Annotated in this window: 53 protein-coding genes and 1 pseudogene; 28 read left to right on the top strand and 26 right to left on the bottom strand. The window is 63.8% G+C overall.

Translation table 11 applies throughout. The features are described 5' to 3' along the window. Positions 1-167, top strand: a pseudogene (locus QJT78_RS26680) (IS630 family transposase); the annotation flags it as partial. Between the two features lie 9 nt (positions 168-176). Here QJT78_RS26680 and QJT78_RS26675 read toward each other — a convergent pair. The 7 genes from QJT78_RS26675 to deoC all read right to left on the bottom strand — a co-directional run bounded on the left by QJT78_RS26675 (position 177) and on the right by deoC (position 8,361). Beyond that, positions 177-1,616: an extracellular solute-binding protein gene (locus tag QJT78_RS26675; RefSeq protein WP_335337530.1), complete on the bottom strand. Its 1,440-nt coding sequence runs from the start codon at positions 1,614-1,616 to the stop codon at positions 177-179. Positions 1,617-1,665: 49 nt separating this feature from the next. Beyond that, positions 1,666-2,703: a carbohydrate ABC transporter permease gene (locus QJT78_RS26670; protein WP_028152672.1), complete on the bottom strand. Its 1,038-nt coding sequence runs from the start codon at positions 2,701-2,703 to the stop codon at positions 1,666-1,668. Continuing rightward, positions 2,700-3,575: a sugar ABC transporter permease gene (locus QJT78_RS26665; protein WP_028152673.1), complete on the bottom strand. Its 876-nt coding sequence runs from the start codon at positions 3,573-3,575 to the stop codon at positions 2,700-2,702. The genes QJT78_RS26670 and QJT78_RS26665 overlap by 4 nt, the downstream gene beginning before the upstream one ends. A 7-nt stretch (positions 3,576-3,582) precedes the next feature. Then, positions 3,583-4,506 (bottom strand): ribokinase, encoded by a 924-nt coding sequence (rbsK, locus tag QJT78_RS26660; RefSeq protein ID WP_028152674.1) that lies wholly within the window; start codon positions 4,504-4,506, stop codon positions 3,583-3,585. Positions 4,507-4,511: 5 nt separating this feature from the next. After that, a complete protein-coding gene (locus QJT78_RS26655) occupies positions 4,512-4,967 on the bottom strand; it encodes an RbsD/FucU family protein (RefSeq protein ID WP_014494077.1) in 456 nt (151 codons plus the stop codon). Between the two features lie 83 nt (positions 4,968-5,050). Beyond that, positions 5,051-7,441 carry an aldehyde dehydrogenase family protein gene (locus QJT78_RS26650; protein ID WP_028151190.1) on the bottom strand — a complete coding sequence of 797 codons (2,391 nt, stop codon included), beginning with the start codon at positions 7,439-7,441 and terminating at the stop codon, positions 5,051-5,053. Between the two features lie 2 nt (positions 7,442-7,443). Next, on the bottom strand, positions 7,444-8,361 hold the full coding sequence (deoC, locus tag QJT78_RS26645) for a deoxyribose-phosphate aldolase (protein ID WP_240537472.1): 918 nt from the start codon (positions 8,359-8,361) through the stop codon (positions 7,444-7,446). Between the two features lie 339 nt (positions 8,362-8,700). Between deoC and QJT78_RS26640 the strand changes: the two genes are divergently transcribed. Next, positions 8,701-9,495, top strand: a complete 795-nt coding sequence (locus QJT78_RS26640; protein WP_028151192.1) for a DeoR/GlpR family DNA-binding transcription regulator — start codon at positions 8,701-8,703, stop codon at positions 9,493-9,495. 80 nt (positions 9,496-9,575) lie between these two features. Here the strand turns inward: QJT78_RS26640 and QJT78_RS26635 are convergent, their stop codons facing one another. The 3 genes from QJT78_RS26635 to QJT78_RS26625 form a co-directional block, all read right to left on the bottom strand. Then, positions 9,576-10,727 carry a substrate-binding domain-containing protein gene (locus QJT78_RS26635; RefSeq protein ID WP_028151193.1) on the bottom strand — a complete coding sequence of 384 codons (1,152 nt, stop codon included), beginning with the start codon at positions 10,725-10,727 and terminating at the stop codon, positions 9,576-9,578. 105 nt (positions 10,728-10,832) lie between these two features. Continuing rightward, on the bottom strand, positions 10,833-11,825 hold the full coding sequence (locus tag QJT78_RS26630) for an ABC transporter permease (protein ID WP_038942014.1): 993 nt from the start codon (positions 11,823-11,825) through the stop codon (positions 10,833-10,835). Next, positions 11,822-13,402: a sugar ABC transporter ATP-binding protein gene (locus QJT78_RS26625; RefSeq protein ID WP_038942015.1), complete on the bottom strand. Its 1,581-nt coding sequence runs from the start codon at positions 13,400-13,402 to the stop codon at positions 11,822-11,824. The genes QJT78_RS26630 and QJT78_RS26625 overlap by 4 nt, the downstream gene beginning before the upstream one ends. 415 nt (positions 13,403-13,817) lie before the next feature. On the opposite strand from QJT78_RS26625, the gene QJT78_RS26620 reads away from it, so the two are divergent. Then, positions 13,818-14,267, top strand: a complete 450-nt coding sequence (locus QJT78_RS26620; protein ID WP_281460362.1) for an IclR family transcriptional regulator C-terminal domain-containing protein — start codon at positions 13,818-13,820, stop codon at positions 14,265-14,267. Positions 14,268-14,408: 141 nt separating this feature from the next. Here QJT78_RS26620 and QJT78_RS26615 read toward each other — a convergent pair whose 3' ends face one another. The 9 genes from QJT78_RS26615 to QJT78_RS26575 all read right to left on the bottom strand — a co-directional run bounded on the left by QJT78_RS26615 (position 14,409) and on the right by QJT78_RS26575 (position 23,888). Further along, positions 14,409-15,812: an amidase gene (locus QJT78_RS26615; RefSeq protein ID WP_028151196.1), complete on the bottom strand. Its 1,404-nt coding sequence runs from the start codon at positions 15,810-15,812 to the stop codon at positions 14,409-14,411. Positions 15,813-15,898: 86 nt separating this feature from the next. Then, the gene (locus QJT78_RS26610) at positions 15,899-16,660 is read right to left on the bottom strand and encodes an SDR family NAD(P)-dependent oxidoreductase (protein ID WP_028151197.1); all 762 of its coding nucleotides are present in this window, start codon (positions 16,658-16,660) and stop codon (positions 15,899-15,901) included. Between the two features lie 47 nt (positions 16,661-16,707). Further along, on the bottom strand, positions 16,708-17,433 hold the full coding sequence (locus QJT78_RS26605) for an ABC transporter ATP-binding protein (RefSeq protein ID WP_038942017.1): 726 nt from the start codon (positions 17,431-17,433) through the stop codon (positions 16,708-16,710). Then, on the bottom strand, positions 17,423-18,142 hold the full coding sequence (locus tag QJT78_RS26600; RefSeq protein ID WP_028151199.1) for an ABC transporter ATP-binding protein: 720 nt from the start codon (positions 18,140-18,142) through the stop codon (positions 17,423-17,425). Before QJT78_RS26600 ends, QJT78_RS26605 begins: the two co-directional genes overlap by 11 nt. Positions 18,143-18,144: 2 nt before the next feature. Further along, positions 18,145-19,218 (bottom strand): branched-chain amino acid ABC transporter permease, encoded by a 1,074-nt coding sequence (locus QJT78_RS26595; protein ID WP_281460361.1) that lies wholly within the window; start codon positions 19,216-19,218, stop codon positions 18,145-18,147. Positions 19,219-19,230: 12 nt separating this feature from the next. Beyond that, positions 19,231-20,097, bottom strand: a complete 867-nt coding sequence (locus QJT78_RS26590; protein ID WP_028151201.1) for a branched-chain amino acid ABC transporter permease — start codon at positions 20,095-20,097, stop codon at positions 19,231-19,233. A gap of 98 nt (positions 20,098-20,195) precedes the next feature. Next, a complete protein-coding gene (locus tag QJT78_RS26585) occupies positions 20,196-21,413 on the bottom strand; it encodes an urea ABC transporter substrate-binding protein (protein WP_085965488.1) in 1,218 nt (405 codons plus the stop codon). A 58-nt stretch (positions 21,414-21,471) separates the two neighbouring features. Beyond that, entirely contained in the window at positions 21,472-22,470 is a 999-nt protein-coding gene (locus tag QJT78_RS26580; protein ID WP_028151203.1) for an acetamidase/formamidase family protein, read from the bottom strand. Positions 22,471-22,487: 17 nt separating this feature from the next. Continuing rightward, positions 22,488-23,888, bottom strand: a complete 1,401-nt coding sequence (locus tag QJT78_RS26575) for an amidase (protein ID WP_028151204.1) — start codon at positions 23,886-23,888, stop codon at positions 22,488-22,490. A 409-nt stretch (positions 23,889-24,297) separates the two neighbouring features. On the opposite strand from QJT78_RS26575, the gene QJT78_RS26570 reads away from it, so the two are divergent. Continuing rightward, complete coding sequence (locus QJT78_RS26570; protein WP_028151205.1) at positions 24,298-25,473, top strand: transporter substrate-binding domain-containing protein; 1,176 nt, start codon at positions 24,298-24,300, stop codon at positions 25,471-25,473. Further along, positions 25,470-26,057, top strand: a complete 588-nt coding sequence (locus QJT78_RS26565; protein WP_028151206.1) for an ANTAR domain-containing protein — start codon at positions 25,470-25,472, stop codon at positions 26,055-26,057. Before QJT78_RS26570 ends, QJT78_RS26565 begins: the two co-directional genes overlap by 4 nt. 231 nt (positions 26,058-26,288) lie before the next feature. Here QJT78_RS26565 and QJT78_RS26560 read toward each other — a convergent pair whose 3' ends face one another. After that, positions 26,289-27,023 carry a helix-turn-helix domain-containing protein gene (locus QJT78_RS26560; protein WP_049807412.1) on the bottom strand — a complete coding sequence of 245 codons (735 nt, stop codon included), beginning with the start codon at positions 27,021-27,023 and terminating at the stop codon, positions 26,289-26,291. Between the two features lie 90 nt (positions 27,024-27,113). On the opposite strand from QJT78_RS26560, the gene QJT78_RS26555 reads away from it, so the two are divergent. Genes QJT78_RS26555 through QJT78_RS26520 form a run of 8 tightly spaced genes read left to right on the top strand, consistent with a single transcriptional unit; the run spans position 27,114 to position 35,531 of the window. Then, on the top strand, positions 27,114-27,794 hold the full coding sequence (locus QJT78_RS26555; protein WP_038942019.1) for an RraA family protein: 681 nt from the start codon (positions 27,114-27,116) through the stop codon (positions 27,792-27,794). Between the two features lie 2 nt (positions 27,795-27,796). Further along, a complete protein-coding gene (locus tag QJT78_RS26550; protein WP_038942020.1) occupies positions 27,797-29,059 on the top strand; it encodes an aconitase/3-isopropylmalate dehydratase large subunit family protein in 1,263 nt (420 codons plus the stop codon). Beyond that, complete coding sequence (locus QJT78_RS26545; RefSeq protein WP_028151209.1) at positions 29,056-29,553, top strand: alpha-IPM isomerase; 498 nt, start codon at positions 29,056-29,058, stop codon at positions 29,551-29,553. Before QJT78_RS26550 ends, QJT78_RS26545 begins: the two co-directional genes overlap by 4 nt. Further along, positions 29,550-30,728, top strand: coding sequence for an alanine--glyoxylate aminotransferase family protein (locus QJT78_RS26540; protein ID WP_063711500.1), 1,179 nt, complete (start codon positions 29,550-29,552; stop codon positions 30,726-30,728). The genes QJT78_RS26545 and QJT78_RS26540 overlap by 4 nt, the downstream gene beginning before the upstream one ends. 31 nt (positions 30,729-30,759) lie before the next feature. Next, positions 30,760-31,767: an extracellular solute-binding protein gene (locus QJT78_RS26535; RefSeq protein ID WP_080586479.1), complete on the top strand. Its 1,008-nt coding sequence runs from the start codon at positions 30,760-30,762 to the stop codon at positions 31,765-31,767. 4 nt (positions 31,768-31,771) lie between these two features. Next, positions 31,772-32,833 (top strand): ABC transporter ATP-binding protein, encoded by a 1,062-nt coding sequence (locus tag QJT78_RS26530; RefSeq protein ID WP_028151211.1) that lies wholly within the window; start codon positions 31,772-31,774, stop codon positions 32,831-32,833. Beyond that, the gene (locus QJT78_RS26525; RefSeq protein WP_028151212.1) at positions 32,830-34,467 is read left to right on the top strand and encodes an iron ABC transporter permease; all 1,638 of its coding nucleotides are present in this window, start codon (positions 32,830-32,832) and stop codon (positions 34,465-34,467) included. Before QJT78_RS26530 ends, QJT78_RS26525 begins: the two co-directional genes overlap by 4 nt. Before the next feature lie 17 nt (positions 34,468-34,484). Continuing rightward, complete coding sequence (locus QJT78_RS26520) at positions 34,485-35,531, top strand: beta-eliminating lyase-related protein (protein ID WP_281460360.1); 1,047 nt, start codon at positions 34,485-34,487, stop codon at positions 35,529-35,531. Here the strand turns inward: QJT78_RS26520 and QJT78_RS26515 are convergent. Beyond that, positions 35,494-35,976, bottom strand: coding sequence for a hypothetical protein (locus QJT78_RS26515; RefSeq protein WP_157790163.1), 483 nt, complete (start codon positions 35,974-35,976; stop codon positions 35,494-35,496). The two genes, QJT78_RS26520 and QJT78_RS26515, sit on opposite strands and share 38 nt — an antisense overlap. Before the next feature lie 68 nt (positions 35,977-36,044). Between QJT78_RS26515 and QJT78_RS26510 the strand changes: the two genes are divergently transcribed. Together QJT78_RS26510 and QJT78_RS26505 are read left to right on the top strand one after the other, a co-directional pair. Further along, on the top strand, positions 36,045-36,275 hold the full coding sequence (locus QJT78_RS26510; protein ID WP_014494050.1) for a hypothetical protein: 231 nt from the start codon (positions 36,045-36,047) through the stop codon (positions 36,273-36,275). Positions 36,276-36,313: 38 nt separating this feature from the next. Next, positions 36,314-36,712, top strand: coding sequence for a hypothetical protein (locus QJT78_RS26505; protein ID WP_028151215.1), 399 nt, complete (start codon positions 36,314-36,316; stop codon positions 36,710-36,712). A gap of 130 nt (positions 36,713-36,842) precedes the next feature. Here QJT78_RS26505 and QJT78_RS26500 read toward each other — a convergent pair whose 3' ends face one another. Next, positions 36,843-37,400 carry an SET domain-containing protein gene (locus QJT78_RS26500; RefSeq protein WP_028151216.1) on the bottom strand — a complete coding sequence of 186 codons (558 nt, stop codon included), beginning with the start codon at positions 37,398-37,400 and terminating at the stop codon, positions 36,843-36,845. 235 nt (positions 37,401-37,635) lie between these two features. Here QJT78_RS26500 and QJT78_RS26495 point away from each other — a divergent pair, with 235 nt between their 5' ends. Then, complete coding sequence (locus QJT78_RS26495; RefSeq protein WP_240537473.1) at positions 37,636-38,166, top strand: hypothetical protein; 531 nt, start codon at positions 37,636-37,638, stop codon at positions 38,164-38,166. Between the two features lie 21 nt (positions 38,167-38,187). Here QJT78_RS26495 and QJT78_RS26490 read toward each other — a convergent pair whose 3' ends face one another. Continuing rightward, positions 38,188-38,922: a WHG domain-containing protein gene (locus QJT78_RS26490; RefSeq protein WP_028151218.1), complete on the bottom strand. Its 735-nt coding sequence runs from the start codon at positions 38,920-38,922 to the stop codon at positions 38,188-38,190. Between the two features lie 106 nt (positions 38,923-39,028). Between QJT78_RS26490 and QJT78_RS26485 the strand changes: the two genes are divergently transcribed. From QJT78_RS26485 to QJT78_RS26460, 6 genes are all read left to right on the top strand, one after another. Continuing rightward, complete coding sequence (locus QJT78_RS26485; protein WP_028151219.1) at positions 39,029-40,426, top strand: carotenoid oxygenase family protein; 1,398 nt, start codon at positions 39,029-39,031, stop codon at positions 40,424-40,426. Between the two features lie 79 nt (positions 40,427-40,505). After that, positions 40,506-40,769 carry a hypothetical protein gene (locus QJT78_RS26480; RefSeq protein WP_038942025.1) on the top strand — a complete coding sequence of 88 codons (264 nt, stop codon included), beginning with the start codon at positions 40,506-40,508 and terminating at the stop codon, positions 40,767-40,769. 76 nt (positions 40,770-40,845) lie between these two features. Next, the gene (locus QJT78_RS26475) at positions 40,846-41,421 is read left to right on the top strand and encodes a hypothetical protein (protein ID WP_038942026.1); all 576 of its coding nucleotides are present in this window, start codon (positions 40,846-40,848) and stop codon (positions 41,419-41,421) included. A gap of 14 nt (positions 41,422-41,435) precedes the next feature. Beyond that, positions 41,436-41,987 (top strand): septation protein IspZ, encoded by a 552-nt coding sequence (locus tag QJT78_RS26470; protein WP_028151222.1) that lies wholly within the window; start codon positions 41,436-41,438, stop codon positions 41,985-41,987. 108 nt (positions 41,988-42,095) lie between these two features. Then, the gene (locus QJT78_RS26465) at positions 42,096-42,392 is read left to right on the top strand and encodes a hypothetical protein (protein WP_014494041.1); all 297 of its coding nucleotides are present in this window, start codon (positions 42,096-42,098) and stop codon (positions 42,390-42,392) included. Positions 42,393-42,406: 14 nt separating this feature from the next. Beyond that, positions 42,407-43,327, top strand: coding sequence for an SH3 domain-containing protein (locus QJT78_RS26460; RefSeq protein ID WP_028151223.1), 921 nt, complete (start codon positions 42,407-42,409; stop codon positions 43,325-43,327). Between the two features lie 180 nt (positions 43,328-43,507). On the opposite strand, the gene QJT78_RS26455 is transcribed toward QJT78_RS26460, so the two are convergent. Then, a complete protein-coding gene (locus tag QJT78_RS26455; protein ID WP_014494037.1) occupies positions 43,508-45,163 on the bottom strand; it encodes a fumarate hydratase in 1,656 nt (551 codons plus the stop codon). Positions 45,164-45,409: 246 nt separating this feature from the next. Here QJT78_RS26455 and QJT78_RS26450 point away from each other — a divergent pair, with 246 nt between their 5' ends. The 4 genes from QJT78_RS26450 to QJT78_RS26435 all read left to right on the top strand — a co-directional run bounded on the left by QJT78_RS26450 (position 45,410) and on the right by QJT78_RS26435 (position 48,566). Further along, entirely contained in the window at positions 45,410-45,883 is a 474-nt protein-coding gene (locus tag QJT78_RS26450; protein ID WP_038942029.1) for a hypothetical protein, read from the top strand. A 259-nt stretch (positions 45,884-46,142) separates the two neighbouring features. Further along, positions 46,143-46,313, top strand: coding sequence for a hypothetical protein (locus tag QJT78_RS26445; protein ID WP_193375897.1), 171 nt, complete (start codon positions 46,143-46,145; stop codon positions 46,311-46,313). A 376-nt stretch (positions 46,314-46,689) separates the two neighbouring features. Next, entirely contained in the window at positions 46,690-47,811 is a 1,122-nt protein-coding gene (locus QJT78_RS26440) for a LuxR C-terminal-related transcriptional regulator (protein WP_028151226.1), read from the top strand. Between the two features lie 80 nt (positions 47,812-47,891). Beyond that, positions 47,892-48,566, top strand: coding sequence for an isoprenylcysteine carboxylmethyltransferase family protein (locus QJT78_RS26435; protein WP_028151227.1), 675 nt, complete (start codon positions 47,892-47,894; stop codon positions 48,564-48,566). A 17-nt stretch (positions 48,567-48,583) separates the two neighbouring features. Here QJT78_RS26435 and QJT78_RS26430 read toward each other — a convergent pair whose 3' ends face one another. Beyond that, a complete protein-coding gene (locus tag QJT78_RS26430) occupies positions 48,584-49,291 on the bottom strand; it encodes a glutathione S-transferase (protein ID WP_038942030.1) in 708 nt (235 codons plus the stop codon). Positions 49,292-49,491: 200 nt separating this feature from the next. Further along, the gene (locus QJT78_RS26425) at positions 49,492-50,166 is read right to left on the bottom strand and encodes a lectin (protein ID WP_028151229.1); all 675 of its coding nucleotides are present in this window, start codon (positions 50,164-50,166) and stop codon (positions 49,492-49,494) included. Positions 50,167-50,489: 323 nt separating this feature from the next. Between QJT78_RS26425 and QJT78_RS26420 the strand changes: the two genes are divergently transcribed. Both QJT78_RS26420 and QJT78_RS26415 read left to right on the top strand, forming a co-directional pair. Next, on the top strand, positions 50,490-50,729 hold the full coding sequence (locus QJT78_RS26420; protein ID WP_240537474.1) for a hypothetical protein: 240 nt from the start codon (positions 50,490-50,492) through the stop codon (positions 50,727-50,729). Next, on the top strand, positions 50,714-51,196 hold the full coding sequence (locus tag QJT78_RS26415; protein WP_281460359.1) for an NrtA/SsuA/CpmA family ABC transporter substrate-binding protein: 483 nt from the start codon (positions 50,714-50,716) through the stop codon (positions 51,194-51,196). The genes QJT78_RS26420 and QJT78_RS26415 overlap by 16 nt, the downstream gene beginning before the upstream one ends. The last annotated feature ends 26 nt before the right edge of the window (positions 51,197-51,222 follow it).

Raw genomic sequence — 51,222 nt, 5'->3', positions numbered from 1 at the left:
TGCAGGGGCAGTCGCTCAGCGGCACCTCCTTCACGAGCCTCAAGCAGCTTCAGGAACACATCGATGCCTACGTCAACGCATACAACGACAGAGCCGAGCCCTTCGTCTGGAACAAGAAAAAGGTCCGTCAACGCCGTTTCAAAGGCCGCCGTATCACTCAGCTCTGATTCCGGGTACTAGTTCTTCGGTGGGAGGCCCATCGCCGCGCGATAGGCGGCGAGCTGCTTCGCGCGGCCGAACTCATCGGTCAGGCGATTCCATTCCTTCGCGACCGCGTCCAGCGCGGCCTGCGGCGTGGCCTGGCCGGCCAGCGCCTTGCCAAGCTCAATCTCCACAACCTCGGTGTAGGAGAAATAGCCGGGCAAACGCATGTCGAGCGCAACGTTCTTGCCGTTAATGGAGTCGGCCTGGGCGCCGAGATATTCCTTGGCTTCCGTCGGCGAGAAGATCTTGCTCCACAACTCCAGATTCGTGGTGTGCGACTTGCGATATGGGTTGACACCCGTGCCACCGGTAATCGCGGCCTTGCCGGAGACTTCAGGGCTTGTCAGCGTCCTGACGAAATCCCATGCCGCCTGCTGGTTCTTGCCCACCTTTGGCACGGCAATCTGCCAGCCTCCGAACGCCATGAAGGGTGCCGGCAGCACTGCCGGAAACTTGTCCCACTTCTTGGTTTTGGCGTTCCATATCTCGTCAGAGCCGGGCAGCACCGCAGAGCCCACCTTGCCGGAAATCTTCGATTGCTTGGGGTCGGCGGCGATCACGCCGGTGTCGCCCCAACCGATCGACTCGGCGACCTGGCCGCCGGCCACGGCGGCATTGACCTCGCCGAACGAAAAGTTCAGCGCATTGGGCGGGCCAAGCTTGGAAGCGCGAATATACTCCTCCAATCCCTTCACCCAGCCCGGATTGTTGATCTGGGCATCCATCGTTTCGGGGTCGAAGAACATCGCGCCCGGATAGTTCGGGTTGTTGGTATAGGCCGCCGCGTGGCTGAAGAAGAACCAGAACTGCTGGCCACCGCGACGGAAGGCCTCCGCCGTGCCCCAGAGTCCCTTGTCGGGGCGCTGAAAGAACTCCGCGATGTCGAGATATTGCTTCCAGGTCTTTGGCGGCGCCAGGTCGTAGCCGTACTTGGCCTTGAAGGCGTCCTTCTCCTTGGGATCGCTGAACAGGTCGGTGCGATAGGTGTAGGTGTGAACGTCGCCGTCCATCGATTGCGAATAGATCTTGCCTTCCCACACCATCAGGCGCTCACGGTAGGCCGGCTCGACATCGTCCCAATCCTTGCCGGACTGCATCTCTTTCGGCATCTCGCTGAGATAGGTGACGAAGTCGGGCAGCCAGGCCGGCGCAAAACTGACCAGATCGAACGTCGCGTCCGATCCGGTAAGCGATGTAACGATCTTCGGGTAGAGCTCCGACCAGGGGAACTCGACCACATTGACCTTGCCGCAGGTCTTCTTGGTCCATTCGTCCGCGCCGAGCTTGAGCGCGGAGGCGATATACGGTCCGGTCTGCGACGCCACAGTCAGGGTGACGCCGGAGTAATCCGGGCTACAAGCAGCGTTCGCCTGGCTCGCGGTGCAAGCCATCGCGAGCGAGGTGGTCAGCATCAGAAACGTCCGTCGCAACATCGTCCAGTCCTCCCTACATAGGTTTTTGCTATTTGATCGCTCCGAGCAGCAGGCCCGACCGCATCATGCGGCTGAGCAGACCTGCCATGATCATCATCGGAATGATGGCGACGAGCGCCGCGGCCGAGATCGCCCACCATTCGTCGCCGCGCTGGCTGTTCTGTCCCGCCACCAGGATCGGCAGCGTCTGCCATCTGGAATTGGTCAGGAACAGCGCGAACAGGAACTCGTTCCAGACGAAGGCGAGCGTGATCATGAAAGTCGCCAGCAGTCCGTTCATCGACATTGGCACCACGATGCCGAGGAAGATGCGCCAACTTGGCACGTTGTCGACCATCGCGGCCTCTTCGACCTCGATCGGAATGGCCTCGAAAAAGTCGCGCATCAGCCAGACCACGATCGGCAGCGAGAACGCGACGTAGCACAGCGTCAGGCCGACATAGCTGTCGATGAGCTGGAAGCCGAGCCGGCCGATTTCGCTGTAGAGGAGATACAGCGCGAACGCCGTGACGATCGGCGGAAACATGCGCTGGCTGACGAACCAGAACAGGATGTCTTCATTGCCGAGGATCGGCCCCGGCAGCGGCAGGCGGTTGGCAAGGATTGCAGCGGCAAGCGCGATCGGGAACGCCAGCAGCAGCGCCTGCGCGCGGGTGAATCCGAGCGAATTGTTGAACAGCAGATAGCCGCCGAGCGCGAGCAGGAAGAAGATCAGGCCGGCGCCGAAGCGCACCCTGAATTCGAACCGCACCAGCGCATAGGCCGCCATCGCGCCGACCGCAGTCGCGATCGCCGCCGCCGACAAGCCAACGATTGTTGAGTTCAAAAAGGTCCGGAAGAACTCGCCACGGATGCCCTGATAGAGATCGATGAAGGGTTGCAGGGTCGGCGTGAAATCGACGAACGGAATATAGGTCGGGCCGCCGACCACGCCCGGGGGAGTCTTGAACGCCGTCACCACCACCCAATAGAGCGGAAACGCCGTGATCAGGCACCATGCGAAGACACCGGCCGCGACCAGGCGGCGGCTCCAGCTCGACAGTCCGGTGAGGCCCTGCCCGCTCATCGGCGCTTCTCCAGATGGGGCCGCAACAGCGCCAGATAGGTCACGCCGATGATCGTGATCGCGATCAGGAACAGGAAGCTGAGCGCCGACGTGTAGCCGAGATTGAACTTCTTGAAGCCCTCCTGATAGGCGAACAAGGTCAGGGTCTCGGTGTCCACACCCGGTCCGCCGCCCGTCATCACGAATACGGTGTCCATGATCTTGTAGCTCTCGATCAGGCGAATGAAGACGACCGCGGCGGAGATCGGCAGCATCATCGGAAAGGTGATGCCCCAGAACTGTTGCCAGGCGCTGGCGTTCTCGAGCTCGGCCGCCTCGTAGACATCTTCGGGGAGCGTTTGCAGGCCAGCCAGCATCATCAGGATGATGAACGGCGTCCATTGCCAGATCTCGACAGCGATGATGCAGGCGAGCGCCCAATGACCGTTGGTGAGGAACGGCAGGTTCGCCATGCCGAACATGGACAGGAACTGGTTGAGCGGCCCCATGGTCGGATTGAAGATCATGCGAGCCACAAGCGCGACGGCAACCGGGGCCAGAAGCATGGGCAGCAGCAAGGCCACGCGAAATAGCCGTTCGCCCGGAACGCGCGCGTTCAGCGCGAGCGCAACGCCAAACCCGATCACGTATTGCAACCCGACGGCAATGAACGCGATCAGCGTCGTCGTGAAGATCGCATTCCAGAAGCGCGGCTCCTGCAGGAGCGTAGCATAATTGCCGAACCACACGACCCGCGGCGGGATCGGCGGAATCAGGCGATAACTGAGGAAGCTCGTGGTAAACGAATAGATCAGCGGAAAGATCGAGATCGCCAGCACGACGAGCACCGCCGGCCAGATGAAGACATGCTTGATCGGATCATTCCGCATCATGAGCAGATCATCCCTTCAACAGGGCTTCAATCTCGGCGCGCCGCGGCATGGCAGGCGCAGTCCCCGCGCGCGTCACGGAAATCCCCGCCGTGGCGGAGCCGAAGCGCGCCGCTTCCAGGGGATCGGCGCCGCCCGCAAGCGCTGCAGCGAAGCCGCCGACGAATGCATCGCCCGCGCCCGCGGTTTCGACCACCTTGCCGGCGGCGAACGGCGGCACGTGCAGCGAGCGATCTCGCCCGTGAAACAGCGCCCCACGTTCGCCGAGCGTGATCAGCGCGGTCCCCGCTCCCTTGGCCACCAACGCGTCGCCGGCGCGGCGGGCGCCGGCAAGATCGCTCACCGCGATCCCGGTCAGTGCCTCGGCCTCGGTCTCGTTGGGAACGACGTAGTCGCACAAGGCAAACAGGCTGTCGTCGAATGCGCCCGCGGGTGCCGGGTTGAACACGGTGATGCTGCCCGCGGCGCGCGCGATCTCGAGGCCGCGCCGCGCGGCCGCGACCGGTTGCTCGAGCTGGGTCACGAAGACGCGGCTGGTGCGGATCGAATCCGCCACCGCATCGACGTCGGTGGGGCTGAGACCGTCGGCCGCTCCGCTCACCACGATGATGGCGTTGTCGCCGCGTGTCTCGTGGACATAGATGAAGGCCGCGCCGGTCGGCGCCTCCGCAGTCCTGGCGACGCGCGGCCGAATGCCCTCGGTTTCCCACGTCTTGATGGCAAGATCACCGAAGGCGTCGCGGCCGATCCGGGAGATGAAGGTCACGTCTGCACCTGCGCGCGCAGCGGCCACGGCCTGGTTCGACCCCTTGCCGCCTGGTCCCATGGCAAATCCCGAGCCGGCGATCGTTTCACCGATCGCGGGCATGTTGCCGGCCCGGAAGGCCAGATCGACGACGAAGATGCCGAGCACTGCGACGCCAGTCTTGCTCATGGTCGTCACTCTCCGTCCGGCGCGATGACGCCCTTGGAAAACAGGAAGCAGCCGTAGAAGCGCCGCTCTCCCGTGGCGATCACGCAGTAGGCCGTCTTGGCCTTTTCATAGAAGGCATGGCGCTCGACCCCGACCAGCGGCCAGGAGCGTCCCTCGGCGCGGTCGATCGCGGCCTGCACCTCGCGCTGCACGGGCGGCACCTCCTGGGGCTGGCCAACAATCTCCATGCGGATCGCGGCATCGTCGACGAACGTATCGAGCGGCAGCACCGAGAGAATGGCTTCGATCGCCTTTGCCGTACTGACGTTGTCGATGCGAAGCAGTTCGCCGAACACGGTCTGGCGCGCGATGGAGTCGGCAGGAAAATTGGTGTCGCACACCACGAGGCGGTCCCCGTGCCCCATTGCGCGCAAGGCATAAAGCACGTCGGCATTGAGCAGTGGATTGATGCCCTTGAGCATGTTGCGTCCCTCCCTTGTCTTCAAAAAATCGCCCGAACTCTGATGGTCCGGATGCCAACCCGTATCACCGCAAGATGACGTCTTTAGTCCCCATAGGGAATCCAGATGTTCTTCACCTGCACCGCGTGGCGGAGCAGGATCGGACCTTCGCTCGCCACCCGGTCGTACCAATCGAGCGCCAGCCCGTGGTCGACCAGCGTGCGCTTGAGGTTGCCGATCGACAGCCGCTCCGCGGCAGTCGAGGCCTCCTGCGAGCCGAACACCCAGAGCGCATCGACGTCGTCATGCTCGGCAAGGACCTTTGCGAGCGCATCACGCTCGCCGGTGACGATATTGACGACGCCTGCCGGCACATCCGACGTCTCCAGCACCTGATAAAAATCGGTCGCTGCAAGCGGATGCCGCTCGCTTGGGACGGCGACGACGCGGTTGCCCATCGCAATCAACGGTACCACCAGGCTGATGAAGCCCAGCAACGGGGCCTCGTCCGGACAGGCCACCCCGACCACGCCGATCGGCTCGTGCATGGCAAGCGCCACGCCGCGCAACGGCGGCGCATGGATCGTCCCCTCGTATTTGTCGGCCCAGGCCCCATAGCTGAACAGCCGTTCGATACTCGCCTCGACCTCCGCGCGCGCCTTGGCGGGCGAAACGCCGGTCATATCACCGATGCGCCGGGCGAACTCGTCGCCACGCGCGGACAGATTCTCGGCAAGGTAGTAGAGGATTTGGGCGCGATTATGCGTCGTCGCCCGCGCCCACCCCTCGGCCGAGCGCGCAGCGGCCACCGCGTTACGGATATCCTTGCGATTGCCCTCGCCGGCTTCGCCGAGATGCTTCCCCTTCGGCGACAGCACCGCGCGCGAATAATTTCCGTCGGGACGAACCTGCTTCCCGCCGACGAACAGCTTGGCGGTTCGGTCGATCGACGGCGTGCCAAATCCGGCGCCGTCGTTAGAAGCCGCTGGGGACGGCGGCGGCACCTTCGCCCGCGCCTTCCGCCCGCTCCAGGCTTTCGGCTTGAGATATTCGTAGAGACCTTCCCGGCCGCCCTCGCGACCGAAGCCGGACTCGCGATAGCCGCCGAAGCCGACGCTGGCATCGAACAAATTGGTCGCATTGACCCAGACCACGCCGGCCTGAAGCTTCGGCGCGATATCGAGCGCCAGCCCGATGGTCTCGCTCCACACGCTGGCGGCAAGGCCATAGCGCGTGTTGTTGGCGAGCATCACCGCCTCGTCCGGCGTGCGGAACGTCATCGCGACCAGCACCGGGCCAAAGATCTCCTCGATCGCCACGGTCGATGACGGATGTACGTTCCAAAGCAAGGTCGGGGGATAGAAGCATCCCTCAGTGGGGATCGGCCCCGGCGCCTGATACTTCTCAGCGCCCTCCTTGACGCCGGTTTCGACCAGCGCCTTGATCCGCTCGAGCTGCACCGGAGCGACCACCGCGCCCATGTCGATCGCCTTGTCGAGCGGCGGACCCACGCGCAGCGTCTCCATGCGGCGGATGAGGCGCTTGCGGAATGTCTCTGCGATCCCTTCCTGCAGCAGAAGCCGCGATCCGGCACAACAGACCTGGCCCTGGTTGAACCAGATCGCATCGACCACGCCTTCCACGGCGCCATCGATGTCGGCGTCGTCGAACACGATGAACGGCGACTTGCCGCCGAGCTCGAGCGTCAGCGACTTGCCGCTGCCTGCGGTCGACTGACGGATCAATCGCCCGACCTCCGTCGACCCCGTGAAGGCGATCTTGTCGATACCGGGATTTTCGACGAGCAACGCGCCGGTGGCGCCATCACCCGTCACCACATTCAACACGCCGGGCGGCAGGCCGGCTTCCGCCGCGAGCTCGGCGAACAACAGCGCGGTGAGTGACGTGAACTCCGCCGGTTTCAGCACCACGGTGTTGCCGGTCGCCAGCGCGGGCGCGATCTTCCAGGCCAACATCAGCAGCGGAAAGTTCCAGGGGATGATTTGGCCGATCACACCGACCGGGACGTGGTCGGCGAATTCGCGGTCCTGCAATTGCGCCCAGCCGGCGTGATACAGGAAGTGGCGCGCGGCGAGCGGCACGTCGAGATCGCGGGTTTCCCTGATCGGTTTGCCATTGTCGATCGCTTCCAACACCGCGAACAGACGAGCATGACGTTGCAGCATGCGCGCGAGTGCGTAGAGATGACGGGCACGACCGTGACCACCGAGCTTTGCCCATGACGACTGCGCCGATCGTGCGGCGCCGACGGCAGCCTCGACATCCGCTGCGATGCCTTGCGCGATCTTGGCCAGCGTCTTTCCGGTGGCCGGCTCGATCGTCGCCAGATGCTTGCCCGAAGCCGGCGCGACGAATTTACCGGCAATGAAATGCCCAAACGTCGCGTCGTGCCGCTTCAGCCAGGCGCGCGCCTCGCCGTCCGCCTCGGGAGCGGGACCATAATCCATGGTCTCATAATAATGTGCGATACTCATGCTCAGCCCACGGGATGACGGTTGAAGGCCGAGTAGCGGCCGGTGACGTGATGCTCGAGCTGGCGCTCGATGTCGGCGAGCAGACTCGAGGCGCCGACGCGGAACAGATCCGGCTCGAGCCAATCGCGCCCCAACTCTTCCTTCATCAGGAACTGGTAGTTGAGCACATCCTTCGCCGTCGAGATTCCGCCGGCCGGCTTGAAGCCGATCTTGAAGCCCGTGCGCTCCTCATAGACCCTGATCATGCGCAGCATCGCGAGCGTCACCGGCAGCGTGGCATTGACGCCTTCCTTGCCGGTGGAGGTCTTGATGAAGTCAGCGCCGGCCATCATGCAGACCATCGACGCCTTGGCGACGTTGCGCAGCGTTTTGAGGTCGCCGGTTGCCAGGATCGTCTTCAGATGCGCATCGCCGCAGGCTGCGCGGAAATCCCGGACCTCGGCGTAGAGAGCGCGCCAATCTCCGGTCAGCACATGCTCACGCGTGATGACGATGTCGATCTCCTGCGCACCGTCCCTGACGGACGCCTCGATCTCCTTGAGTTTCAGATCGTGAGGCACGAGGCCTGCCGGAAATCCAGTCGAAACCGCAGCGACCGGAATGTCATACCCATCGAGCGCTTCGACCGCGGTTGCGACGAAGCGGTGATAGACGCAGATCGCGCCCGTGTGCAGCCGGCGCCCGGCAAAACCGAGTGCCTCGACGAGGTCACTTCGTATCGGGGCCCTCGCCTTGGCACAGAGGCGCTTCACCCGTTCGGCCGTATCGTCGCCGTTGAGTGTCGTCAGGTCGATGCAGGTGATCGCCTTGAGCAACCACCCCGCCTGCGCGTCCTTCTTGACGGTGCGCCGGCCCGGCAAGCTCGCAACGCGGCGCTCGGCGGCGGACAGATTGATCCGGATATCATCGACCCAGTCCATCTCGAGCGCGCGGCCGCTGTTGCGCGCGATCGGATGCGGATGATTGTGATCCCGCGCATGGGGCTGCGCCGGCACCGCGGATGGATTTGATATCAAGAGGCCCTGCGCCATCGGTACGCCGCGCAATGCTAGCGAATCGGCTGAAACGGCAGATAGACTGAATGTGCCGATTGCAACATGCGATCCTCCCATCCCTTGGCCGCCGGCGCTTCTGCTGCCGCGCGTCGCCGACAGCGAAACACCCTTCGGGCCAATGTTATTATTGTAACAGATTGACGTTGCTAAACTCACATAATTGTAAGATCATTGTCAACCGGATAAGCAAGCTCGGTGACGAAAATGACTGAAACACCGACCGCACGCCCCAGCGAGACCCGCGTCCAACGGCTGCAACGGCTGCGACGCGCCGTCGAGACGAGCGGCGCACTGCATCTGAAGGACGCCGCAGAGCTGCTGAAGGTGTCGGAGATGACCGTCAGGCGCGACCTTGCCGGGCCCGAGGCGGCGCTCGCCCTGCTCGGCGGCTACGTCGTCAACGCGGCGTCGCCGACCGGGATCAAATACACATTCGAACAGGAAATCGACCAGCACACACAGGACAAGCGCCTCGCCTGCCGATCCGCAGCCGCCTCGATCAAGGAAGGTGACACCATCTTCATCGACTGCGGCACCACGATGCAGTCGCTGGCGGATTGCCTGCCCGAGGACATGCCTCTTTCGGTGATCTGCTATTCGCTGAACGTCGCCTCGATCGTCACCCACCGGCCAGCGACGCAGGTGATGTTGATGGGCGGGCTCTACCATCCGTCGTCGCAGTCGTTCTCGTCGGATGACGGCCTGTCCTACCTGCGGCGGCTCGGGGTCAACAAGGCTTTCATCTCGGCCGGCGGCCTGCATTGGACCCGCGGCGCCAGCTGCTCGAACTTTCACGAAGTCGCCATCAAGCAGGCCGTCATCGCTACCGCGATGGAGAGCGTCCTCGTGGTCGACGCCAGCAAGCTCGGTAGCCTCAAGCCGGCGTTCTTCTCCGACGTCAGCTCATTCTCGCGGATCATCGTCGGTGGCTCCGTGTCGGCAGACACGCGCAAGCACTTCCGCAGCCTTCCTGTCGAATACGTCACCAGCACGGCCTGATCCGGACGGGGGCTGGTTCGCCCGGATCAGGCTTACTGAGCGATGCGCGGTCTCGGTGGATCGCGCATCGCTGTTTCAGGCTAGTTGCAGGCGGGCTTCGCCTTTTTGCAGGCATCCGTCAGCTCGGCCGGCGGGTCCTTCTTGAATACGGTCTTGTAGGACTCCAGCACATTCGACTGCGTCACCGGCAGCGACTGCACACCGATCCAGCCAGGCGTTTCCTTACCCAGCAGCGCGTTCATCATCGCCATCGCCTCGGCGACGCCCTGGTCGTAGGGACGCTGCGAGCCGGTCGCCTTCAGCGGCCCGCCCTTGGCAATCTCGATCGCCGATTGCAGACCGAGGTCGACCGTCGTCATGGGAATATCGATGCCCTGAGCCCGCATCGAGCTCAGCGTGTCGAGCGCCGGTTGATCCCACACCGCGTACAGTCCCTTGACGTCGGGATTGCCGGTCAGGAAGTCGCCCGCGATTTGCGAGACCTTGGGCGGATCGGTGAAGTCGACCTGCTTCATCTTGATGTCGGGCCGGTTTGCTTTCATCCACTCCCGCACGCCCTTGGTGCGCTCGTTGGTGCTGAAATAGTCGACGCCGAAATTGACGAGACCGATGGTGCCGCCCTGCGCCACGCAGGATGCCAGGATCTGTGCCGCGATCTGGCCGTTGCCCTGGCTATCGGCCGAGACCATCGTCGCATATTCCTCGGGATGCTTCAGACCAGTCGGGATGCTGTCCATCAGCACGAGCTTGATGCCGGCTTTGGCGATCTTCTTGTAGGTCGGCGCGGTCGCGGTGAAATCGACCGGAATCGAAATGATGCCGTCCGGATGCTGCTGGATCGTGTTCTCGATATCGGCGATCTGCTTGTCCACCTGATATTCGGCGGACGCGACGCCCGTCACCGTCACGCCGTACTTCTTCAGCGTATCGGTGATGCCCTGGATCTGGAGCTGCGACCAGTCGAGATTGACCGTCTGCATGGAGATGCCGACCTTGAAGTTCTTCTCCTTGATCTTGGCGGCGTCGGCCTCCGACAGCGCGAGCACCTCGGGGGAAGCCGCCTTTTCGCCATGGGGTCCCTGGCCGACGATCGACCTCGGCCCGAGCTTCGCGAGATCGACACCCTTGACGCAGGTCGCGGGCACTTCGGCGCGAGCCGACGGGATCATCGAGAGGGCGGCAGCGGCCACCAACGCAGTCAAAGGCAAGGATTGTCGCAAGATTGGTTTCATTGTTTCCTCCATTTTTTGGTCGCCGATTCACCGGAGGGCCAGCGACCTTGCCCCTACCCGCGCAGCGCAATGAACTTGTTGTTCATGCGCTGCGCCTGACGTCGACTAGCGTTTCGTGAAAGCAACCGCGGCAACGATGATCGCGCCCTTGATCACGAGCTGCATCGGCGAGCTCACGCCGAGCAGAACAAGGCCGTTGTTGAGCGTGCCAATGATCAAGCTGCCGAACAGCGTCCCCAGGATGTAGCCGCGCCCGCCGAACAGGCTGCAGCCGCCGAGGATCACCGCGGCGATGACGTCGAGCTCCATGCCCTGCACGACATCTGGCCGCGCGGCATGTGAACGCGCCGACAGCACCAGCGCCGCTAATCCGGCCAGCGTGCCGGTCAGGACAAAGGCCGCAGTCGTGATCCGTTTGGTGTTGATGCCGGAATTGAGCGCCGCGGTCGGGTTGCCACCGACCGCATAGATGCGCCGGCCGAACACATTGTAGTGCAGCAGCAGGATGCCGATGATCATCGCCGCCAAAGTCCAGGCGATCGGAACCGGTATGCCGAGGAACGTGCCTTCGCCAAAGATCGCGAAATAGGTCTCGTTGGTGATGATCACCGGCTTGGTGTTGGTTACCATCATCGCCAGTCCCCGCGCCATGCTCAGCGAGCCCAGCGTCACCAGGAACGACGGGATCGATAGCTGCGTGGTCAGGATGCCATTGAGAAGCCCGACGAGCGCACCGGTGCCGAGCCCGGCCACGGCACCCACGATCCAGCTATTGTTGATCTGGCTCATCGCGAGAGCGGCCGCCATGCCTGACAGCGCCAATGTCGAGGCAACCGACAGATCGATCTGACGCGCGATGATGATGAAGGTCATGCCGACCGCGATGATCGACACCAGCGTGGTCTGGCGCCCGATGTTCAGGAAATTGTCGACCGAGAGAAACCAGGGCGAAGACAGGCTGAACACGACCAGCAGGATCACGAAGGCGATGTACAGCATGTACGGCCGCTCGCCCCGCAGCAAATTCTGGAGAATCTTGCGGCGGCGATCAGATCGGGTCGACGAGGCGACCACGTTGGGAGCAGTCAGTTCGGTCATGCGGGAAGCTCTTGCAAGTGGCCCGGCCCGGAGGCCTGGTACATTTGGAGGAGATGATGCAGCTCTTCGGCATCATCGATCTCGCCGCGCGACAGCGTACGAGCCACACGCCCGTTGACGATCACGGAGATGCGGTCGCAGAGCTCGATCAATTCGACGAGATCGGACGAGACGACCAGGACCCCGCTGCCGTCGCGGACGGCATTCCGGATCACGGCATAGATTTCCTCGCGTGCGCCCACGTCGACGCCGACCGTCGGTTCATCCAGGAGCAGCACGCGCGGCCGCGGATCATTCCATTTTCCGAACACGACCTTTTGCTGGTTGCCGCCGGAGAGCGTCCTGACCAGGCTGAACGCGCCCGGCGCTTTCACCGAAAGCCTGGCGACCGCGGTTTCCGCACGCCTGGCGGCGGCGCGTTGCTGCATCCAGCCCCAGCGCGAGAAATGGGGAATTCGCGGCAAGGTGACGTTTCGCTCGATCGAATGGTCCAGGACCAGACCCTGCACATGCCGGTCTTCCGGCACCAGCGCGATGCCCTGCTCGATCGCATCGGCAGGCCCTCGCGGCAGCCATCGCCGGCCCTCGATCTCGATTGCGCCGCTCTCGAGCGGCCGGAGGCCAAACACTGTCTCCAAAATCTCCGTGCGGCCGCTGCCGATCAATCCGGCGAGGCCGTGGATCTCGCCCTTCAGCACGGACAGATCGACGGCGCGAAGCCGGTCGTTGGAGACGTCGGACAGCGACAGAACCGGCGACGGATCCAATTCACGCTTCGCGACAGGTTCGGTGCGCGGGCCCGTGGGTGCCGATCGATCGGTTCCGACGATCGCGTTCACCAGCCGCTTCATGTCGGTCTCGGCGGTGACAAACGTGCCTGCGTTCGCGCCATCGCGCAGCACCGTGACGCGCTGCGAGATCTCGAACACCTCATTGAGCCGATGGGTCACATAGATCACGCCGACTCCGCGGCGCGTCGCCTTCCCGATCGCATCGAACAGGATCCGGACCTCATCCGATGTCAGCGAGGAGGTCGGCTCGTCGAGGATCAGAAGCCGGACCTCGCCCATCAACGCCTTGGCGATCTCCGTCATCTGGCGATAGGCGAAAGGCAGCGAGCCGACGGCCGCTCTCGTATCCAGGGGAATGCCGAGCGCGTTCAGGAACGCCTCGGCCCTGGCCATCAGCGCGCGCTGCCGGACGAAACCGAAACGCGCACGCGGCTCACGGCCGAGCAACAGATTGTCCGCAACGCTCAAGGATTCGACGAGGCTGAGATCCTGATAAACGACAGCGATCCCCGCCTCGCGCGACTTCGCCGGGCTGTCGAATTCCACCGGCCTGCCGGCGATCTCGATCGTGCCGCTGTCGAGGGCATGAACACCACTGAGAATCTTGATCAGGGTAGATTTTCCCGCGCCGTTCTCGCCCAGTAGCGCATGGACCTCGCCGGCGCGAACCTCGAGGTTGACGTCACGCAGCGCTCGCACGCCGCCGAAGCGCTTGTTGATGCCACTGACCATCACAAGCGAGGTCGACGACCGAGGTTCTGCTGCAACCGAACCGGACAGTTCCAAACTTTCCTCCCGTCGCCCCGCTAGACGCTGGTACGATGGTGACATGTTGTTATTTTTGCAACTTATCTTGTTATAATTCTATCATCTCCGCCGACCTGTCAATGGCGGATCGCGTCGCGGGGCCGGATCTAACCCTGGCGCTATCTCGATTTGTGCGGTTGCGAACGTCAGCACAGACAGCCGGCCTTCCCAGCGCGGATCTGTTCAACATCAGGAACGGACCAAGGCTTCACGACGCGCTCCATTCGGTCCTGGCGGCAAGCACCCGATCATCAAATGGGGAGCGCGCCGTAGCGGTGAGGTTGGGCATCCCCTCCTGTATGGCAATAATTTGTTGGGCGACGTTCGTTCACTGCGACGACGGAATGCCTTCCCGCATCGCACCTGAGCGCTACGCGTGAGAAATTTTCGCGTGATGTGGGAATGGCCTTGCGACAGCTTCGGTCAGCACACTCGCACCGGAGATCAATGCACTTCGGCAAACCGTGGGAGAGCGCGGCCAGCAAGGCCGAATTTTCTTGCACATCTGCCGCGCTCGCTGACGGGCGGGATGCTGGATCAAGAGCTCAAGGAGGAACGTTCGCGCGAGACGCGGGTGGATGATGCGCCAACCACCAAGGCTGAGGTGGAGGAGATGATGGACACGATCCGGCGCGACGGCATCAGCCGCTATCGCGATGCCCTTCTGCCGAACTTCACCTCGCTATCCGCGCCGATCTTCGACCAGGCCGGGTTCATGATCGCAGCCATCACGATGATGGGCCCCATCGGCATTCTCGACGATGATCTGAAAGGCCCGACAGCAACGGCGCTGATCGCCCACGCGCGGGCTCTCTCGGCGACGGCCGGCTGGCAACCCAACTGACTCCCTTGGGTGCTTCCACTTCCATTGTGCTTGCTCATCAGTTCCGCTGACGAATTTTCGTTTCGACGTGCTCAGCGTCTCCCCGCTCTGAACTCGCCCCATGATTGATTTCGGATAGGCATCCTAGAATTCCGAAGATCTTCATTCGCCAAGGGGCCGTCGCGTATGCCAATCCGTCACTGACTGGAAAGCATACCCGGCGCGGGCAAGCATATCCTCGGACAGATGCGGACCGACGAGCTGCATGCTGAGCGGCAACCCGTCTGCCGCGATGCCGTTCGGTAGCGTGATGGTCGGGCTGCCCGAGAAGTCGAATACCGCCGTGAAGCGCAGGATGCTGAGCAGCACGTTCGGATCGGCGCCGTATTCGCCCATCTTGGTCAGCGTTGGGATCGGCACGGGCATGGTGGGAATCAGGAGCAGGTCAATATCGCCGAACAGCGCCGCGAGGCTGCCGCAGAACTTCAACCGCTCATGATGTATCTGAGCGATCTCGACGCCGCGGATCGATCTGCCCTGCTCGATCAGCTGCGCCAGATCGGGACCGTATTCCGACTTCCGCGACGGATAGGTCTCGAGATGCGCCTCTGCGGTCTCGATGGAGCACATCGGAATCCACATGCTCACGAGCTTCTCGTAAGCTGGGAACTTGACCTCACGAATATCGGCGCCGAGGTCCGCAAGCGTACGCTCCGCTTCCAGCAAGGCGGCGACCACCTGCGGATCGATCCCATCCTGCGTGTAGCTGCGGTCCACGCCAATCCGTAAGCCCCGCACGCCGTCACCGATCCCCGCCAGATAGTTCGGCACCGGCGCCTGAAGGGCGGTCGGATCATTGACGTCTGCGCCCGCGATGACGCCGAGCATGGCCGCGGCATCGGCTGCGCTCCGGCACATCGGCCCGACATGATCGAGAGAGTCAGCCAGCGGGAAGACGCCGTGGCGGCTCACACGTCCCCAGGTGGGCTTGATCCCGGTCAGCCCGCACGTCGCCGACGGAAACCGGATCGAGCCGCCGGTGTCGCTGCCGATCGAGCCAAAGCAAAGTCCCGCCGAAGTGGCCACGCCCGAACCGCTTGAGGAGGAGCCGACCCAGTAGTCGGTCCCCCAGGGATTGAGCGGCGCTTGGTCGTCGGGATGATGGCTCGTATAGGCGCCCTCGGTCATTTTTAGCTTGCCGAGCGTGACGGCGCCGGCGTGTTCGAGCCGGTCCACGATCGTCGCGTTGAAGGAGGGGACGAACCTGGTGTGGATCGTGGTACCTCCAGCGGTTGGCGCGAAAGTGGTGTAGCAGAGATCCTTCAATCCGATCGGCACGCCGTGCAACGGCCCGCGCCAGATGCCCTTGGCAAGCTCGGCGTCACAGCGCTTCGCCTGCGCCATGGCCCGCTCGGCGAGGACGAGCGCGTAGCCGTGAAACTTCTGATCGAGCTTCGCGATCCGGCCCAGCATCACCTCGGTCACTTTCGAAGGTAGAAGCTCGCCGCGGCGGAACAGCTCGGAGATTTCGATGATCGACTTGTAGTGAATTGGATCTGCTGACATCTGACAGCCCTGCTGTTGTCGGAAACGGTTTCGCCCACCGGCGCCGCAGACGGCCCGGTCTCGTGACTCCGCTACTCAAGAAGCGCCTAGAACTGCACCCCGCGCGTGAGGGCACCATCGACCACGAGGTTGGTCCCCGTAATGAAGCTGGCTGCCTTGCTGGCAAGGAACACCGCCCCGTTCGCCATTTCCTGCGGCGTGCCCATGCGGCCGGTCGGATTCAGCGCCAGCGCGGTCTTGTACAGCTCGGGATTGCCGTCCTTGATCTGATTCCAGACGCCGCCCTCGAAATAGGTGTTGCCCGGCGACACCGAATTGGCGCGGATGCCTTTGCTGGCAAGCTGGAAGGCGAGACCTTGCGTATAGTGGATGATCGCGGCCTTGAACGTGCCGTAGGGGCCGCTCGCGAAGTCAACCTCCCGCCCTGAAACGCTGGAGATGGTCACGATCGCCGCGGCCTTGCTCTTCTCAAGATACGGCATCGCCGCATTGACCAGCCGTACGGTGCCCATCATGTCGGTGGAGAATTCCTTCTCCCAGCTCTCCTCGTCCTGTCCGATCGACAGCGCACTGACATTGGCGACCACGACGTCGATGCCGCCAAGCTTCGAGGCCATGTCCTCGACCCAGGCCTTGAGCGCCGGGCCGTTGGAGACATCGACCGAACGACCAAAGGCGGCGACGCCCTTCGCCTTGATCGCGGCGACTGCGCTATCGACGTCGGCCTGGTTGCGCGCGCAGATGCCGACATCCGCGCCTTCCGCCGCGAATGTGTCGGCGATCGCCCTGCCGATCCCCTTGGTACTGCCGGTGACGAGAACCTTTGCTCCCTTGAGTCCCAGATCCATGTCCATTCCCTCCCTGTTGACGACTTGAAAACATGCCATGCGGCCGTTCAGAGCAGGAGCTGCTCGCGGACATTGTCCTCGTTAACCTCGCCACCCGCCAGCGACTGCGCGATCTTGCCCTTCTCCATAATGTAACAACGCTCGGCGATTGCCAGGATCGTGTCGAGGTTCTGCTCGACGAAGATGATGGTGGTCCCGAGCTCGTTCCGGAACGATCTCAGCGCCTCGCAGATGTGCTGGACGATCGAGGGCTGGATACCCTCGGACGGCTCGTCCAGGATCATCAAGGACGGATTGCCGATCAGCGCGCGGCCTATGGCGAGCTGTTGCTGCTCGCCGCCCGACATCGTGCCTGCGGCCTGCCGCCGGCGTTCCTTCAGTCGCGGAAAATACTCATAGACGAGTTCAGGCAGTTTCTTGCCGCCGGGACCGCCGATCAACTCGCCGACCTGCAGGTTTTCCTCGACGGTCATCTGCGGAAAGACATCGCGTCCCTGCGGGATGTAGCCGAATCCCGCCCTCGCCCGCGCGTCGGCTTCGAGCTTTGTTACGTCCTGCTCCATGAAGCTGATCGTGCCACGCCAGGTTTGCAGCAAACCGATCAGGCACCGCATCAGAGTCGACTTGCCGACACCGTTACGGCCGATCACGCCGACAATCTCGCCGCGGGAGACCGACATGGTGACGCCCTGCAGAATCGGCGTCGCGCCGTATCCCGCCCATAATTCCGATACGTCCAGAATCCGGTCCGTGGGATTGGGTTCAGTGAGCATGCGTCTTACCGAGGTAAATTTCCGCGACTTGCGCGTCCTGCAAAATGCTTTCGAGATCGCCGCGTGCGAAAATCTTGCCGAGATGCAGCACCGTGACGCGCTGGGCGACCTGGCGCACGAAGGCCATATCATGCTCGACGACAAGGACCGTCATGCCCTCTGCATTGAACGACTTGATCAGCTCGCCGGTCTTGAAGGTTTCCTCCGGCGACATGCCGGCAGTCGGCTCGTCCAGCAGCAGGAGCTGCGGCTTCAGCGCCAGCGCCATCCCGATCTCGAGCCATTGCTGCTGGCCATGCGACAGCGCACCCGCGAGCTTATCGCTGTCCGGCCCCAGGTTGAGCAGAGTCAGCAGGCGATCCTCCTCGGCGATGCGTTCCGCGCCGGACAGTCGTTCCTGGAGCGCAATCTGGATGTTTTGCTGAACCGGCAGCTCCTTGAACACGCTCGGAGCCTGCATCTTGATGCTCATGCCTCGCTGCACGCGTGCGTAGGGACGCTCCTTGGTGATGTCGACGGTATCGAACAGGATGCTGCCCTGGCTCGGCGGATAGAGACCCACGATCAGCTTGAACAATGTGCTCTTGCCGGCGCCATTGGGTCCGATCAGGCAATGGACCTCGCCGGCGTTGACCGTGAGGTCGACGTCCGAGACTGCGGTCAATCCGCCAAAACGCTTGGATACGCCTTTGACTTCGACCAGCGCCATGATCAGGACTCTTCCGACTGCAAGCGACCAGCCTCCGCCATGACGGGGCCATCATCGCGCCGCCGACGCCCGCTCCACCAGTCGGCAGCAAGCTTGCCGATGCCGAGCACAAAACCCTGCGGCGCCAGCATCACCGTGGCGAGCAGCAGCGCTCCCATCAGCACGAGTGCTGCCTGCTGGCTGTAGACCGTGATGGTCTGAAAGCCGAACAGCAGCAGGAACGATCCGACCAGAGTTGCGGTCAGATCGCTCCGTCCGGAGAAAGCCACCCATACGATGGGCATCGCCGCCGCAGGCAGGCCGATGCTGGACGGCGTGATGAATTGGCCCCAGGACGTGTACAGCGCACCACTCAGCCCTGCGAGGCCGCTGCCGATCACGAAGGTCAGGAGCTGGTATTTCCGGACGTCATAACCCAGCATCTCGGCGCGCTGCGGGTTCTCGCGCGTCGCCACGATGACGTTGCCGATGCCCGAATTCACGAACATGCGCAACGCGAGATAGACGATCAGGATCAGCGCGATCATGACGTAGTAGAGCGCCGATCCCTCGATATAGAAGTCGCCGACGGCGAGCGGGTCCATGCCCTTCATGCCGTTGAAGCCATTCAGCCGCGCCGGGCCGATGTGCCATTCCGGCCCCGCCGTCTGGCCGAGGAAGAAGGCAAGCACCAGCGTCGCAGACAGCGTCACGATCCCGAAGAAGATGCCGTTGATACCACCCCAGATCATGAAATAGCCGAGGATGCCGGCCGCCACCATCGCAAGGACAACGGACAGCGCAAGCGCGGCGATCGTTGCGGTGCCGCCGCCCATGTTGATCGCGAGCACGCCATAACCGTAACCGGCGATGCCGAAGAACAAGGTTTGGCCGAACGACAGCATCCCGCCATAGCCCCACATCAGGCAGAGGCCGAGCGCCATGAATATCCAGATCAGGAAATAGGCGAAATTCCCCACATCATAGGAGTCGGCGAACAGCGGATATGTCAGTGCGCCCGCGAGCACTGCAAGGAAGCAGGACCAGAAGATCTTGCCACGTCCGAGCGTCTGCGGACCTTCCAGCAGCTTGAACATCACAAATTCCCTTTAGCGTCCACGACGGACCAGAACGCTGGAGAGCCCCTCGGGCAACACCCGAATGATCAAGATAACGGCGACCAGCATGCCAATCTGTCCGATGATCTGGCCGTAGCTCGCGTTCAGCGCCATCCGGATCATCGCCAGGAACACAGCGGCCGGCGCTGTTCCGAGCAGCACGTTTGCCCCTCCAATGACGACCGTAACGAAGCTTTCGACCACGAAGGTCGCCCCCATGGTCGGGATCAGCGTCATCGTTGGCGCGTAGAGCGCCCCGCAAAGTCCGGCAAGGCCGGTGCCGATCCCGAAGCTGATCGAATAGATTCGACCCGTTCGCGCGCCTAGCGCCTTCGCCATCGCCGCATTCTGCATCGTCGCCCGGGCGATCACACCAAAGCGCGTCTTCATGAAAACGATGTAGAGACCGCCCAGCACGGCCACCGCGCAACCGAACAGGACCAGACGATAGGTCGAAAACGTATAGCCGCCGATTGCGAAGCTTCCCTCGGGCGTTCCGATGCCCCGCACGGCTGAACCGACAATCAGGAGCATCGATTGCGTCACGATGAGGCTGAGCCCCCAAGTGGCGAGCAGAGAATCCAGCGGCCGCTTGTAGAAGCGCCGCACGATCAGGAACTCGACGGCGACACCGATGAGCCCCGCCGTCAGCGCGGCCAGGATCTGGGCAATCGCGAGCGGAACGCCCAGATTCACCAGGCCGACGGTGACATAGGCACCGCACATGATGAACTCGCCATGCGCCATGTTGATGACGCCCATCATGCCGAACACGATAGCGAGACCTGCGGCCGAGAGAATGAGGAACGCGAACACGTCGGCGAACTGATAGAATACCGAGAATACTTCAGCCGACATCTTGGTCCCTTTGCCGATCCCGGCGCCGCATCGTTGCGGCGCCGGCCTTGTCCAAGAGCGCAACTCTCAATACGAGCAAAATCCGTGCCCGTCAGGCGTCACGATTTCTTCGGGAGATGGCTCGGCGTGTATTGGTCCTTGTCGTTCTTCTTGGTGAGATCGCAACCGATTTCGCCGAGCCAGTACGGCTGGATCGTCCCATAGTCCTTCTCGACCTTCACCTCATGCTTCGGCCCGACCGAGATCAGGCGCATGCGGTGCGAGGTGTGCTGGCTCTTCGGATCGATGCACACCTTGCCTTCGGGAGCGTCGATGCATGCGTCGCCGGTCGCGATGACCTTGCGCATGTCGTCGTGCTTGATCGACTTCGCCTTCTCGACCAGCGCCTTGTACATGTAGAGCGCATTATAGGCATTGTAGCCCATGTCGTTGATGTAGAGCTCGTCAGGGAATTTCGCGTGCCAGCGCTTCTTGAACTCGGTAGCCTCTGGCGTGTCGATCTCCTCGAACCAATTCGCAGTCGCATGCATGTTGTTAAGCGCCGGCGGCTTGAACCGCTTGTGCTCGAAGCCGAGCATGACCTTGATCGACGATCCCATCGGCAGATTGAGGTTGGCCGCAGCCGCCTGCTCGAAGAATGAATCCTGGGCAGCGCCGACATTGATCGTGAGCAACCAATCCGGCTTCGCCTTCTGGATATTCTGGATGGTCTGCGCGAACTGCGACACGCCGAGCGGAATGAACTCCTCGCCGACGACCTCGCCGCCGAGATCCTTCATGATCTTGCGGTTCCACTCCGCCGAAATCTGACCGAAATTGTAATCGGCGGCGATGACATAGACCTTCTTGCCGAACTTCTCGACCATCCATGGAATCAGCGTCGAGAATTGCTGCTCCGGCACCGCGCCCATGCTGATCATGCTGGCGTCGCAGACGCCGCCTTCATACTGGTTGGTGTAGAAGTACGGTGTCGAGGTGCGATCGACGATCGGACGCAGCGCCTCGCGCGAGGCCGAGGTGATGCCGCCGATCAGCACGTCGACCTTGTCGCGGTTGAGAAGTCGACGGCCGAACTCCTGATAGCGCGCGTTGTCGCCCTGCGGATCGAGGTGAATCAGCTCGATCTGTCGCCCCAGGATACCGCCGCTCTTGTTGATCTCCTCGACGGCCAGCTGCGAGCCGTGCAGCTTCGGCATGCCCATGAAGGCGAGGTCGCCGGACACGTCCTCGAGCAGACCCACCTTCAACGGCGGCTCCGCAGCACGAGCAAAACTCATCGCCGCCGCCGTGCCGACCATGGCGCCGAGCAAAACCATCCCTAACTTGCGTCCCGAATTCATCGTCATGTTCCCTGTTATTGAAAGCGGCTGGATGTCATGGCTTGAGGTAATTCTTCAGGATCGATGCCCCCATCGTGTATTTTGGGTCGACCATGTTGCCGAGGCGCATGCGGCCGGCCTGGCTGAGCAGCATGTAGGCGTCGATCTCGTCGAAGCCGTAATCGGCCGCCATCCAGCGCACGAGCTCGCGATAGGCGATGCGCGCCGCGTCCTCGAGCGGACGGGCGCTGCCGATCGTCATGATGAAGTCCCTTGTCTCGAGCCGCGGCCAGGCGAAGCTCCAGTTCTTGATCAGGTCGACCTGCAGTGTGACCGTGGCGCGCTGCTCCATCGCCACGCCGGAGAGTTCGCCGTCACCTTGCGTTGCGTGGCAATCGCCGACGTAGAGCATCCCGCCGTCGGTGTGCACCGGGAAATAGATGATCGCCCCGGGGGCGACGTCGGGCAGATCCATGTTGCCGCCGTGGTAATCCGGCTGCAGCGACGAGATTGCCTCGATCTCCGGCGAGACGCCAATGGTACCGATGAACGGCTCGTAGGGCAGCGTAATCTTGTCGTTCCAGCGCACGCCGTTCCTGTCGACATGCAGCTTCTTCACGCGCTCCGGCAATGGCGGATTGAGCAGCGCCGTCGAGCTCGTCCCGACGAGTCCGCCGAACTCAGGAATAATGCAGGTCGTGCCGGCCGGCTGCTCGCCGCGGGTCTCGACGTCGCGGATGTAGATCGCGAGGCAATCGCCCTTCTTGGCGCCCTTAACTGCGATCGGCCCGCATTGCGGGTTCAGATAGGGAAAGTTCAGTTTGGCGGTGGGGCTGTCGCTCTCGCTGGTGAGCACACCGCCGAACGCATCCTCCGTCTCGACAACCACCACTCCGCCGGGGTCGATCGACAGGGTCGGCTTTGCATAGGGACCGTAGACGTAGTGGAAGCCGCCCTGCTCTTCGATCGTCAGGCTATGCGTCGCCCCGGTCGCGCCTTTGGCGACCGCACGCTTGGCCATGATGGAATTCTTCAACCAGTCTTCTGCGGGCATATGATTGGCTCCTCAACTCAGATCCCGGGATGACGCTTGTGCCAGTCGGTAACGCGCTGGAACGCATCGCCCGCGCGAACGAGGCCGGCCTCATCGAAATGACGACCGACGAACTGGAAGCCAACCGGACCGCCATTCGCGGCGAAGCCGCCGGGTAACGTCACGGTCGGGCTTCCCGTCATGTCGAACGGGCATGTGAAGCGAAGCAAGCCCGCGATCAGCGAGGCGTCCTCGCCGAGCGACGCCATCTTGGCGAGCGTGGGCGCGGCGAATGCCTGGGCCGGCACTGCGAGGAGATCGACCGATTCGAACAGAAGGCGGACGGCGCCACGAAACGCTTCGCGCCGGAGCACGATCTTCTGATAGTCCATGCCGGACTGCTGCCGACCGAGATCGAGCAGGCCAGCGAGTGCTGGGCCGTACTCGTCCTTGCGCGCGGGATAGGTGTCTTCGTGCGCGACGGCGACCTCGATGCCGCAGAGCGGGAACCAGTCGTCGATGACCGCCTTGGGATCGGGGAAATTGATCTCCTTGATCTTCGCGCCGAGATCGGCCGCTACACGCAGACCCTCGGTCAACACCTTGGCCGCATCGCCATCGGTGCCTTCGCTGGTCCAGCGCCGGTCGACGCCGATCGTCACGCCGCGAAGGTCGCCGGACAAACTGGCGAGATAGTCAGGCACGGGCAGCGGAACCGACGTCGTGTCCTTGGGGTCCTGACCCGCGATCACGCCGAGGATGGCGCCGCAATCGACCGCGCTCCTTGCCATCGGGCCGATATGATCCAGCGTCGCCGCAAGCTCGAATGCGCCGTAGCGGCTGACGCGTCCCCAGGTCGGCTTGAGCCCGGTGACGCCGTTAGCCGCGGAGGGAAAGCGGATCGATCCGCCCGTATCGGTGCCGAGCGAGCCGAAGCAGAGGCCCGCCGCGGTAGCGACGCCGGAGCCGCTCGAGGATGCGCCGGGCCAGAGATCCGCGTTCCACGGGTTCTTCGGTGGGTCGATCTTCGGGTGATGATCGGCGTAGGCGCCTTCGGTTTGCTGCAGCTTGCCGAGGATGATGGCGCCGGCATCCTTCAACCGCGCAACTACCGTTGCATCCTCGGTGGGACGGAAATCTCGATGAATCGTCATGCCATGGGCCGCCGGCGCGCCCTTGGCCCAGCAGAGATCCTTGACCGCCACTGGCACACCATGCAGCGGCCCCTTGATCTTGCCGGAAGCGATCTCCTTCTCGGCCGTGGCAGCGTCCGCGAGCGCCGAGTCAGCCATCACATAAGCGAAACTCTTGAGCTTGCCGTCGAGCTTCTCGATCCGCCCGAGCATCGCTTTGGTCGCTTCGACCGGCGACAGCTCCTTCGCCTGGATCTTCCGCCCGACGTCGACGAGTCCGAGATAGTGGAGATCTGTTGCCGCCATCGTTCTTCATCCTCACACTCGATGTGACGCGCGGTCGTCTCCGCGCATGCGTCACCGTTCTGGCGACGCGGACGCATCGCCAGCTTCCTTGGCGGCAAACGAAAAAAGCCACCCGTCCCTCCCGAATGAGGCGACGAATGGCTCAAATGCCGCGGCTATGATCTATCGCTTAGGGGCCGCAATCGAACGAAGCACTTAGTGCAAGGAGCTGGACGTCATCGGCCAGATCGGCGCACGCGAGGTTCGACAGGTAGCCCTGTAGGAGAAAAGTCTAAGTAACTGCCCATCGCATTGTCAACGATGCTCTCTGCCTAAATTTCGATAGTGCTGCGCAGCAAAACGGCAAGCCACTTGCACTGTCATCGCCGATGATGATTTCATCTTCGCGTTGCACTACCGAAAGTCGTCAATGACAAAACCGTCTGTTCCCGTTGGCATCATCTGCTCGCAGTCCGGGCCATATCAGGCTATGGGCCGCGAGATCCTCAAGAGCGCGATGATGGCGGTCGACGAGATCAACAACCAGACGGAGTTCGGCTTCTCGATTGCCGCTCATATCCGCGATCCTCGCGGCATCATCTCCGAATACCATACGGTCTGCGACGATCTCATCCGCAATGTCGGCGTCGAGCACATCATCGGCTGCTACACGTCGGCGTCGCGCAAACAAGTTCTGCCGATCGTGGAGCGCACCGATCGCCTGCTCTGGTATCCTGCGCGCTACGAGGGCTTCGAGTGCTCCGACAACGTCATTTATGTCGGCGCCTCGCCCAATCACAACGTCCTGCCGCTCGTCCGGTACGTGCTCGACAATCTGTCCCGGGAGATCTTCTGCGTCGGCTCCAACTACGTTTGGACATGGGAGACCAATCGCGTCACCCGGGAGCTGGTCAGCGCGGCAGACGGCCACATCCTGGCCGAACGGCTGCTCGAACTCGGCGAAAGCGCCGTCGGGCACATCGTCGACGAGATCGTCCGCCGCAAGCCGCCGATCGTGTTCAACACGTTGGTCGGAAGCTCGAGCTACGATTTCATTCGCGCCTTCCACGCCGGCACCAAGGCCGCCGGGCTCGAGATTCCGATGCTGAGCTGCAGCCTGTGCGAACCGGAACTGTCGATCGTCGGACCGGCGTCGGCCGGCTGCATCACGTCATCGGCCTATTTCGAGAGCATCCGCCTGCCGGAGAACCGCGCATTCGTTGCACGCTGGAAGGCGCGCTATGGCGACGACAGCAGCCCCTCGGTCGACGGGCAGTCCGCCTATGTCGCCGTCTATCTGTTGGCGCGCGCGTTGCAGCGCGCTGGCACATCGAGTATCGCCGAGGTGCGGCGCGCCGCGGCCGGCCATCGCTACAATTCGCCGCAAGGACCGGTCTGGATCGACGGCGGCAACAATCATTGCGTCCTTACACCGCGGCTTGCCGTTTCCAATCCGCGAGGACAGTTTGATATCTTCTGGGAAGCCGACGCGCCTGTTAAGCCTGATCCTTATCTGACGCAGCTCGACGTTGCTGTCAGCCCTTCGAGGGAGACCTCGGCGGGCGGCGCATTGCCGAATGCGCCGCATTTGCGGGTTGTAAAATGAGCAGACCGTCTTCATTTTCGCTGCGCGGACGCAAGGCAATCGTCGCCATCAAGGACGAACGCGACGCAACCATCGTGCGACGCCAGTTCGAGCGTCTTGGGGTCGACAGCATCGCGTGGGAGCCGACAGAGGCGATCGACTTCGCGCCGGATCTGGCGTTGATCGATGACGAGTTCCTGCCTTTGACACAACCGGCACGACGCGCGTTCCTGGGACGCTGCCCGGTCATCGCCCTGCTCGGCACCGAAACGCCAAGCCGGCTAAAGCTAGTGTTCGAGCTCGATCCGGCCTCGTTCCTGGTCAAGCCGTTGCGCTCAGCCGGCATCTACGCGGCGCTCGTCATGGCAATCGAGCGAAGCGAACGCACCAACGAATTGAAGCAGCAGGTGGTCAAGCTCGAGCAGCGTCTTCGGTCGCGTCGCGTCGTGCTCGCCGCCGTTCTCCAGGTGATGCACTCGCACGCGCTCGCAGAACCAGCCGCCTTTGCGCTGATTCGCAAAGCCGCCATGGAACAACGCAAGACGATCGAAGAGCTTTCGGCGGAGATTACCGCCAAGGGCATGCTCCCGCGCGCAACCGGCTAGCTCACTTCCATACGTGCGCATTCCTCACCGCACTACGCCTGACCTACCGGCAATGGTGAGGCGTAGGCTGATCTACGCCGAATGGCTCAAGTTTCGCGAGGACATCGTGACCGCGTTCAGAGTTGCCGAGGCGAGCTTTGAGTCCAGTCTCTCCAGTCCGTACAAGACCTGAGCGGAGTCCATTCACGAGCGTGCCGGTCGAAATAGTGCCCTGCCCCGAACGGGGCGGCGTCAGGGAGAGCCTGTTTCGGCCGATGGCAGACTGATGATCCGCGGCGCGCCGACCTCGCGGGGCAATGGCGCGCCGAGCACAAGTGAGAGCCGATACGAGGCGTCGGTGAGCCGGGACGCCAGCGCCTGGAGGTCGGCCTGACGGATGCGTTCGATTGGGCCGCTCACGGTCATGGCGCCCACCAGCGCTCCGTCGTGGCCGAAAACGGCGGTGGAGAGGGAGGCCGTCACAGCGTCGTAGATTCCGGAACTGACGAAGACCTGCACGCCGCCATCCGTGCGGTCTGCCCAGCGCGCCGTCCGCAGCACTTGTCCCGTCGAGGTCAAATCGAGTGGCGCGAGATTTGTGGGCCGCGCGACGTCGCGCACGAGCTGCGGCGAATCCACCCGAAACAGACAGAGCCGGCTATCGCGTTCACGCACGTGGAACGCACTGCTCTCCAACGTCTCCTGGCTTAGCCGCTGAAGGACCGGCAGCACATGCTGTTCGAGATTGAAATTGGCCCGATAGGTGGTGCCGAGCTGGAATGTCTTTGCGCCGAGCGCGTAGCGGCCGTCGCTGAGGCGGACGACGTAGCCGGCTTCATCCAGCGACACCAGCGAGCGCATCACGGTCGGTTTCGCCAAGCCCGTGATCTTGGCGATGTCGGCCAGGCTGCGCGACCCGGCTCCAGCGAAGGTATCCAGGATCGCCAACGCCCGTTGCACGGCGGCGACCCCTTGCGTCTTGGGCATTGAAAATCCCTGTCCTGCCGATTTTCGGTTGACCTCGGCTCGTCACCGTTACACTATGCGTAACGTCGTTCCATTTTCAATGGGGTTGATATGGCCGTAGGGTTCAGGATCCTTTCCCGCAAGCGTGTTGTCGCAGGCGAATGGGTCGAACGGGCTCGCGCCCTTCCGGTCGCCAACATCAGCGATGTGATGTCGCGCATGGCCGCGGGCGGCGCCACGCTCCGGCCGATGCATTCGGCTGGCGGCATGGCCGGTCCCGCTTTGACCGTGAAGACGCGCCCCGGCGACAATCTGATGGTCCACAAAGCGCTCGACATCGCGGTTGCCGGCGACGTCATCGTGGTCGATGCGGGCGGCGACCTCAGCAACGCAATCTTCGGCGAGATGATGCTCGCGCAGGCCGCCCGGCGCGGCGTCGCCGGCATCGTTATCCATGGCGCGATCCGCGATGCCGCTGCGATCCGGGCAAACCCCCTTCCCGTTTTTGCGGCGGGTGTCACCCATCGCGGTCCGTACAAGGACGGTCCGGGCGAGATCAACGGACCGATCGCGATCGGCGGCATGGTCATCCAGTCCGGCGATTTGGTGCTGGGCGACGACGACGGCGTGCTAGCCGTCGCCATCGACGATTGCCGAGCGGTGATCGAGGCAGCCGAAGCCAAGCAGTCTGCCGAGACCAAGCAAATGGCGGCGATCGAGGCCGGTAGGCTCGATCGTAGCTGGGTCGACGCCTCGCTCCGCCGTCTCGGCTGCGAGATGCCAGAGGTCTAGCGATGGTCGGGCGTACGATCTCCGAGAAGATCCTCGCTCGAAAATCCGGGCAGGATGCGCACGCCGGGGACCTCGTGGTCTGCGAGGTCGATTGCGCGCTCGGCACCGACGGTTCGGTCCCGATGGCGCTCGACTATTTCAAGGCGATGGGCGGAGAGAATGTGCGCGATGCCGCACGATTGGTCTTTGCGCTTGACCATTACGTGCCGCCGACAAGCCCGCAGACGATCGAGCTGCATCGCGTGATGCGGGACTTCGCCAGGCGGTTCAGCGTCACGCTGCATGAAGCTGGCGAAGGAATCGGTCACCAGCTCATCGTGGAGACGGGCCGCGCTCTGCCGGGTGGTCTGGTCGTCGGAGCCGACAGCCATGCCGTGACATACGGGGCACTGAATTGCTTTGCGACCGGGATCGGCTCGTCCGATCTCGCCGCGGTCATGCTGTGTGGCCGGATCTGGCTGCGCGTGCCGGATTCGATCCGCGTCGTCCTGACCGGACAACTGCCGAGCGGCGTCTATGCGAAGGATATCGCATTGGCCCTCGCGGGCATGCTCGGCGCTGACGGTGCCGCCTATCAGGCACTCGAATTCGCAGGACCGGGTGTCGCCACCCTCGCGCTGGAGGACCGCCTCGTCCTGAGCAATCTTGCGGTCGAGATGGGCGCGAAGACCGGCATCTTCCCGGCCGATGCTGAAACCGTCGCCTATCTGCACGGCCGCACCGGCCAGGCTTTCGAACCGGTCGCAGCGGATCCGGATGCGCACTACAGCCGGACCGTGGAGATCGCGCTCGACGCCCTCACGCCGCGGATCGCGTTGCCGCATCTGGTGGATCAGGTCGTGGCGCTCGAGGATGCGGCCGGCACGCCGGTACAGATGGTCTATCTCGGCACCTGCACCGGCGGCAGGTTACGCGACTTCCATCAGGCTCTCGCGGTGCTCGAGGCGGGTGGAGGCGTTGCACCCGGCGTGCAGCTCGTGGTCACGCCGGCATCGCGCGAGGTCCGCGACGCCATGACGGCCGACGGCACGCTCGACGCCCTGGTCGGCTTCGGCGCCACCGTGGTCGAGCCGGGCTGCGGCTCCTGCTGCGGGACCTGCGGGGTGATCCCCGGCGACGGGGTTTCGGTGATCTCCACCGCCAACCGCAACTTCAAGGGCCGCATGGGCAACGCCAAGGCATCGATCTACCTCGCCTCCCCGGCCGCTTGCGCAGCCGCCGCGACGCGCGGTGTCGTGACCGATCCTCGCGAGGTGTCGCGATGACAGCCCTGCGAGGACGCGCGCGACTTGTCGGCGACGACGTCAACACCGACTCGATCATCAGCTCGACCCGCAAGCGGGAGAGCCTCGACCCCGCCGTTCTCAGGCAATTCCTGTTCGAGCATGTCGATCCGACCTTTGCAGCTTCTGTTCAACCGGGAGACATCCTGGTGGCGGGCAAGAATTTCGGTTGCGGCTCGGCGATGGAGGTTGCGGTGACGACCGTGCTCGGGGCCGGCATTCCGGCGGTGATGGCGCGAAGTTTCTCGCGCACCTACTACCGCAACGCGATCAACAACGGCCTGCTGCCGCTTGTCTGCGAAACCGGCGGGATTCGCGAGGGCGACATCCTGATCTCCGACGGCACCGGCACGATCCGCAACGAACGCAGCGGTGAGACGCTCAGCCCGGAGCCGCTGCCGCCGATCATGCTGGCGATCCTGCGCGCGGGCGGCCTCGTTCCCTACATGCGTCAAAACGGTGACTTCAAGCTATGACGACCACAGACACTCCGAACGCCATTGCTTCGACGGGATACCGTCTTCGGCTTCCCGGTCCAACCGAAGTGCCCGAGCGGGTGCGGCAGGCGATGGCTCGGGTGATGGTCAACCATCGCGGACCCGAATGCCGGACTGCAATCGGCGAGGCGGAGGAGATGATCCGCCCGATTTTAGGCACGACGAACCGCATCCTGTTCTTTGCGAGCTCCGGAACCGGCGTTATGGAGGCTGCGCTCGTCAACGTGGCTGGACCGGGCCATCGGATCCTCGTAGTCGAGCATGGTCAGTTCGGTGAGCGTTTCACCACGATCGCCAAGGCCATGAACATCACCGTCGACACGGTCGCGATCGAATGGGGCCAGGCGATCGATGTCGCCGCGGTGGAAGCCCGATTGCGCGAGCACGCCTACCGCGCCGTCGTCGTCGTGCACAATGAGAGCTCGACCGGGATCGTGGCCGATCTCGCGGCGCTCGGCGCACTGGTGCGCGACCGGCCAACGCTGCTCATCGCAGACTCCGTCAGCGGTCTGGGCGGCATCGCGATGCGGCAGGACGAATGGGGCGTCGACATCGTCGTCTCGGCCTCGCAAAAGGCCTTGATGTGCCCGCCTGGCCTCGCACTTGCCAGCGTCAGCGCCAAGGCGTGGCGCGTGATCGGGCAGGACGAGCAGCGATCGGCCTTCTATTGGGATTTCCGTCGCGCGCTGAAATCCGCGGAGCAGAACGAGACCGCGTTCACGGCACCGGTGAGCCTCATCTATGGCCTGCGTGAGGCCTTGACGATGATGCACGAGGAAGGCTTCGCCAATGTACTCGCGCGCCACAAGAAGCTCTCCGCCGCGCTGCGCGCCGGCGGCGCGGCGCTCGGACTCGCAGATTTTTGCCGCGATGAGCCACGCTCGAACACGGTCGTGGTTTTCAAGGTCCCCGACGGGCTCGAAGGCGGAGCCATCGTGCGGCAGCTCTACCAGGATCACCGCACAGTGATCGCAGGCGCCCGCAACCGTCTCTCCGGCCGTGTCATCCGGTTTGGCACGATGGGTGCTTTGAGCGCGGGGACCATTCTGACCGACCTTCTGCATCTCGAGGACGCACTCACGAAGTTCGGCCTGCCGATCGAACCCGGCGCCGGGCTCAAGGCGGCCACCGAGTACCTCGCCGCAACCGCATGAGCAATCGCTGAACCCACGAGGGCGAACCACGATGAGATCTCCTGCCTCCATCCTCGCCCGAGTCGTGACGCTCGCGGCATCGCTGTTCGCGGCCGGGCTGGCCTCGGCCCAGCAGAACGTCGTGCTCTATTCGGCCAACGACGACACTGTGAACAAGCTTGTAGCCGAGGGCTTCGCCAAGGCGACCGGAATCAAGGTCGACGTGGTCTCGACCGGATCAGGTGTGCTGGTGCGCCGCGTCGCGTCCGAGGCCGCCAATCCGCAGGGCGACGTGATCTGGGGCGTCAGTGCGACGCTGCTGCGGCTCGCGAGCCCGCACCTTCAGGCTTACGCGGCGAAAGGCCGCGAAGCCGTGCCGGCGCAATTTCGCGATCCAAACGACCTTTGGCTGGGCACCAACATCCAGGTCGTTGTGATCGGCCAGAACACCAAGGCGATCGACAAGGCCAATGGGCCCAAAGCCTGGGCAGACCTCCTCGATCCGAAATGGAAAGGCAAGCTCGCCTTTACCGACCCTGCCAATTCCGGATTCTCATATGCGGCCGCGACCACGCTTCTCTCGCTGTGGGGCGCGGACGACGCAGCCTGGACCAAGATGGACGGGCTGCTTGCGAATGCGAAGGTGCTCAACCGCTCGACCCAGGTCTTCGACGGGATCGGCAGCGGCGAATATCCGCTTGGCATCACGCTCGAATATGCCGGCTTCCTGTGGGCCCATAACGGTGCGCCCGTGAGCGTCGCCTATCCGGCCGAGGGCACCTATGCGGGCGTCGAGGGCGCGGCCATCCTGAAAGGCGGACCGAACCCCGAGCCTGCCAAACGGCTGGTCGATTATCTGGCCAGCAAGGAAGTCCAGGAGATGTTGCTGAAGGCGACGTTCCGGCGCCCTGCCCGTCAGGATATCGAACTCGAGGCGGTCGCACCGGGGATGCTGCCGTTCTCGGCGGTCAAGGTGCTGCCCTATGACGACACCAAATGGGAAGCGGCCCGTCGCGACACCCTCGCGCGGCTGAAAACCACGATCCAGAACACGCGCTGATCCGATGACCGCGATCCGGATTGAAAACCTAACCCGCACCTTCGGCGCGGTGCGGGCCGTGGACGACATCTCGCTCGACATCAAGCATGGCGAGCTGTTCACGCTGCTTGGGCCGTCAGGCTGCGGGAAGACGACGTTGCTGCGCATGATCGCAGGCTTCATCGACGTCGAATCCGGCTCCATTTGCTTCGACAGCCGGCGCATCGATGCTCTGCCCGCGCATCGCCGCGACACCGGCATGGTGTTTCAGAACTACGCGATCTTCCCGAACCACACCGTCGCCGAAAACGTGGCCTACGGGCTGAAGGCCAGGAAGATTCCGGCTGGCGAGATCGCATCGCGCGTCGACAAGGCGCTCGAGCGGGTGCGCCTTGCAGGTTACGGTCCACGCTCGCCACACCAGCTCTCCGGCGGTCAGCTGCAACGCGTGGCAATCGCCCGCGCGCTCGTGATCGAGCCCGCCGTGCTCCTGTTCGACGAGCCGCTGTCCAACCTCGACGCGCAGCTGCGCACCGAAATGCGGATCGAGGTCCGACAGCTGCAGCAGGCGCTCGGCCTGACTGCGATCTACGTGACGCATGATCAGGAGGAGGCACTCGCCATCTCCGACCGCATCGCCGTCTTGCGTCACGGCAAGATCGAGCAAGTGGACACGCCGGAGCGCATCTATCGGATGCCGCAGACCGCCTTCGTCGCCGAATTCCTCGGCTCGACCAATATGGTGCCGGGCATCGCGGGGGCTTTCGACGGCCGTAACACGCCTGTCGCAGCAGCCGGAACGGAATTCACGGTCAGAGGCGAGGTCGCAGCGCCGGGCGCGCCGGTGTTGCTGTCGGTCAGGCCGGAGGCCCTGCAGCTGCGAGACGGTTCCGGTGGCTCGCTTGTGCATGCGCGTCTGGCGCTGCGTGAATTTCTCGGCCCGGTACAACGCCTCCACGCAACCCTGCCGGACGGCACCCAGATTCGGATCGCGGCGCTCGGCGGCCAGGCGCTCGATCTCTTGCCCGGCGCGCCGCTCACCCTTGCCTACGACCCTGCCCAGATCACGGCGTATCCAGCGCCATGAAACGCTTCGCCACCATCGTGACGCTGGCGGCGTTGGTGCTGCTCGCGGTGTTTCTGCTCTACCCGCTGGCGCTCGTCCTGGATGCAAGCTTTCGGATCGACGGCACGGGCGGCCTGACACTTGGGAACTATGCGGCGATTGTGAAGAGCCGCTACTATCTCGGCAGCATCGGCAACAGTCTGCTCTGCGCCGCGCTCGCGACGGCCTTCGCATGCGCGATCGGCATCCCGCTCGCCTTCTGTCTTGCCCGGATCGACATACCGGGCCGCGCGCTGCTGCTGACGCTTGCGTCCTTGCCGCTGGTCCTGCCCTCGTTCGTCAGCGCCTACGCCCTCGTGCTGCTGTTCGGCCATGCTGGCGTCGTCACCACCGCTCTGCGCGGGATCGGCATCCCGATCGGATCGATCTACGGCGTGCCCGGCATCGTCATCGTGTTCACGTTGACGCTCTATCCATACGTCGTCATGCCCGTGCTGGCCGGATTCCAGGCAGTCGACGCCTCGATGGAGGAGGCAGCCCGCAATCTCGGCGGCTCACGGCCCTATGTGATCCGCACCGTGCTGCTGCCCATCGTGATGCCGGCGATCCTTGCCGGCGGACTATTGGTGTTCATTGAGGCACTCGAGAATTTCGGCGTGCCAGCGGTGCTGGCTGAGGACCGGCCGTTCCTGGCCGTCGACATCTTCAAGCTGTTCGCCGGCGAATCTGATGCCAACCCGGCCGCGGCGGGCGCACTCAGCGTGCTCCTGATCGCCTGCACGGCGATCGCGCTGCTCGTTCAGCGGCACTACCTCGGCAAGCGCCGGTTTTCGACCAACGCCCGCAGCGCGCCCGCGAAGCTGCCTTTGACGCCGGGACTGCGGCTCACGGCCACGATCGTGAGTTGGGGCATTGTGATTGCCTCGCTGCTGCCGTTCGCGGCTGTGTTGATGATCTCCCTCCTGCGCTTTCGCGGCCCTGTCCTGACCTGGGAGTTCGGATTGGGCAATTACGCCACCCTATTGTCGGGCTCCTATCGGCCGCTGCTCAACACGCTGACGCTCGCCAGCATCGCGGCCGTCGCCACCATGCTGATCGGCGCTCCGATCGGCTATGTCGTGGCCCGGCACCGCTCGCGCTTGTCGGGATTGCTCGATTTCGTCGGCATGGTGCCGTTTGCGGTCTCGGGCACGATCCTGGCGATCGGGCTCATCATCGCGTTCAACAGCGGTCCCTTGATTCTGACCGGCGGCTGGCTGATCCTGGTCATCGCCTATGTCGTCCGCAAGCTCCCCTTCGCGATCCGGTCGTCCTCGGCAATCGTGCACCAGCTCGATCCCTCGCTCGAGGAAGCCTCGATCAATCTCGGGGTCTCGCCAAGCAAAACCTTCGCGACCCTGACCGTGCCGTTGATGGCCAGCGGCCTTGTCGGCGGGCTGGTGCTGGTCTGGATCACCGCGGCATCCGAGTTGAGCGCGACCATTGTGCTCTATGCGAGCGGCTGGGTCACCACGACCGTCGTGATGTACCATGCCATCGAGGGCACCGGCGCGGGTCTGGCGGCCGCCGCGGCCGCGGTGCTTATCCTCGTCACCGCAATCCCGTTGCTTCTGATCAATCGGCGCATCAACAAGCAGGAATCAACCGTGATATGACGGCAGGACAGGACGGTATGAACGAAGCAGCCCCGACGCTCCCGAATTTCCGCAGCGACAATGTCGCGCCGGTCTGCCCCGAGATTCTGCGAGCGATCGCCGAGGCCAACCGCGGCCCGGCCGCCGCCTATGGGGACGACGATTATTCGAGACTGTTGAATGCGCGCTTCTCGGAGCTGTTCGAGACCGCGGTCACCGTGTTCCCGGTCTCGACCGGTACGGCGGCCAACGCCTTGTCACTCGCGAGCTGCGCGCGGCCCTATGGCGCCATCTATTGTCACGAAGAGGCGCATATCCACACCGCGGAAGGCGGCGCGACCGAAGCCTTCACAGGCGGCGCGAAGCTCGTCGCCATGTCCGGCCGAAACTTTCGGATCGAGCCGTCGAGCCTGCGCCAGGCGCTGGGCCAGGCGACTTGGGGAGTCCGCAATCGCTCCCAGCCCGATGCGGTGTCGATCACTCAGGCCAGCGAATATGGAACGATCTATCCCCTCGCCGAGATCGCCGAAATCGGAGCAATCGCCCACGACAGGAATCTGTCGCTGCACATGGATGGCGCCCGGTTCGCCAACGCGCTCGATTGCAGCCCGGCCGACATGACATGGCGCGCCGGCGTCGACATCCTGTCCTTCGGGGCGACCAAGAACGGGGCGATGTCGGCGGATGCGATCGTGGTGTTCGATCAGGATCTCGTCGAATCCCTGTCCTATCGGCTTCGCCGCGCCGGCCAGACCTCGTCGAAGATGCGCTTTGCGTCGGCACAGCTGCTCGCCTACGTCGAGGATCGCCTTTATCTGCGGCTCGCGGCGAAGGCCAATGCCGTGGCCGCGCATCTTGGAGCGGGTCTCGCTGCGCTGCCCGACGTTCAGCTCATTGCGCCAGTGGAAGCCAATTTGGTTTTCATCAACCTGCCCGCTTTGGCCATCAACCGTCTTGCAGCGAGCGGGCTGCAATTCGCGCGACGGGGCCAGGACGTAATCCGGTTCGTGGCTCGCTTTGACAGCACCGAACAGGAAGCCGACGAGGTCATCGCGCTCGTCCATCGCGTGGTGTCGAAACGTTGATAGTGAGCTGCTTCTTGCATGCACGGAACGGATTGTAGCCATCACCTTCGCGGTCGGCGTAGTCGCAGACATGCTCACCAATACTGTGGACTCGGTCACGGGTCGCCAACCTGCCTTCAGCCTGCATCGCCCAGAAGATGGCAAGCACATCAGGGCGCCTGATGTCTTGCCGGGAGAGCCTGCCGGAACGCTTCTTCAAATAACCGGCCCATCTTTCTAGTGGAGCGATGGTCTCGGGACTGCGCACAGCGACCAGCCTGCCGCGCTTGATCTTCTCGATCTTCTTCTCCGCAGGCCATTGATCGATCCACACGCCGAAGGGGCGCTCGACTGCTTGGCGATGCCGTTCGAATTGCTTTTCGATCGAGCGATCGGCCGGGGGTATTGAGCGAGCAGGGCTTTTGCGGCGTCGCGCTTCTGGCGGGACTGTCGCGAACGGGCGCATTCTTTACCCGCGAGGTAATCGAATTGGTCCCCGCCACGGCGCATCTTCGGTCGCAACAGGAGATGACCATGATCGCGCTGCTGCTCTACCGGACCATCGCAGACCACCTTGTTCCCTGGGCCGTGACGCTCGCGACCCGCATGCTGGCACGCAGCCTCAACATGCCCGAGCCGCTGGTGCATTCGACCGGCCACTATGTCGTCGCGCAGGTCACAGCCTTCGAGCACGGCGTCGGCAAGAGCCTCTGCCCGTTCCGCCTCGCCCGCCTGCTCCGCGCCTGGTGGCGCGGACGCCACTGAATTCATCCCCGAAGCCCAACCCAACCATGGAGACCATGATGATCGACGCATCCACCTTCCTGCGCCGCGCGCTTCTCGCCGACGCCATCTTCAGCGGCGTCGCCGCCCTCGGCTTCACCTTCGGCGCCGGCGCGTTCGCATCGCTGTTCAACCTGCCTGAAGCGCTGCTGCGTGAGACCGGCCTGTTCCTGATCGCCTACACCGCGCTGGTCGGTTGGCTCGCCTCGCGTGCCTCCGTGGCGAGGTCGCTCGTACTGCTGGTCGTGGTCGGCAACGCGGCCTGGACGGTCGGCAGCATCGCGCTGCTGTTCTCGGGCGCGGTGTCGCCGAACATCAGCGGCGAGCTCATGGTCGTCGCGCAGGCGATTGCGACCGGCGTGTTTGCCGAGCTGCAATATGTGGGATTGCGGAAGAGCGGGAATGTGGTGGCCGCGTGAGGCCACGTCACTCGCCGTCGTCGCCCGGCTCGACCGGGCGACCCAGTATTCCGAGACAGTAGACGGATGCGGATGGGCTGCGGCGTACTGGATGCCCCGCTTTCGCGGGGCATGACACCGCGGCCAACGGCTATGTCCGCGCGCGACCGTTCTTCTTGCCAACGGCATGGCCGTTGAGCTTCTTCTTGCCGGCCTTCGCGCCCGCCTTCTTGGCCTTGGCTTCCGTGCGCGCCTTCACCTTGGCGCGTTCGGCGCGAGCCTCGGCGCGCAGCTTCTTGCGCTTGGCCTCGCAGGAAGGACATTTGCAGCCGATCGGCTTCAGATAGGCTTTGAAGTAGTCGGTGCCGTAATCGTAGTTGATCTCGTCGCCCGGCTCGATGTTCTTGATGGCGCGGATGAAGACCTTGCGCTCGCGCGGCCGAACGTCGGACTCGGCGTTGGGACGGCAGGAATGGTTGATGTAGCGGGCGAGGTTCTTGCGCACCGACCCGTCGATGGTCCAGCGGTTGTTGAGCTCGAACAGGTATTTGTTCTCGATCTCGTCATGCGCGGGAATTTTGGAGTCCAGGATCGGTCCGAAATAACGGATGATCCGGGTCCCCTTCTTGATCGGCATGGTGGCGAAGAGGCCAAGTCCGGTCTTGGAACGGCCGACGCGATAGGATTTGCTGGAAGCGATGGTTGGCATGATCGAATGAGATGTCGCGGACGAAGCGCGGTAAGCGCAGCGGAAGGCGCCCTTCTAGAACGATTCCGCGCCGCTGTCAGGTACATCCCGCCTCTGTTTGAACCTTGCCCACAATGAAGACGTCTGATGGAGCGAGTTCCCTCTGTATCAAGGCGTCGTCATGAGGCGTATCGCGTTCCTTTGTCTGACCGTGCTGCTGACTTGCCTGAGCGCGGGTCACGTCGCCGCCCAATCCATGGGCAGCACCTATTCCTCCACAGCGCCAAAAGACTGCCGCCAGATCGGCAAGCCCAGCGAGCTCGACGGCAGCACCACGCGGGTCTGCCCGGGAAAAGACGGCCTGATCGTGCTGATCGCCGAGGATGATCTGCGCGAAATCGTCTCGGTCGGCCGCAATCGCAAGGCCGCAGCGGAGGAACCGGCGGCAAAGGTCTGGTTCGCGCCATTCAATTCATCGGAGGCCACCGTCGAATGGCGTAGCGCGGGCACCAAGCCGTTTGCCATGATCCAGCGCTGGCACATCGCCGATAGCACCGATCCCGACAGGCAGGGACGGCCGAACACCAAGGCCATGCTCGTCCTGACGCGGCTGCCGCCGGGGCCGGTCTGCCACGTCGCCTATGTCGATGCCATCGCCAACCCGACCGCCAATGAGCTCGCGCGCAAGGCGGCGGACGATCTCGCCCGCGGCTTCACTTGCGGCAAGGACGAGGTGAAGATTGTCGGCACGCGTGGACGCGCGGTCGAACTCGCGACGATGCGCTAGGACACCGCCCGCCCGAACGCGCTATGCCGGCAGCTTCGCCGTGATAGGCGCCGTTAGCATTGCCTCGAGCAACTGTTCGGCCGTCGTCCCTTCGGGCAGCCGCCCCAGAATGTCCTCGAGACGGCCGTCGAGCAGCAGCATGGTGAAGCCGTGCACCATCGACCATGCGCGCGCGATCGCCGCGCCCTGGTTCAGCGTCAGCGAATCTTCGCTGATCTGCTCCTGACGCATCATGCCGATAGCATTGGCAAGGCCGGCGAAGGAGGCTTCGGCCGCCTCGTGCAGCGAGGGCCTGGAATAATCGAGCCGTTCGGTGCGGAACATGATGCCGTACATGCCGGGATGGGCCTGCGCATAGGCGACATAGGCCTTCGGCCGCGCCAGCGCGCGCTCCAGCGGCGTGGTGGCGGCGTCGCAGGACGAGGCCATCGCCGCGTTGAACTGGCGGAAGCCGACGGCCGCGAGCTCACTGAGCAGGCCGGTGAGATCGCCGAAATGATGGGTCGGCGCGGCATGCGAGACGCCCGCCTCCCGCGCCACCGCGCGCAAGGTCAGGCCGGAGAGCCCGTCGCGCTCCAGCACCCGTTCGGCGGCCTGGAGCAGCGCCTCGCGCAGGGCGCCGTGATGATACGGCGTCTCCGTCTTCGCTACTGCCGGACGGCGTGTGGAACGCGCCTGCGCGCTCGCGGCCGTCGATGTCTTGCTCGGGGTACGCGGCTTGCGCGCTGTCTCGCTCTTGGCGTCGCTTTTGGCCATTTGCAAGCTATATGACGCAATGTTGACAGTGTAAAGATTTCACTTGACGAATGCGGCGATCGGCATTATTCGATCTTTACGATGTAAAGATGGAGAGGGATACGCCGTGCAGCACGACGCCGTCACCGAGCGCCGCCATAACCTCGGTCCGATTCCATTCGAAGCCGACGCGCCATTCCTCAAAATCGTCGGGGAATTGCCGCGCGATCTGAATGGCGTGCTCTATCGCAACGGTCCCAATCCGCAGTTCGATGCGCCCGGTGCGCACTGGTTCGTCGGCGACGGCATGCTGCATGCCTTCCACCTCGAGAACGGCCGCGCCAGCTATCGCAACCGCTGGGTCCGCACGCCGAAATGGCTGGCCGAGCACGATGCAGGCCGCGCGCTGTTCGGCGGCTTCGGCCGCAAGCTGCCGGATGCGCCGCAAAACCTCACTGACGGCGGCGTCGCCAACACCAACATCATCTTTCATGCCGGCAAGCTCTTGGCGCTGGAAGAAGCGCATCTGCCGACCGAGATCGAGCCGGGCACGCTGGCGACGCGCGGCTATCACAATTACCAGGGCCGCGTCGCCGGCAGCTTCACGGCGCATCCGAAGGTCGACCCGGTCACCGGCGAGCTCGTGTTCTTCGGCTACAACGCCGCGGGTCCGCTGACCCCTGCCCTCTCCTACGGATCGATCGACCTAACAGGCAAGGCCACGCGCTTCGAACGTTTCGAGGCGCCCTACGCCAGCATGGTGCACGACTTCATCGTCACCGAGAACCACGTGCTGTTTCCGATCCTCCCGATCACCGGCAGCATGGAGCGCGCGATGAGCGGACGGCCGCCTTATGCCTGGGAGCCGGACAAGGGCGCCTATGTCGGCGTGATGAAGCGCAACGGCACGGCCAAGGACATCGTCTGGTTCCGCGGTGAAGCCTGCTACGTCTTCCACATCATGAACGCGTGGGAGGACGGCAACCGCATCATCGCCGACGTCATGCAGTTCGAGGAAGCGCCGCTGTTTCCGCATCCCGATGGCCGGCCGACGGATCCGGAGAAATCACGCGCCCGCCATTGCCGCTGGACGTTCGATCTCTCAGGGACGACCGACCGCTTCCAGCAGACCTATCTCGACGATCTCACCGGCGAATTCCCCCGCATCGACGACCGCCGCGCCGGATTGAAAAGTCGTCACGGCTGGTACGCCTGCGCCAATCCGCGGCTGCCGATGTTCGGCGCGCTTTCGGGCGTCGTCCATGTCGACGGCAACGGCAGACGGCTCGGTCATTATCTGCTGCCGGCCGGCGATACCATCTCCGAGCCGGTGTTCGTCGAGCGCGCGACGGATGCCGCGGAAGGCGACGGCTGGCTGTTGGCGGTGGTCTGGCGCGCGCGGGAGAACCGCAGCGACCTCGCCGTGTTCAACGCCACCGATGTCGAAGCCGGTCCCGTTGCGCTGGTGCAGCTCGGCCACCGCGTGCCCGACGGCTTTCACGGAAATTGGGTGGGCGCGCAGTAACTCTCGCCTCGTCATTCCGGGGCGCGACGACGTCGCGAGCCCCGGAATGACATCGCGGATGTCACCAAAGAGGCCTCGCATGCACATGCCCTCGATCACCGCAGATTGCCTTGCCGTCCTCGCCCTGGCCTGCGCCGCGCTCGCACTCCGGATGATCCGGCTGCGACGGAGCGGCCATGTCATCTTCAACGGCGGCATCTTGCTCTCGGTCGGCCTCCTGTTCGCCGCCGCGCTGCCGATCCTGTCGCGCCTGCCCGGGGCGGAATTCGCCGACGAGGCGTCCGACCAAGCCATTGCTGCCCTTCACTTTTTGGAAGTCACCTACGTTATTTTGACACTGTAAAGATTTCGCTTGACCCGACACCGTTCCTGATTTATTGATCTTTACATCGTAAAGATTAGCCAGACCGAGGCGGCTCATGGCGATTTTCCTGATCCTCGCGCCCTACGGCGCCTACACTTTCCTGATGCTGGTGACGTCGGCCACTTCAAGCGTGTTCGCCGCGTCTGCAATCTGCCTCGCCACCATCACGGTCGATGTCGTGCGCGGCCGCTCCGTGAAGATCCTGGCGATGGGCTCGGCGATCGTATTCGCCGCAATCGGTCTCTACCTCGCGCTGATCGACCCGAAGCTCGGCACGCTGGGCGTCAAGCTGTCGGTCGACATCGGCATCTTCGTCATCTCGCTCGGCTCGATGCTGGTCCGCCACCCGTTCACGCTGCAATATGCGGTTGAAACGGTCCCGGCCGAGACGGCGGCGATGCCCGGCTTCCTCACCGCCAATTACGTCATCACCGGCGCCTGGACCGCCGCCGCGCTGTTGATGATGGCCGCCAACATCGTGCTGCTCTACGTCCCCGGCCTGCCGCTCTGGTCGGGCCTTGCGGTCGCCTTCGCCGCCCGCAACAGCGCGATCTACTTCACAAAATGGTATCCCGAGTATCGCCAGATCAAATATGCTGCGCCCGCCGCCGTGCTGCCCCACACCCATTGAAGACAGGACAGACGATGAAAGACGTATTCCGCCGGCTCGTCTCTGATTTCCTCTCCACCATCGTCTTCCTGGTAATCTATCTCGTGACCGACAACGTCATCCTCGCGACCGCAGTCGCGATCCTTGGCGCCATCGGCCAGGTGATCTGGTCGCGGATCAAGGGCCAGACGCTGGGCTACATGACCTGGGCGAGCCTCGGGCTAGTCATCGTGCTCGGCGGCGCAACGCTGCTCACCCACGACCCACGCTTCGTGCTGGCGAAGCCCGCGATCGGGCATGTCGCGATCGGCATCATCATGCTCAAGCGCGGCTGGATGCTGCGTTATCTGCCGGCGATCGTGACCGAGACCATTCCGGAATACGTTACCTTCGCGGGCTACGCTTGGGCCGCGCTGATGTTTGCGCTCGCCGCGGGGACCGTTGCGGTTGCCATGACCGGCGACATGAAGCTGTGGGCCTTCTATATTTCGGTGGTCCTGATCGGCGCGAAGATCGTTGCGTTCGCGATCCAGTACGTGGCCTTCCGCCTGCTCATCGGCAGCCGTATTCGCGCAGCCCGCGCTTAAGGGCGCGTCAAAGAGAGCGTTAGGCACGTCACGCGAGTTAGGCTATAGGCGTCCCTGGCTCACCTTGCGGATTGTCGCAAGGTGCCGGGAAAAAGTTGGGAGACACGAATGGCCGTGGACGGCAACTGGACTCTGACCATGACGACGCCCATGGGCGAGCGCAAGGCCACCCTGACCTTGCTCAGCTCCGGCGGCACACTGACCGGAACGCAGGGTGCCGACGGCAATTCGGCCGAGATCTTCGACGGCGCCATCAGCGGCGACGCCGTCAACTGGAAAGTCTCGATCACCAATCCGATGCCTTTGACGCTCGAGTTCATCGGAACGGTGTCCGGCGACAGCATGAGCGGCGAGATGGGCATCGGCCCGATGGGCAGTTTTCCGTTCACGGGCGCGCGCGCATAGGCACGTTGCGAACCGTGCGCGTGCTCCGTCTCATCGCGGCAACGATCCTGTGTGTCGCGACGCAAGCGGCGCGCGCGGATGACACCGAACCGGCGTGGCGCGCAAGCGCGCTCGCCATGGTGCCGGCGGGCTATGTCGCCGGCACGGCCTACCGGACCGAAGGATCGACCGGCACCCTCGCCGTCTATCCGGCCTCGTCGAACGATCCGAAGACACCGGCAAGCGTGTTCGCTGCGCGCCAGGCCCTCGTCGTCACGCTGACGCCGGATGCGACGCGCGCAGTCTCGGCCGAATTGAAGCCGCGCAGCGGGCCGGATCCTGACAACGACGATACCGATTTCGCAAAGCTCCACGCCGGTCTCGCCGCCAGGCGCGCAACGCTGCCCGATGGCACCGAGCCCTGCGATCTCGGCGCCTGGTCCATCGACAAGGATCCTGATGGCCTCAACGTCCGCGCCGAGCCTTCGGTGAAAGCGCGCGTGCTCGGCACGCTGCCGCCGCCCTATCGGCTGAAGCTTGGCGGCGCCGAGAACACGCCCGAGGGCGGCTGGCTCACCGAATTCCGCATCATCGGCTTCAAGGACGGATGGTTCCTGATCGAAGGCGCCAAGCCGCCGGGCAAGGATTACGAGGACGAGAAGAGATATCCACGCAGCGCGCCAAAACCCTATGCGGGGCGCGGCTGGGTCGCGTCCAACAAGGTCGGCGCGTCCTATGCCAACGGCGCGACGCGCATGGGCGGACTTTTCCAGGCGCCGTTCGTCGATGCGAAATGGATGCCGGCCCAGCGCGAGCTTGGCGGTCCAATCGACACCGACGGCGGCCCGAAACGCATCTTTGCCTGTAGCGGCCTCTGGGGCCTCGTCGAGAGCCAGGACGGCGTCCGCGGCTGGTGGCGCTCGCTGTGCTCGAACCAGGTTACGAATTGTAGTTAGGGAAATGGAGCGGGCTAACACCGCTCTCGTGTCCCGGACGCGGTGCAGCGCCAAAAGCGCGTTCACGCGCGTCTTCGACGCGCTATGGCGCTGCTCCGCAGAGCCGGGACCCATGCGCCATGTGGCCCCCGGATCAGCGGCGCACCGCTTCGCGCTACGCCGCATCCGGGGAAAGTAGCGCTAGCCCAGATTCAACTCCTTGAAGAAGTCATTCCCCTTGTCATCGATGATGATGAATGCCGGGAAGTCGACGACTTCGATGCGCCAGATCGCTTCCATGCCGAGCTCGGGATATTCGAGCACCTCGACCTTCTTGATGCAGTGCTCGGCGAGGTTCGCGGCCGCACCGCCGATCGAGCCGAGATAGAAGCCGCCATACTTCTTGCAGGCCTCGCGCACGGCAGGTGCCCGGTTGCCCTTGGCCACCATCACCATCGAACCGCCTGCCGCCTGGAACTGGTCGACGAACGAATCCATGCGGCCCGCGGTGGTCGGGCCGAACGCGCCGGAGGCGTAGCCCTCGGGCGTCTTGGCGGGACCGGCATAGTAGACCGGATGGTTCTTGAAATAGTCCGGCAGCGGCTCGCCCCTCTCAAGGCGCTCGCGCAGCTTGGCGTGCGCGCTATCGCGCGCGACGATCATGGTGCCGGTCATCGAGACCCGCGTCTTGGTCGGGTACTTCGAGAACGTCGCCAGGATATCCTTCATCGGCTGGTTGAGGTCGATCTTGACGACCTCGCCGCCGAGCGACTGCTCGACCTGCGGCAGATACTGCGCGGGGTTGTGCTCGAGCTCTTCGAGATAGACGCCATCCCTGGTGATCTTGCCGAGCACTTGCCGGTCGGCCGAGCACGACACGCCGAGCCCGATCGGCAGCGAGGCGCCGTGGCGCGGCATGCGGATCACGCGCACGTCGTGGCAGAAATACTTTCCACCGAACTGCGCGCCGACGCCGAGCGACTGCGTCATCTTGTGGATTTCCTGCTCCATCTCGACGTCGCGGAAGGCGTTGCCGTCGGGCGAGCCGTGGGTCGGCAGCGCGTCGAGATAGCGGGCGGAGGCGAGCTTCACCGTCTTCATGCACAGCTCGGCCGAGGTGCCGCCGATCACGATGGCGAGATGATAGGGCGGGCACGCCGCGGTGCCCAGCGTCAGGATCTTCTCCTTCAGGAAGGCGAGCAGCCGGTCCTTGGTCAGCACCGAGGGCGTGGCCTGGAACAGGAAGCTTTTATTGGCAGAGCCGCCGCCCTTCGCCATGAACATGAACTTGTAGGCGTCGTCGCCCTCGGCGTAGATCTCGCACTGCGCCGGCATGTTGTTGGCGGTGTTCTTCTCCTCGTACATCGACAAGGGCGCGACCTGCGAGTAGCGCAGATTGCGGCGCAGGTAAGCGTCGCGCGCGCCTTCCGACAGCGCCGCCTCGTCGTCACCGTCGGTGATGACGTTGCAGCCCTTCTTGCCCATGATGATCGCGGTGCCGGTGTCCTGGCACATCGGCAGCACGCCGCCCGCCGCGATGTTGGCATTCTTCAGGAAGTCCAGCGCAACGAACTTGTCGTTCGGGCTCGCCTCGCCGTCCTCCAGGATCGCGCGGAGCTGCTTCAGATGGCCGGGGCGCAGATAGTGGTTGATGTCGCCAAAGGCCGCCTCCGACAGCGCCCGCAGCGCCTCGCGCGACACCACCAGCATGTCCTTCCCCAGGACCTTCTCGACCCTGATACCCTCGGCCGTGATCTTCTTGTAGGGCGTCTCGTCCTTGCCCAGCGGGAACAGCGGGGTGTGCTTGTAGGGCGGAACGGGTTTTGCTGGATCGGGGAAGGCGGTGGGAGCGTTCATGGGCAAATCTCGGGGTTTTGGAGCCCTCGCGGGCCTCTAAGCGTAGAAGCGTTCTAAGCTTTTTTGCCGCGAATGGAAGGCGTTCTGGCGCGGTCGAGGCATCCCGATTCGGCGTCACGACGGCCCTTTTTGGTTGCCGTCGGCCGGACGCAAGGTGGCGATGACCGTCCCCGGCAGGCTCCGAGTGCACCCCTTGCGCTCGGCGCGCGACGAAGGTTGAATGCGCGGCCTAAGGGGCTTTTCATCATGATTTTCAAACTGAACGTCCGCGGCGCGATCCTGGTCGCCGCCGCCATCACCGGCCTTGTGACCCTCGCCTCGCCTGCCCGCGCGGATCGCTGCGATGACAGCGCCAAGGAGCTGGCGAACCAGGTCGAGCGCCTCAAGGTGAATTTCCGGGCCGCCAACATCGTCTACCTCTCGCACCCCGCGGCCAAGGAGCTGTCCGTGGGTTGCCGCGGCGACAGATATTCCATCGAGCTCTATGCCAAGGGCGATCGCAAGCCGACGCCGGAGTTCCTTTCACTCGTGGGGTCGATGGCAGCGATCGTCTTCACCGTCACGAAGGACGACACCACGACGGGCGCGACACGCTGCCTGAAGCGGATGGGACCGTTGCGCGGCGACAAGGTCGTCATGCGCTACCGCCGGCTCAACATGGAATGCACGCGTACCAAGACGGATGCGTCCATCGCGATCACGCGCGGCAAGGACGAGTAGGCGCCACTCGCTCTTTCCACACGCTCCGTCATTGCGAGCGCAGCGAAGCAATCCTGAGTCTTTCCGCGGCGGGATTCTGGATTTCTTCGCTGCGCTCGCAATGACGAGGAGAGTGCCGCGGTCCTCTCAAATCGTGCACTCGCGGGACCAAGAACGGCATCCCACCGCACCAACTCCCTCGCATTTTAACGATTGGCTTGACGGAAGCTTCGCTCCTCGCAGCGCAAGGTCGATTGTTTCCATGTGTGAGGATTTGTGGATGAGCGTCTCTACCGTTGCGCCGCCGCCGATCGCGATCGTGGTGCCGAGCTACGACGCGACCAAGCAGCAGGACGACCAGAAGACCAAGGACAACGACCCGACCTACAAGCCGCCGCCGCCCGCGCCGCTGCCGCCGGGTCACGGCACACGGATCGATCAGCTCGCCTGATCAGGGCCGGTCAAAGATGAAACGCCCGATCCGGTCGATCGGGCTTTTCGCGTGTCCGGCCGCATCTTCGCCGGATAGCGGGACCAATATCGTGCGCGTCTGACCTGCGCATGATCGCAAAATTGCCGTTCCAGAACATGATCACCGCCGCGGCCATCCGCGCGCTGCTGTTCGCTTGCGCCGGAACGATGCACTGACCTTCGGTCTGACTGTCCCTGCGCACTTCCGTCCGGCCCGTTCCTCCCGGCACCTCACTCAGCGGCTCGCCAGGGCTGCGTGAGCGTCTACAAGTGTGATCCGCCTCATCAAATTTCCACATCCGGCGTGCTCATCTGTGAGGCCGAACGAACCCATCTATCCGTTCACGGACACGCGTATGGAACCGAATGAAAAGCTGCTCTCGCTGGTGGCGGACATCTACGATGCAGCGCTCGACGAATCCCGATGGACGGCGACACTTGGCAGCATCGTCGACCTGGCGGGCGGCCAGAGTGGCGGTCTGGTCTGGATCGGAGCGGCCGGCGGGGCCGTGATCTCCCATGCCGTCGGTGTCGAACCCGTCTATGTTCGGTCCTACATCGAAACCTACGAGCCGTTCGATCCGTCGCGCAGCGTGCTCCACGCCGCGGTCGGCCAAATCCAGACGATCAGGGACTGGATCGACGTCGACGAATTCCGGACGACCACATTCTACAACGAATGGGCGCGGCCGCAGGGTCTCGAGGACGCCGCCAACATCCTGCTCGGCAAGTCTGCCGAGGGAATATCCCGCCTCTCGATCATGAAGGGCGGCGCGCCCGTCGATCGCAGGATGTATCAGACGATCTCTCACCTGACGCCGCACATGCAACGGGCCATGCTCGTCAGACAGAAGCTGCAGCAGCAGAATGCATTGGAGACGACGTCGGTCCGCACGCTCGACGCTCTGCGCACCGCCGTTCTGCTGCTCGATGCCGACGGTCATGTCACGCACGCCAATGCGAGCGCGCGAGAGATTTTGGACGAGGCCGACGTCCTTCGTTCGGTCCACGGCCGGCTCGTGACGTCGGACCTGAATGCCGATCGGATGCTGCGGCAGGCGCTGGCGGGCACGGCTCTCGGCGACCGGTCGATGACGAGCGCGAGCATCTCGCTGCATCTGACGGCCCGCAACGGCTCGCATTATGTCGGAAATCTCCTGCCGCTCACCGCTGGACGCCGGCAAATGTTCGGGGCCAGCTATGAGGCCTGCGCCGTCCTGTTCGTCAGCAAGGCAGCGCTCGAGACGATCGTCGCGCCCGACCTCATCCGGAAGCTCTTCAAGCTGACGCCGGCCGAGCTGCGCGTCTTCCTGGCCATCGTCGAAATCGGCGGGGTTCCTGACGTGGCCAGAAGCATGGGCATCGCCGAAACGACGATCAAGACCCATCTCACCAGGATCTTCACGAAGACCGGAACCAAACGACAGGCGGATCTGGTTCGGCTCGTGGCGGCCTTTACATCGCCCATCAAGATTTGAAGCCACCCCTGTCGCACCGGCCGCATGTTTGTCCGAAGAATGCTATCAATGCGCCGGCGTATGACGGAATCTGATCGAGCATGATCGCAAAACTGCTATTGCAGAACACGATCACCACCGCCGGCATGGGCGCGCTGCTGTTCGCTTGCGCCGGGACGATGCATTGGCCTTCGGCCTGGGTGTTCCTCGCGACCTGCGCCCTGCTCGGCCCGCTCTGCGGCTGGTGGCTTTATCGGGTCGATCCGGCGCTGCTCGCCGAACGTCTGCGGCCGGTCCTGCAAAGGGACCAGCCTGCCGCTGACAAGGCCTTCATGATCGTCTTCGTCATTGCGATGCTGGCCTGGCTGGCCGCGATGGGGCTCGACCGGCGCACGCAATTCTCCGACATGCCGGTTGCGTTGCAGGCGCTCGGTCTCATGCTGTTCGTCCTCTCGACGCTGTTCATCCTGTGGGTGTTCCGCGAGAACTCGTTCGCCGCACCCGTGGTGAAGCTCCAGGCCGACCGCGCACAACGCGTGGTCTCGACGGGGCCTTACGCGCATGTACGCCATCCCATGTACAGCGGCATGATCCTGTTCTTCGCCGGCGTGCCGCTGCTGCTGGGCTCGTGGTGGGGCCTCGTGATGGCGCCGGTCATCGTCGTTTTGTTTGCTGTCCGCATCGGCATCGAGGAGCGCACGTTGCGCGAGGGCCTGCCGGGCTATTCCAACTATATGACGCGCGTGCGCTATCGCCTGCTGCCCGGCGTATGGTGAGCCGCTATCCGGACCGACTAATTGTCCAATTCCTTGTAGCGGCGGAAAATGCCTTGCTCGTTGAAGGGAATGCGGCGCTCACTTTCGAGATAGGCCTTGATGTTCGGCCGCGCGGCGATCCGGTCGTGCAGGCCGACGAGGCCCGGGATATTTCCCTCGAACGCCTTCATGCGCTTGGGAAAGGCGTAGCGTAGCCCATCGACGATCTGGAACAGGGAGAGATCGACGTAAGTCAGCCTGCGACCGGTGACGTAGGCACCGCCATTGCCGGCGAGGAGCTCTTCGAAATAGCCGAGATATTTCGGCACGCGCTCGTCCCAAAACTCGGCCGTGCGCTTCTTCGCCGGCGCCTTCTGATCTTCATAGTACGTCGAAAGCCCGAGCGGGTGATGGGTGTCGTGGATCTCGGTCACGAGGTCGGTGATGGTGAGCTGAAGCTGGTGCACCCAAAGCTTGCCCGCTTCCGTCTTCGGCGCGAGCCCATGACGGGCGCCGAGATAGAGCAGGATGTTGGCGGTCTGGCCGATGACGAGCTTGCCCGCTTTTAGGAACGGCGGCGCGAAGGGCGGCATGCCGCCATGCGCGTCCATCATCTTCATCATCGCAGCTGTTCCGCGCGCCCCCCGCGCGACGTCGACGTAAGCCGCCCCCGCCTCCTCCAGCGCCAACCGCACATATTCGCCGCGGCCCTGGATCTCGGGCCAGTAGTAGAGCTCGTATTTCATGGGAAGGGTCCGTGAGCGTGGAAGCGGTCGGACCAATGTAACATGCTGCCGAAGGTTCCGTGAGAGCGAGACGGAACGGCGGCACCACATACCCCGTCATTGCGAGCGCAAGCGAAGCAATCCAGAATCTTTCCGCGGAGACAGACTGGATTGCTTCGCTACGCTCGCAATGACGCGGGGAGAGAGCTGCGCGCCCTAACTCAATTCGCCGCGAAACAATACATCAGGCCGTCGCCGCCGGTGCTCTTCAGATCGGCCTGCGAGCAGCCGCCGTCGGGACCGCGCGAGGGGTGAGAGCTGTTCCAGGACTTTGACGGCTCGTCGTCGCGCAGGCCCTTACGATCGGCATGGCCGACGACCGCCGCGCCCTGCGTGCTCGACGTCCAGTTCCTGCAGGTCTTGTCGTCACCCGCAGCAAAAGCGGTGCCGTCCGGTTGCGATCCCGTTAGGACATCATGCCGGTTCGGCGTGTCGCCGGCGCCGTTGATGACCTCGCCCTTCTCGCTGAGCGCGGTCTGCTTGGTGAGATTATTGGCCGCGCCGTGCAGGTCGGCAACGTCCTTGGCAATCACCGCTCCTTTGGCATTCTGCCACGGTCCCTTGCCAATACGGTCCTTGGCGTTGACGGCGGGCTTGCCGTCGGCGGCCTGCGTCGAGAGATAGGCGCGCCAGGTCTTGGCGCCGCCACCGCCGGCCTGCGCCAGCTTCTGGCACTGCGCATCGGCTCCCTCCAGGCCGCCGAGATCGGCGCCCTTGCCCGGGCCGCTCGAGGTCACAAAGAACGTCATGTCGGCTGACTGCGCCTGTGCAGATGGACTTGCGAAGAGCGCGAGCGCAGCGCCTGCTGGCACGATGACCCTGGCAATAATGCTCATCCTATCCTCCCGATTTTTCCCGCGATTGCTTCTGGCTGGGCGGTCTTTGATCCGCTGACATGAACCCGTCACGACAGACATTATTCCAGCGGCCATCCGCCGCACGCGCATCACCTCGTGCGGCGGCGCACGACCGGTCGCCCCGAGGGCCATGTCGATTAATTGCTTCCCGAGACCGTAGCGCCGGGCGAGCATACCAACGTGGGGCAGATCCTCAAGCGATCGCCCAGGGGAGGACGCGGGAGTCCGCTGCGGGGCCGTTCAGGGCGGCATCCGCGATCACATCGGGGCTGCCGCCGGGCGCGGCGCGAGGGGAGATCGTCATGCACTGGAACACCGTCCGCCCAATTGCGACAATTGCCGGCTATGCCGCGCTTTGCTGCCTTGCCATCAGTCCGGGCTGCGCCGCGGCCGCGGAATTGCTCAAAGCCCGGCTTGCGCAAAACCTCGCGCCGATCTCCGGCCTTGCGATCATCGCCAAATCGAAGGGGATTTTCGAAAAGCACGGACTGGACATCACGGTCTCGAACTTCACGTCCGGCAAGCAATGCCTGGACACGTGATCGGGGGCGGCGCCGACATCGCCACAACGGCAGAGGCGCCGGTCACCGCTTCGGCGATGGCAAACCAGCCCATCGCCTTCGTCGCCGGCATGGAATATTCCGACCTCAAGACGGTCGTCGCGGCCAAGGCCGGCGTCAAGACCAAGGCAGACCTGCGCGGCAAGCGAATCGGATTCACTGCCGGCACCGGCAGCGAGGTCTACACGGCGACGTTGCTGAAGTCGGCGGGACTGACTCCCAAGGATGTCACCCTCGTCAATCTGCGGCCGCAGGAGATGCTGTCGGCGCTTGCAGCCGGAAGCATCGACGCGATCGACACTTGGGAACCCCACATCGCCAACGCCAAGAAGACCCTGGGCGAGGCCGCCGCTGAACTCGATACACCCCGCGGGTCACTTCAAATTCCTCCGGGTGTGGTCAGTCAAATTCCTCCACCCGCGAGGCAGGACAAGGGACTGTTAGTTTGAGTTTGTTTCCCGGGCAAGAGCTTCAG

The sequence above is a fragment of the Bradyrhizobium sp. Mp27 genome (assembly GCF_029953005.1).
GTDB classification, from domain to species: Bacteria; Pseudomonadota; Alphaproteobacteria; order Rhizobiales; family Xanthobacteraceae; genus Bradyrhizobium; species Bradyrhizobium barranii.
This window is presented reverse-complemented; position numbering and strand designations above follow the sequence as displayed.

What these genes read in the sequence shown, in the direction of transcription:
- QJT78_RS26590 (WP_028151201.1), bottom strand. Translation starts at nt 20,097, where the DNA reads ATGTCGGCTGAAGTATTCTCGGTATTCTATCAGTTCGCCGACGTGTTC.
- QJT78_RS26435 (WP_028151227.1), top strand. Translation starts at nt 47,892, where the DNA reads ATGATCGCAAAACTGCTATTGCAGAACACGATCACCACCGCCGGCATG.
- QJT78_RS26510 (WP_014494050.1), top strand. Translation starts at nt 36,045, where the DNA reads ATGATCGCGCTGCTGCTCTACCGGACCATCGCAGACCACCTTGTTCCC.
- QJT78_RS26665 (WP_028152673.1), bottom strand. Translation starts at nt 3,575, where the DNA reads ATGATGCGGAATGATCCGATCAAGCATGTCTTCATCTGGCCGGCGGTG.
- QJT78_RS26630 (WP_038942014.1), bottom strand. Translation starts at nt 11,825, where the DNA reads ATGACCGAACTGACTGCTCCCAACGTGGTCGCCTCGTCGACCCGATCT.
- QJT78_RS26550 (WP_038942020.1), top strand. Translation starts at nt 27,797, where the DNA reads ATGGTCGGGCGTACGATCTCCGAGAAGATCCTCGCTCGAAAATCCGGG.
- QJT78_RS26605 (WP_038942017.1), bottom strand. Translation starts at nt 17,433, where the DNA reads ATGCTCACTGAACCCAATCCCACGGACCGGATTCTGGACGTATCGGAA.
- QJT78_RS26675 (WP_335337530.1), bottom strand. Translation starts at nt 1,616, where the DNA reads ATGCTGACCACCTCGCTCGCGATGGCTTGCACCGCGAGCCAGGCGAAC.
- QJT78_RS26525 (WP_028151212.1), top strand. Translation starts at nt 32,830, where the DNA reads ATGAAACGCTTCGCCACCATCGTGACGCTGGCGGCGTTGGTGCTGCTC.
- QJT78_RS26635 (WP_028151193.1), bottom strand. Translation starts at nt 10,727, where the DNA reads ATGAAACCAATCTTGCGACAATCCTTGCCTTTGACTGCGTTGGTGGCC.
- QJT78_RS26520 (WP_281460360.1), top strand. Translation starts at nt 34,485, where the DNA reads ATGAACGAAGCAGCCCCGACGCTCCCGAATTTCCGCAGCGACAATGTC.
- QJT78_RS26515 (WP_157790163.1), bottom strand. Translation starts at nt 35,976, where the DNA reads ATGCGCCCGTTCGCGACAGTCCCGCCAGAAGCGCGACGCCGCAAAAGC.
- QJT78_RS26505 (WP_028151215.1), top strand. Translation starts at nt 36,314, where the DNA reads ATGATCGACGCATCCACCTTCCTGCGCCGCGCGCTTCTCGCCGACGCC.
- QJT78_RS26610 (WP_028151197.1), bottom strand. Translation starts at nt 16,660, where the DNA reads ATGGATCTGGGACTCAAGGGAGCAAAGGTTCTCGTCACCGGCAGTACC.
- QJT78_RS26440 (WP_028151226.1), top strand. Translation starts at nt 46,690, where the DNA reads ATGGAACCGAATGAAAAGCTGCTCTCGCTGGTGGCGGACATCTACGAT.
- QJT78_RS26430 (WP_038942030.1), bottom strand. Translation starts at nt 49,291, where the DNA reads ATGAAATACGAGCTCTACTACTGGCCCGAGATCCAGGGCCGCGGCGAA.
- deoC (WP_240537472.1), bottom strand. Translation starts at nt 8,361, where the DNA reads ATGGACTGGGTCGATGATATCCGGATCAATCTGTCCGCCGCCGAGCGC.
- QJT78_RS26570 (WP_028151205.1), top strand. Translation starts at nt 24,298, where the DNA reads ATGACAAAACCGTCTGTTCCCGTTGGCATCATCTGCTCGCAGTCCGGG.
- QJT78_RS26585 (WP_085965488.1), bottom strand. Translation starts at nt 21,413, where the DNA reads ATGGTTTTGCTCGGCGCCATGGTCGGCACGGCGGCGGCGATGAGTTTT.
- QJT78_RS26545 (WP_028151209.1), top strand. Translation starts at nt 29,056, where the DNA reads ATGACAGCCCTGCGAGGACGCGCGCGACTTGTCGGCGACGACGTCAAC.
- QJT78_RS26415 (WP_281460359.1), top strand. Translation starts at nt 50,714, where the DNA reads ATGCCTGGACACGTGATCGGGGGCGGCGCCGACATCGCCACAACGGCA.
- QJT78_RS26600 (WP_028151199.1), bottom strand. Translation starts at nt 18,142, where the DNA reads ATGGCGCTGGTCGAAGTCAAAGGCGTATCCAAGCGTTTTGGCGGATTG.
- QJT78_RS26560 (WP_049807412.1), bottom strand. Translation starts at nt 27,023, where the DNA reads ATGCCCAAGACGCAAGGGGTCGCCGCCGTGCAACGGGCGTTGGCGATC.
- QJT78_RS26535 (WP_080586479.1), top strand. Translation starts at nt 30,760, where the DNA reads ATGAGATCTCCTGCCTCCATCCTCGCCCGAGTCGTGACGCTCGCGGCA.
- QJT78_RS26455 (WP_014494037.1), bottom strand. Translation starts at nt 45,163, where the DNA reads ATGAACGCTCCCACCGCCTTCCCCGATCCAGCAAAACCCGTTCCGCCC.
- QJT78_RS26640 (WP_028151192.1), top strand. Translation starts at nt 8,701, where the DNA reads ATGACTGAAACACCGACCGCACGCCCCAGCGAGACCCGCGTCCAACGG.
- QJT78_RS26425 (WP_028151229.1), bottom strand. Translation starts at nt 50,166, where the DNA reads ATGAGCATTATTGCCAGGGTCATCGTGCCAGCAGGCGCTGCGCTCGCG.
- QJT78_RS26420 (WP_240537474.1), top strand. Translation starts at nt 50,490, where the DNA reads ATGCACTGGAACACCGTCCGCCCAATTGCGACAATTGCCGGCTATGCC.
- QJT78_RS26470 (WP_028151222.1), top strand. Translation starts at nt 41,436, where the DNA reads ATGAAAGACGTATTCCGCCGGCTCGTCTCTGATTTCCTCTCCACCATC.
- QJT78_RS26650 (WP_028151190.1), bottom strand. Translation starts at nt 7,441, where the DNA reads ATGAGTATCGCACATTATTATGAGACCATGGATTATGGTCCCGCTCCC.
- QJT78_RS26555 (WP_038942019.1), top strand. Translation starts at nt 27,114, where the DNA reads ATGGCCGTAGGGTTCAGGATCCTTTCCCGCAAGCGTGTTGTCGCAGGC.
- QJT78_RS26480 (WP_038942025.1), top strand. Translation starts at nt 40,506, where the DNA reads ATGCACATGCCCTCGATCACCGCAGATTGCCTTGCCGTCCTCGCCCTG.
- QJT78_RS26445 (WP_193375897.1), top strand. Translation starts at nt 46,143, where the DNA reads ATGAGCGTCTCTACCGTTGCGCCGCCGCCGATCGCGATCGTGGTGCCG.
- QJT78_RS26475 (WP_038942026.1), top strand. Translation starts at nt 40,846, where the DNA reads ATGGCGATTTTCCTGATCCTCGCGCCCTACGGCGCCTACACTTTCCTG.
- QJT78_RS26575 (WP_028151204.1), bottom strand. Translation starts at nt 23,888, where the DNA reads ATGGCGGCAACAGATCTCCACTATCTCGGACTCGTCGACGTCGGGCGG.
- QJT78_RS26450 (WP_038942029.1), top strand. Translation starts at nt 45,410, where the DNA reads ATGATTTTCAAACTGAACGTCCGCGGCGCGATCCTGGTCGCCGCCGCC.
- QJT78_RS26670 (WP_028152672.1), bottom strand. Translation starts at nt 2,703, where the DNA reads ATGAGCGGGCAGGGCCTCACCGGACTGTCGAGCTGGAGCCGCCGCCTG.
- QJT78_RS26540 (WP_063711500.1), top strand. Translation starts at nt 29,550, where the DNA reads ATGACGACCACAGACACTCCGAACGCCATTGCTTCGACGGGATACCGT.
- QJT78_RS26580 (WP_028151203.1), bottom strand. Translation starts at nt 22,470, where the DNA reads ATGCCCGCAGAAGACTGGTTGAAGAATTCCATCATGGCCAAGCGTGCG.
- QJT78_RS26495 (WP_240537473.1), top strand. Translation starts at nt 37,636, where the DNA reads ATGGGCAGCACCTATTCCTCCACAGCGCCAAAAGACTGCCGCCAGATC.
- QJT78_RS26615 (WP_028151196.1), bottom strand. Translation starts at nt 15,812, where the DNA reads ATGTCAGCAGATCCAATTCACTACAAGTCGATCATCGAAATCTCCGAG.
- QJT78_RS26465 (WP_014494041.1), top strand. Translation starts at nt 42,096, where the DNA reads ATGGCCGTGGACGGCAACTGGACTCTGACCATGACGACGCCCATGGGC.
- rbsK (WP_028152674.1), bottom strand. Translation starts at nt 4,506, where the DNA reads ATGAGCAAGACTGGCGTCGCAGTGCTCGGCATCTTCGTCGTCGATCTG.
- QJT78_RS26490 (WP_028151218.1), bottom strand. Translation starts at nt 38,922, where the DNA reads ATGGCCAAAAGCGACGCCAAGAGCGAGACAGCGCGCAAGCCGCGTACC.
- QJT78_RS26620 (WP_281460362.1), top strand. Translation starts at nt 13,818, where the DNA reads ATGTGGGAATGGCCTTGCGACAGCTTCGGTCAGCACACTCGCACCGGA.
- QJT78_RS26500 (WP_028151216.1), bottom strand. Translation starts at nt 37,400, where the DNA reads ATGCCAACCATCGCTTCCAGCAAATCCTATCGCGTCGGCCGTTCCAAG.
- QJT78_RS26595 (WP_281460361.1), bottom strand. Translation starts at nt 19,218, where the DNA reads ATGTTCAAGCTGCTGGAAGGTCCGCAGACGCTCGGACGTGGCAAGATC.
- QJT78_RS26565 (WP_028151206.1), top strand. Translation starts at nt 25,470, where the DNA reads ATGAGCAGACCGTCTTCATTTTCGCTGCGCGGACGCAAGGCAATCGTC.
- QJT78_RS26530 (WP_028151211.1), top strand. Translation starts at nt 31,772, where the DNA reads ATGACCGCGATCCGGATTGAAAACCTAACCCGCACCTTCGGCGCGGTG.
- QJT78_RS26655 (WP_014494077.1), bottom strand. Translation starts at nt 4,967, where the DNA reads ATGCTCAAGGGCATCAATCCACTGCTCAATGCCGACGTGCTTTATGCC.